The 50,235-nt window shown below is 37.2% G+C and carries 35 protein-coding genes; 6 read left to right on the top strand and 29 right to left on the bottom strand.

What is annotated here, in order from left to right; genetic code table 11:
• Positions 1 to 128: 128 nt before the first annotated feature.
• On the top strand, positions 129 to 575 hold the full coding sequence (locus tag B0A80_RS00175; protein WP_017498720.1) for a hypothetical protein: 447 nt from the start codon (positions 129 to 131) through the stop codon (positions 573 to 575).
• A 429-nt stretch (positions 576 to 1,004) separates the two neighbouring features.
• Here B0A80_RS00175 and B0A80_RS00170 read toward each other — a convergent pair whose 3' ends face one another.
• The 15 genes from B0A80_RS00170 to B0A80_RS00100 all read right to left on the bottom strand — a co-directional run bounded on the left by B0A80_RS00170 (position 1,005) and on the right by B0A80_RS00100 (position 14,123).
• Positions 1,005 to 2,864, bottom strand: coding sequence for a M61 family metallopeptidase (locus tag B0A80_RS00170; RefSeq protein WP_089076014.1), 1,860 nt, complete (start codon positions 2,862 to 2,864; stop codon positions 1,005 to 1,007).
• A gap of 99 nt (positions 2,865 to 2,963) precedes the next feature.
• Complete coding sequence (locus B0A80_RS00165; RefSeq protein ID WP_017497301.1) at positions 2,964 to 3,242, bottom strand: DUF2805 domain-containing protein; 279 nt, start codon at positions 3,240 to 3,242, stop codon at positions 2,964 to 2,966.
• Positions 3,243 to 3,362: 120 nt separating this feature from the next.
• Complete coding sequence (locus tag B0A80_RS00160; protein WP_089076013.1) at positions 3,363 to 4,190, bottom strand: sterol desaturase family protein; 828 nt, start codon at positions 4,188 to 4,190, stop codon at positions 3,363 to 3,365.
• Between the two features lie 147 nt (positions 4,191 to 4,337).
• Positions 4,338 to 4,580, bottom strand: a complete 243-nt coding sequence (locus B0A80_RS00155; protein ID WP_017497303.1) for a GlsB/YeaQ/YmgE family stress response membrane protein — start codon at positions 4,578 to 4,580, stop codon at positions 4,338 to 4,340.
• Between the two features lie 33 nt (positions 4,581 to 4,613).
• Positions 4,614 to 5,321 carry an aquaporin Z gene (gene aqpZ / locus B0A80_RS00150; RefSeq protein WP_089076012.1) on the bottom strand — a complete coding sequence of 236 codons (708 nt, stop codon included), beginning with the start codon at positions 5,319 to 5,321 and terminating at the stop codon, positions 4,614 to 4,616.
• A gap of 29 nt (positions 5,322 to 5,350) precedes the next feature.
• Positions 5,351 to 5,707, bottom strand: coding sequence for a DoxX family protein (locus tag B0A80_RS00145; protein ID WP_070906879.1), 357 nt, complete (start codon positions 5,705 to 5,707; stop codon positions 5,351 to 5,353).
• Between the two features lie 85 nt (positions 5,708 to 5,792).
• The gene (locus tag B0A80_RS00140; RefSeq protein WP_070906878.1) at positions 5,793 to 6,692 is read right to left on the bottom strand and encodes an EamA family transporter; all 900 of its coding nucleotides are present in this window, start codon (positions 6,690 to 6,692) and stop codon (positions 5,793 to 5,795) included.
• Between the two features lie 211 nt (positions 6,693 to 6,903).
• Entirely contained in the window at positions 6,904 to 8,046 is a 1,143-nt protein-coding gene (locus B0A80_RS00135; RefSeq protein WP_070906877.1) for a peptidylprolyl isomerase, read from the bottom strand.
• A gap of 44 nt (positions 8,047 to 8,090) precedes the next feature.
• Complete coding sequence (locus B0A80_RS00130; RefSeq protein WP_017497308.1) at positions 8,091 to 9,167, bottom strand: peptidylprolyl isomerase; 1,077 nt, start codon at positions 9,165 to 9,167, stop codon at positions 8,091 to 8,093.
• Positions 9,168 to 9,183: 16 nt separating this feature from the next.
• On the bottom strand, positions 9,184 to 9,825 hold the full coding sequence (gene gldI / locus B0A80_RS00125) for a gliding motility-associated peptidyl-prolyl isomerase GldI (protein ID WP_089076011.1): 642 nt from the start codon (positions 9,823 to 9,825) through the stop codon (positions 9,184 to 9,186).
• Between the two features lie 7 nt (positions 9,826 to 9,832).
• Positions 9,833 to 10,837, bottom strand: a complete 1,005-nt coding sequence (locus B0A80_RS00120; protein WP_089076010.1) for a DHH family phosphoesterase — start codon at positions 10,835 to 10,837, stop codon at positions 9,833 to 9,835.
• A gap of 140 nt (positions 10,838 to 10,977) precedes the next feature.
• Complete coding sequence (locus B0A80_RS00115; protein ID WP_089076009.1) at positions 10,978 to 12,234, bottom strand: voltage-gated chloride channel family protein; 1,257 nt, start codon at positions 12,232 to 12,234, stop codon at positions 10,978 to 10,980.
• A gap of 123 nt (positions 12,235 to 12,357) precedes the next feature.
• Positions 12,358 to 12,741 carry a RidA family protein gene (locus tag B0A80_RS00110; protein ID WP_070906873.1) on the bottom strand — a complete coding sequence of 128 codons (384 nt, stop codon included), beginning with the start codon at positions 12,739 to 12,741 and terminating at the stop codon, positions 12,358 to 12,360.
• A 163-nt stretch (positions 12,742 to 12,904) separates the two neighbouring features.
• Positions 12,905 to 13,210, bottom strand: coding sequence for a chaperone modulator CbpM (locus tag B0A80_RS00105; RefSeq protein ID WP_089076008.1), 306 nt, complete (start codon positions 13,208 to 13,210; stop codon positions 12,905 to 12,907).
• The gene (locus B0A80_RS00100; RefSeq protein WP_089076007.1) at positions 13,200 to 14,123 is read right to left on the bottom strand and encodes a DnaJ C-terminal domain-containing protein; all 924 of its coding nucleotides are present in this window, start codon (positions 14,121 to 14,123) and stop codon (positions 13,200 to 13,202) included. Before B0A80_RS00100 ends, B0A80_RS00105 begins: the two co-directional genes overlap by 11 nt.
• Positions 14,124 to 14,584: 461 nt before the next feature.
• Between B0A80_RS00100 and B0A80_RS00095 the strand changes: the two genes are divergently transcribed.
• On the top strand, positions 14,585 to 15,298 hold the full coding sequence (locus B0A80_RS00095; RefSeq protein ID WP_089076006.1) for a hypothetical protein: 714 nt from the start codon (positions 14,585 to 14,587) through the stop codon (positions 15,296 to 15,298).
• 278 nt (positions 15,299 to 15,576) lie between these two features.
• Here B0A80_RS00095 and B0A80_RS00090 read toward each other — a convergent pair whose 3' ends face one another.
• On the bottom strand, positions 15,577 to 16,104 hold the full coding sequence (locus B0A80_RS00090) for a hypothetical protein (protein WP_017497316.1): 528 nt from the start codon (positions 16,102 to 16,104) through the stop codon (positions 15,577 to 15,579).
• 219 nt (positions 16,105 to 16,323) lie between these two features.
• On the opposite strand from B0A80_RS00090, the gene guaA reads away from it, so the two are divergent.
• The 4 genes from guaA (at position 16,324) to B0A80_RS00070 (ending at position 22,445) form a co-directional block, all read left to right on the top strand.
• Complete coding sequence (guaA, locus tag B0A80_RS00085; protein ID WP_017497318.1) at positions 16,324 to 17,853, top strand: glutamine-hydrolyzing GMP synthase; 1,530 nt, start codon at positions 16,324 to 16,326, stop codon at positions 17,851 to 17,853.
• Positions 17,854 to 17,915: 62 nt separating this feature from the next.
• Complete coding sequence (locus tag B0A80_RS00080) at positions 17,916 to 19,835, top strand: LysM peptidoglycan-binding domain-containing protein (RefSeq protein WP_089076005.1); 1,920 nt, start codon at positions 17,916 to 17,918, stop codon at positions 19,833 to 19,835.
• A 94-nt stretch (positions 19,836 to 19,929) separates the two neighbouring features.
• Positions 19,930 to 22,044 (top strand): PBP1 and LysM peptidoglycan-binding domain-containing protein, encoded by a 2,115-nt coding sequence (locus B0A80_RS00075; RefSeq protein ID WP_089076004.1) that lies wholly within the window; start codon positions 19,930 to 19,932, stop codon positions 22,042 to 22,044.
• Positions 22,044 to 22,445, top strand: a complete 402-nt coding sequence (locus B0A80_RS00070; protein ID WP_017497321.1) for an OsmC family protein — start codon at positions 22,044 to 22,046, stop codon at positions 22,443 to 22,445. The genes B0A80_RS00075 and B0A80_RS00070 overlap by 1 nt, the downstream gene beginning before the upstream one ends.
• Positions 22,446 to 22,570: 125 nt before the next feature.
• Here B0A80_RS00070 and B0A80_RS00065 read toward each other — a convergent pair whose 3' ends face one another.
• From B0A80_RS00065 to B0A80_RS00005, 13 genes are all read right to left on the bottom strand, one after another.
• On the bottom strand, positions 22,571 to 24,427 hold the full coding sequence (locus B0A80_RS00065) for a beta-galactosidase (RefSeq protein ID WP_089076003.1): 1,857 nt from the start codon (positions 24,425 to 24,427) through the stop codon (positions 22,571 to 22,573).
• Positions 24,428 to 24,514: 87 nt separating this feature from the next.
• A complete protein-coding gene (locus tag B0A80_RS00060; RefSeq protein ID WP_198288053.1) occupies positions 24,515 to 25,870 on the bottom strand; it encodes a Gfo/Idh/MocA family protein in 1,356 nt (451 codons plus the stop codon).
• 259 nt (positions 25,871 to 26,129) lie between these two features.
• The gene (locus tag B0A80_RS00055; protein ID WP_089076002.1) at positions 26,130 to 27,455 is read right to left on the bottom strand and encodes a DUF3472 domain-containing protein; all 1,326 of its coding nucleotides are present in this window, start codon (positions 27,453 to 27,455) and stop codon (positions 26,130 to 26,132) included.
• A gap of 105 nt (positions 27,456 to 27,560) precedes the next feature.
• Positions 27,561 to 28,181, bottom strand: a complete 621-nt coding sequence (locus B0A80_RS00050; protein WP_070906865.1) for a hypothetical protein — start codon at positions 28,179 to 28,181, stop codon at positions 27,561 to 27,563.
• A gap of 93 nt (positions 28,182 to 28,274) precedes the next feature.
• Positions 28,275 to 29,972 (bottom strand): RagB/SusD family nutrient uptake outer membrane protein, encoded by a 1,698-nt coding sequence (locus B0A80_RS00045; protein WP_089076001.1) that lies wholly within the window; start codon positions 29,970 to 29,972, stop codon positions 28,275 to 28,277.
• Positions 29,973 to 29,985: 13 nt separating this feature from the next.
• Positions 29,986 to 33,066 carry a SusC/RagA family TonB-linked outer membrane protein gene (locus B0A80_RS00040; protein WP_070906863.1) on the bottom strand — a complete coding sequence of 1,027 codons (3,081 nt, stop codon included), beginning with the start codon at positions 33,064 to 33,066 and terminating at the stop codon, positions 29,986 to 29,988.
• Between the two features lie 704 nt (positions 33,067 to 33,770).
• Entirely contained in the window at positions 33,771 to 35,951 is a 2,181-nt protein-coding gene (locus B0A80_RS00035) for a M1 family metallopeptidase (RefSeq protein WP_089076000.1), read from the bottom strand.
• Between the two features lie 300 nt (positions 35,952 to 36,251).
• Positions 36,252 to 39,347 carry a DUF5107 domain-containing protein gene (locus B0A80_RS00030; protein WP_089075999.1) on the bottom strand — a complete coding sequence of 1,032 codons (3,096 nt, stop codon included), beginning with the start codon at positions 39,345 to 39,347 and terminating at the stop codon, positions 36,252 to 36,254.
• A 187-nt stretch (positions 39,348 to 39,534) separates the two neighbouring features.
• Positions 39,535 to 42,540: a glycoside hydrolase domain-containing protein gene (locus B0A80_RS00025; protein ID WP_233430674.1), complete on the bottom strand. Its 3,006-nt coding sequence runs from the start codon at positions 42,538 to 42,540 to the stop codon at positions 39,535 to 39,537.
• A 147-nt stretch (positions 42,541 to 42,687) separates the two neighbouring features.
• Positions 42,688 to 43,677: a c-type cytochrome gene (locus B0A80_RS00020; protein WP_070906858.1), complete on the bottom strand. Its 990-nt coding sequence runs from the start codon at positions 43,675 to 43,677 to the stop codon at positions 42,688 to 42,690.
• A gap of 25 nt (positions 43,678 to 43,702) precedes the next feature.
• Positions 43,703 to 45,115, bottom strand: a complete 1,413-nt coding sequence (locus B0A80_RS00015; RefSeq protein WP_089075997.1) for an aryl-sulfate sulfotransferase — start codon at positions 45,113 to 45,115, stop codon at positions 43,703 to 43,705.
• A gap of 142 nt (positions 45,116 to 45,257) precedes the next feature.
• A complete protein-coding gene (locus B0A80_RS00010) occupies positions 45,258 to 46,766 on the bottom strand; it encodes a RagB/SusD family nutrient uptake outer membrane protein (RefSeq protein ID WP_089075996.1) in 1,509 nt (502 codons plus the stop codon).
• Between the two features lie 36 nt (positions 46,767 to 46,802).
• Positions 46,803 to 49,901, bottom strand: coding sequence for a SusC/RagA family TonB-linked outer membrane protein (locus B0A80_RS00005; protein ID WP_089075995.1), 3,099 nt, complete (start codon positions 49,899 to 49,901; stop codon positions 46,803 to 46,805).
• Positions 49,902 to 50,235 lie beyond the last annotated feature (334 nt).

The raw sequence follows: 50,235 nt of genomic DNA, 5'->3' as shown, positions 1-50,235 counted from the left end.
ACTTCGCTCAGCCTGACACTCAAAAAAGCAACTTGAAAAAGGGCAAGGTTTAAATTCGAGAAAATTTTACAATTAATAGGGAAACAACAAAAAACTTCCCGAAATTTGCACTTTAAATAAAAGTAAACATGAAAATAAATCTAAAATCAGGAATTGATAAATTGCTTTTCGGAATGAAGCAGAACGATGTTACAGCTGCTTTAGGAAAGCCTGATAAAAATTATAAAGATGAAGATGATAATGTGATTTTTGTATACAATGCACAAAAGATCAGATTGACGTTTTATCAGGAAGAAGACCTGAAATTAGGTTATTTAGTAGCTTCAAGCAGCGATTTAGAAGTTTTTGGATTCAAACTAATCGGAAGAAAAATTGCTGATGTAAAGAAAGATTTAGCAACAAAAGGAATTACAAAATACAATCAGGAAACTTTTGATACTTTCGAGAATTACTTTAATGAAGACAACTGGTTCATCCTTCAAACAGAATTTGACGAAGTGGTGAAGTTTGAAATCGGTGCAATCATAAACGATAAAGACGAATTTGACTGGAAATTTCCGGTAAAGAAGAAGTAGTTAAAAAGATTTGTAGCCTAAAGAACAAACAGGTGTCACACTGAGCGAGGTATATAGGCATGTAATGTCAGACTGAGCGAAGTATATAGGTACGTAAGGTCAGACTAAACGAAGTATATAGGCATGTAATGTCAGACTGCGTGAAGTATATAGGCACATAATGTCAGACTGAGCGAAGTATATAGGTACGTAAGGTCAGACTAAACGAAGTATATAGGTATGTAATATCAGACTGCGTGAAGTATATTGGCACATAATGTCAGACTGAGCGAAGTCGAAGTCCCACACGCTAAGTCCATACTGTTGAAGACTTCGACTTCGCTCAGTCTGACGTACGATGTTACCGTTTTAGTTTGATAGCTCACAATGATAATTATAAAAAAAACCGACAATCTCTTGTCGGTTTTTTTGTGTTTGAGTTGAAAAGAACTATCCTTTCAACCATGCATTTTTTAGTTTTTCTTTTGAAGTGTCTGTTGCTTTAAAAGTCTCTTTTTCTTCAAACGGAACTTTTACGGTTCCTTTGATCGTTTGTTCAACACCGGCACGTTTTATTTTAATCGTAATTGGATCATTTTCCTTCCAGTTATCACTTTCGCCAATCAAATCATAAATATTGTCGAAATTGTACGCTTTATCGTTTACAGCAAGTATTATATCGCCTCCTTTAAGATTTAAATTAGTAAAAAACACATTCAAATCGATATTAGAACGAACATTTATGGCTTTAGTAGCTTTGTCAACTCCAATATAAGGTGCCTGACCTTTAATGAAAACTGGCGCCGGAGCTTTTTCTGAAGCTTTGGTCACACCAACTTTTGCTAAATAAAAGTCATAAGGAATAGGAGTCGTTCCTGCCACATATTTATTTAGGAATTCACCAACCTCAGGATAAGTTAATTCAGTTACTTTAGCAAAAAGTTCGTTATCGTTAAATGGTTTTTCAATACCATATTCATTCGATAATTTGTGCATTAGATCCAGAATTCCTCTTTCTCCATTGCTTTTTTCTCTAATGATGATGTCAATACACATTCCAATCAAAGCTCCTTTTTGATATACATTTAAGTATTGATCTTTATAAGGCTGATCCAGTACATTTTTACTCATTACGGTAAACGACATGGTATCGTTTAAACGTTTAGACTGCTCAATTTTATCGGCAATACGCGTGTAAAATTCAGCTTCGTTAATCAACCCCTGATTGATTTGAAACAGATTGGCAAAATATTCTGTTACTCCTTCGTACATCCATAAATGCTCCGACATTTTTGGGGCATTGTAATCAAAAAACTGAATTTCTTTAGAGTGAATGGTTAGCGGAGTTACGATGTGAAAAAATTCATGCGAAACTACATCTTTCATTGATTCTACCAGTTTTTCTTTAGGCATAGATTCCGGTAAAACAACTGTTGTAGCCGTTGGGTGTTCCAATGCTCCAAAACCGTGGGCATCATCCTTAGCCATACTTGACAGATACAAAAGAACAGTATATTTTTTGTTAGCATTTACTTTGCCTAAAAAGTTCTTTTGTGCCGTCATCATCGTTTTCATTTCAGGAGTGATGCTTTCGGCTGTAAACTTTCCGGTTGGAGAATAAACGGCGATTAAAATATCCATTCCATTTACGTTGAAAGTCGTATAATCAGGTTTAGAGTACATGATCGGATTTTCGACTAAAACAGCATAGCGGGAAGTGGTAAAAACGTCACTTGTTTTGCTGGCGTCTTCATCTGTCATTGAAGTGGCTCCCCAAAGTGTTTCAGGATGTGTTACTGTAACTTTATAAGGAATTTCTAATTTATCCTGAAAGTAACCTACAAAACCGTGTGTATTAACTAAGAAATTAACGCCCGCATTGATATTTGTTCCGGCAGGAGAAAATACGTCATCATTTCCAAATCCCGTTCCTTTTTCAGTATCAAAAGTATCTCCTACCCAATAGGTAACTTTTTTTAATTTTTTTGCATCTGAAATAGACCAGGAGTTGTCATCAATCCTTTTTACAGTTAATTCATTTCCTTTGGCATCAAAGGCTTTAAAATCACCTGAAAATTTACCGTAATTATCCGTAGAATAAGTTCCCGGAACCGTTTTTGGGATACTGTAAATTACTTCGTCAGTTTTTATTTGCGGAGGGGTTACCGTTACCAGAACTTTGTCGTCTTTTACATCAACAAGATTAATGTTTACGTCTACAACATTGTTTTTTGCTGTACTGGAGGAACTCCCTGTTTTACAGCTCCAAAGTGTGACTGCAAGCGCTAAGGTGTAAATTATTTTCTTCATTTCTTCATATTTGGTTATCGCTATTTGACACACAAAAGGTAAAAAAGTTACATTTCGGTTAAAAATAAAAAAAAACTCCTGAAATTCAGGAGTTATATTTTAATCTAGTTTGTTTTTTATATAATATTTGCCATCCAAATCTTCGTCAAAATCGTCTATTTTAACTGGTTTTGGTTTTGGTTTATTTGCAATTGCCTTTTTTTTCCACATCTCAAATTTCTCAAGGGGCATTTTCTTTTTCATGATTTCCAGAATTTCTTTTTCTGCCAATCCAAATTCCTTTTTTATGATTTCAAATGGATTTTTTTCTTCTAAGGCTAACGAAACAATTTTTTCAGTTTGTTCCCAATTCAATTCTTTGCGGTTACTCTTTTTCATCACGTGAAAATTAATTCAAAATAGAGGTTAATGATTAATAGATTGATTTTCAATTTAAGTATCAATATTAATAAAAAAAATAATTAGTTGGTTCGATGAATGCTGTTTTTTTTAATGATTTTAACTGTTTTTTGCGGATCTCGATTTTTGAAACGGTATTTTTAATAGATTTTTCAAATTGTTGTTTTCTTCAACGGCCATGTGGGTATCTACGCCATAAATTATTTTGTCTCTGGGTAAAGTGGTGAAAGTACCAAACAGACGGTCCCAAACCGAAAAAATGTTGCCATAATTACTGTCTGTATATGGCAGAACGTAATGATGATGTACTTTGTGCATATTCGGAGAAACGATAAAATAACTTAGTAAAGTGTCTAGTTTTTGAGGCAATGCTATATTGGCATGAGTAAACTGTGTAGAAATAACAGACAAGGTTTGGTATAGAAAAACCATCCACATTGGACTTCCGATGATCAAAACCCCAAGAGTTGTAAAGATAAATCGGATAATGCTTTCACCGGGGTGATGCCGATTTGCGGATGTAGTGTCAATCCAGGTATCGGTGTGATGAACAAGATGAAAACGCCATAAAATTTTGAACCTGTGCTGTACATAATGAGGAGTATAGGCACCAATTAAATCCAGCAATAGTAAACCAATGATGGTGTAAAGCCACAGCGGTAAAGCGGGTAACCATTGTAATAGTCCAAAGTGGTTTTCAGTCGTCCAGTTTGCTGTTTTAATTAAAATAAAAGCTAAAACAAAATTGACAATTATGGTAGTGAAAGTCAGGAAAAAATTGATTCCTGCATGCTGCCATTTTCGATAGTGCATCCGGAACAGGGGAAAGGTATTTTCAATCATCCAAAAAAAGGTAATTCCGCCAACCAGAATTAAGCTTCTGTGCGAAGACGGAATTGTACTGAAATAGGCAACAATATCATTCATAAGGCTATATTAGAGTGATACAAAATAAGGGTGATTCAGATTGTTGAAGAAAAACAAATACAGGTAAGTTCTTCTGAAAAAAAGAAAAGAGAAAACCGAATAGAAGTATATTTGATTTTCTCTTTTGTGATAGTTATAAGCAAAGATTTATGCTTTTTTGATTAAGCTGATTATGAACAGTAAGACCCAGGCTCCTCCAACAGCAATTATAATTTGCCAAAGAAGTCCGCCACCACCGATACCTAATTTACCGGCAATCCAGCCTCCAATAATACCGCCAACAATTCCTACGACGATATTACCTAATAATCCAAAACCTGCACCTTTCCAGATCTGACCTGCAAGCCATCCAGATATTGCACCAATAAGTAAAAAATATAAAAATTCCATATGTTAATTTTTTTGAGGTTAAAGAGGAGTTGATTAAGCTTCGGCGTGATTTTGCAGTACGGTTTTATAAATGAAACCGGCTACAATAGCACCCAGAATTGGAGCTGCCCAAAACAGCCAGACTTGAGAAAGCGGCTCTCCACCAACAAAAATGGCCTGAGATAATGATCTTGCTGGATTTACCGAAGTATTGGTAATTGGAATACTGATTAGGTGTATTAAGGTTAGAGCAAAACCAATTGCAATACCGGCAAATCTTCCGTTGGCAAATTTATCTGTAGCTCCTAAAATTACTAATAAGAAAAACAATGTTAGTACAAACTCAGCGATAAAAGCAGATTGCAGGGAATATCCGTCAGGGGAGAAGGCTCCAAAACCATTAGAGGCAAAAGCTCCTGCTTTGGTATTATCAATGGCAAAACCGGCTTTTCCTGATGCAATGGTGAATAAAGTTCCTGCGGCCGCAAGAGCACCAACGCATTGAGCGACTATGTAAGGAATTAAGTCTTTTGCAGGAAATCTGCCGCCTGCCCATAGACCAAAAGAAACAGCAGGATTAAAGTGGCCTCCTGAAATATGTCCTACGGCATAAGCCATTGTAAGTACTGTTAAACCGAAAGCCAGTGCAACACCTGCAAATCCGATTCCTAAGTCGGGAATTCCGGCTGCAAAAATTGCGCTTCCACAACCTCCAAAAACCAGCCAAAAAGTTCCAAAAAACTCTGCAAATAATTTTTTCATAATAAATAGTTTTAATTAATAGTTGATTGTTAAAAAGTATATTGGTATGCCCACAAAATCAAAACAATCTGAATGGGCAAGCGTATAAACAAAATCCACTTTGGTAAACCAAAACTTGCTTTTTTATTCTGATACATATAGAGATTGGAAGGGAATACAGCAATTAAAGTAGCTATAATTCCCCATGCACCAAAATGAGAGGTAACAGGAATCAGGAGGAGTATGCCGAAGATGACCTCGGCAACACCACTTAAAATATTTATTAATTTAGGATTTGAAAAAAAAGGGGGAATGATCTTAAAGTACATTCCCGGTTTTCTGAAATGATTTAATCCGGCAATAATATAAAGCGAAGCCATTAAATATAAATGCCAGGGTAAATTCATGATAAATAGGATTGTTTATCACGAATTTATAAAAAAATTAACAATTATTGCACTACAAGAGGCTTTTTTTTAGAGTGTTTCTAAATTAGCTGTTCTTGCGTTTGAAATTTACATTCATAATAACAATGGCTAAAATGATTAGAATAATTCCAATCCATTGTGAAAGAATTACTTCTTCATTTAATAAAACGTAGGCCATGGTTACTGAAACTGGCAACTCAAGGGCAGAAACGATACTTCCAAGACCAATTCCAGTTAATGGAAATCCAAGATTCATTAACATTGGAGGAATGATAGTTCCGAATAAAGCCAATATGATTCCCCATTTTGCAAAAATAGCAAGGTTAAAAGGAGTAACCTGTGTTACCAAGGCAAATGAAAATACGATAATGGCACCTCCAAACAGCATGTACAAACTACGTTGTGCCGACGAGATTTCGGTTGCAACGCGATTGGCGGTAAACATAGTAGTGGTAAAAGAGGCAGCTGCCAGCATTCCCCAAACAAGCCCTCTCCAGTCCAGTTCGATTTCGTTGTGTAGAATATTAGTGGCTAAAACAGTACCAATAAGAACAATAAATACCGAAAAAACTTTTTGTTTGGAAGGTAATTTCTTTTCTAAGATCATTTCAAGTAAAACTCCTATCCAGACTGTTTGCATTAGTAAAACGATACCAATTGAAACAGGGATGTATTTTACTGCCAAATAATAAAACAAACTCGTCATTCCTAATGAAGTACCGGCAAGCATTAAGCTGAATATGTTTTTTGGCGTTGCTTTCACAACATTGTCTTTATGTTTTAGTTTTTGGAATGTATTGATTAGTAAAATACCAATGATTCCTAATACAAATTGAGAGGTAGTTACTTCGGCAGTAGTATATCCTTCTGTGTAGGCCATTTTTACGAAAGTGGCTAACATCCCATAAGTTGTAGCTCCTAAGGCTACTAAAAATACTCCTTTTAATACATTGTTTTGTGACATCTTAATCTGTTTATTTTAAAAAATTTAAGCCGGCAAAGGTAAGCTATTTTGTTTAGGATTTAATAGAAAATATTGAGAAACGTTGTGATTGCGTTTATTTCATTCTTTTTGTGAGGTTTAAAATTGAAGATTTGACAGGATGGTATAAAATAAAAAACCACCATGAAATACATCGTGGTGGTTGCTTTTAAGTCCGGTAAGGTACTTTGAATTACTTTACGGGTTGTTCTTTATAAGTTTCGATTTCAAAGATTAAAGTGGCGTTTGGCGGAATTACACCCCCGGCACCTTTTTCTCCGTAAGCTAAATTAGAAGGAAGGAAGAATATTGCTTTTTCTCCATCTGTCATCATGTCTAAAGCTTCAATAAAGCCAGGAATCATTCCGTCTTTTTTACCTACAACAAAAGGGAACGCTTTGTATCCTTTTTGGGCATCGCGGTTGGCATCGTATTTACCATAAGCTTTTGCTACGGTAGAGATACTACTGTCAAAAAGATTTCCATCTTCAAAATATCCTGCATAGTGAAAGTAAATGTTAGATCCTTCAGCTCCTTTAACGCCTGTTCCTTTTTGTGTAACGACATATTTTAAGCCGGAAGCTGTTGTAGTCGCTTTCGCTTTTGTAGCGGCAAAATAAGCTGCTTTTTCAGTAATCACTTTTTGAGATTCTGCTTTTTTCGCCTCTTGTTTTTTCGCATCTTCAGCAAGTACTTTTACAGCGTCAAATTTTTTGGCTGCAGCACCTTTGCGTGTAATGGTAATTTTTGTCATGATATCGTCCTGAACAATTTTATTTACATTGTCCATTCCTGAAACCACATGACCAAAAATAGTATGTTTACCATTTAACCATGGTGTATCTTTGTGTGTGATAAAAAACTGACTTCCGTTTGTAGCCGGACCAGAATTGGCCATTGCCAGAACTCCGCCTTTTTCAAATTTTAAATCTTCTACAAATTCATCTTTAAATGCATATCCCGGACCTCCTGAACCATTTCCGTCAGGATCTCCACCCTGAATCATGAAATCATTGATTACTCGGTGAAATTTCAATCCGTCGTAAAAAGGTTTACCTTTAAGTTTTTCCACTTTAACGTTTGGGTTCGTTCCTTCTGCCAACGAGATAAAGTTAGCCACAGTTACCGGTGTTTTTACATATTCTAAAGAAACCACGATATCTCCTTTTGTGGTGGCTATTGTAGCAAAAATACCTTCGCCAGGATTGGCTTTAGGGGCTATCTTTGCTGCTGTCGCTGCTGTTTTTGGCTTTGCTTTAGCAACTGGTTTTTTGGTAGCCTGAGCCTGAATATTTACAACTGCCAGGCAAAATAAAAATAGAAATTTAAACTTCATGTTGTTCCGAATTTAAGTCTATGATGGTTTTTCTTTAAAAAAAATTATTGTGGTTTTTCTAATAATTGAATTTCGAAAATAATATTAGCATTTGGTGGAATTACTCCGCCAGCACCGGTAGCTCCGTAAGCTAAATGTGCAGGAATAAAAAGTACTGCTTTGTCTCCAAATGAAAGTTGTTCAATTCCTTCAATAAAACCGGGAATCATTCCGTCTTTACGACCTGCCTGGAAAGGAATTGGCTGGTATCCGTGTGCTTCGGCTCTTGCAGCATCAAATTTTCCGAAAGCTTTATTAACTTCTTCTACGCTAGAATCAAATAAAGTACCATCTTCTAAGAAACCGGAGTAATTGATGTACAATTGAGCTCCTGTAGCCGGTTTTTTACCTGTTCCTTTTTCAGTGATTACAAATTCTAACCCTGAATTGGTTTTGGTTGCTTTAGGTTTGATAGAGGCTAAATACGCTACTTTTTCTTTTTGTACGCCCGCGTATTTTCCTTTTTCTTTAGCAATTTCAGAGAAATAATCGTGAAATACTTTTATAGCATCAAACTTTTTGGCAGCTTCACCGTTTCTGATAATTTTTACCGAAACAATTTTATCGTCTTGTTTGATCTGATTAACAACTTCCTGTCCTTTTTCAACCACATGACCAAAAATAGTGTGTTTTCCGTCTAACCATGGAGTCTCAACATGTGTGATGAAGAACTGACTGCTGTTTGTAGCCGGACCATTGTTTGCCATTGCTAAAACACCGGCTTTGTCAAATTTTAAATCGGTGATCTCATCTTTAAATCGGTATCCTGCATCACCTGAACCAGTTCCTTCAGGATCTCCGGTCTGAATCATAAAATTTTCAATAACTCTGTGAAATTTTAATCCGTCGTAAAAAGGTTTTCCTTTTAGGTAATCTTTAGTAACAAACTCGCTTTTACCTTCAGCTAAGGTTACAAAATTAGCTACTGTAACAGGTGCTTTTTTATAATCCAATTCAACAATAATGTGTCCTTTATTGGTTTCAATATCCGCATATAAACCATCAGGCAGGTTGCTGTGTTCGTCTTTACAAGAGAATAATGAACTAACGGCAAGTAATACTAGTAGAATACTTTTTTTCATTTTTAAAAGGTTGTTTTTATGGGTTTAAGGTGTCTTTTTTAGTTTGAGCTACAGTTTTAGGAGCTGTTGTTTTAGGGGTTTGTGCAGTTGTAGTTGTTGGATTAGCAGCTGGATCCGGTACAAAGTTACGAAGTGTAACAGTGCACATTAAGGATTGATTAGGTCCTATTTTTTTATTGTCTCCGTGGTATCCGTAGGCGATATGCGAAGGAAATAAGAAAGTCACGGTTTCGTTTTTATGCATCATTTTTATACCGTCACGTAATCCCATCATAATGTCTTGCTTGTCTACATAATAGGTTTGCGGACCAAGATCGGCTTCAGAATAGATTATTTGGCCATTGATATCTTTTACTTCCAGATTAAAATAAGCGATATCTCCTTTTTTAGGAGTCTGGAGATCAGTTTCATTTCGTTCATCATAATACAGCCAGTATCCTTTTCGGGTGGCATAGTATTTTGTTTTCGGATTGCTTTTGATTATTTTTTTGATAACATCCTCTTCATTGGCTACTAATTTTTTATTTCGATCGGCTGATTTTTTCATAAAAGTACCGGAAGCCTGAGAAATAGGTCTTCTGGCATCTTCATGTTGTTTACAGCTAACCAATAAAACAGCAAAAAGTAGGGCGCAACTGCTTTGTTTTAAGTAGTTCATATTTGGGTTATATTTCTAGTTTGTTTACTAAATCTTCAAATTTTTTCAAAGTTTCTGCCATTGAAGTCTCTGATTTTCCTCCCGCTGCATTACTGTGTCCACCACCATTAAAATGATCTCTGGCAAACTGGTTTACGTCAAATCCTCCTTGTGAACGGAAAGAGATTTTAATGATTTTCTCGTCTTTATTTTCGATAAAAATAGCAGTAAAAACAATACCTTTTATACTTAAACCGTAATTAACAATACCTTCGGTGTCGCCTTTTACATAATTAAATGCGTCCAGTTCGTCCTGAGTAAGTGAAGTATAAGAGGTTTTGTGTTCTTCCAGAACTTTCATGTTTTGTAACGCACGGCCTAACAATTGCAAACGGCTGTAAGAACTGTTGTCGAACAACAAAACGGGTATTTGAGTATTTTCGACACCTAAATCGATTAGTTCAGCAATGATACGGTGTGTATTTCCTGTTGTTCCCGGAAAGCGGAACGAGCCGGAATCCGTTAATATTCCTGTGTAGATACAAGTGGCGATGGTTTTGTCTAAATCTTCTTTTTTGCCTAAGAAAGAAATAAAATTATAAACCATTTCACAGGTAGATCCAAACGAGGTATCAGAGTAAGTATAAAGCGCATAATCATCCGGTTTCTGATGATGGTCGATCATAATAAACGGAGCGGTTAGCTTCACAAGAGTATGTTCCATCTCACCTGTACGATGAAAAGCATTAAAATCCAGTGTAAAAATAAGCTCAGCTTCTTCTAATATTTTGGTACAGTTTTCAGTATCTTTTTCAAATATTTTAACCTTTTCAGAACCTGGAAGCCAGGCTAAAAAATTAGGAAAATCATTAGGAGCAATTACTGTTGGCTGATGATTGTTTTTTAATAAAAAATGATATAACCCTAAGGTTGAACCCATAGCATCACCGTCAGGTCCTCTATGAGGAATGATGGCAATTTTCTTTGGGGTTGCGAGTAATAATTGTATCGCTTGAATGTCTTGTATTTTCATAGTGTGCGAATTTACATTTTTTTAATGTAATGCTGAAATCATTTTTTATAAGTTAATTGTGCTGAGTCCAAAGTCCAAAGTCCAAAGTCCAAAGTCGAAAGTCCAAAGTCGAAAGCCTAAAGCCTAAAGCTTATAGCGTACTAGAGGTTTTCCAGTTCTTTTCGTTGTAGTCTCTGATACAACTGATACTTCGCTCCTTTTACAATTTGTGATTTGTAAATTCCAACAGAACCGGAGGAGAAATACGCTATAACGCATGCAATGGCGATGAACAATCCGGGCTGAATTCCAAAAAGTTCCATTCCCATAATGGTACAGGCAATAGGTGTGTGCGTGGCTCCTGAAAATACTGCTACAAATCCCAAACCCGCTAAGAAAGCAATGGGTAACGGAATGACCAGAGACAAAGCACTCCCTAAAGTTGCTCCTACAAAGAACAATGGAGTTACTTCGCCACCTTTAAATCCTGCACCGAGAGTAAATCCGGTGAATAGAATTTTAAGCAGGAAATCGTACCACGGATTAGCATTTGTAAAGGAATCGACAATTACCGGAACTCCCAAGCCAGAGAATTTTGTGAGTCCGAAACCTGCAAGGACAATAGACAAAACAATTCCCCCGATAAAAGGACGGAGTGGAGGATACTTGATGTTTTTGGAGAAAAGGGAACCCCAGAAATGGGTGCTTCTCGAGAAAAGCAGAGCCGCAAAACCGGATAAGAGACCGATTAAAACGACATAAGATAAAGTTACCAGGCTAATTTCAGGAACACCCGGAATGCTGTAATGAGTATGTTTAACCGGCCAGAATTCAACGGTGAAATAAGCGGCATAAGCGACTAAGAAAGAAAGGAGGGTACTCTTGAAATTAATTTTACTAAAATACAAAACTTCCAAGGCAAAAATGGCACCTGCAAGCGGTGTCCCAAAAACAGAAGCAAAACCGGCACTGATTCCGAGGATAATGAGAACTCTGCGTTCGGTATTATCTAAATTGAAAAGTTTAGTAAATTGATCGGCGATAGCACCTCCCATTTGTACTGCTGTGCCTTCACGTCCTGCTGAACCTCCAAATAAATGGGTTAGTAAGGTTCCTAAAAGCACGAGAGGAGCCATTTTAAACGGAATGACTTTTTGAGGATTTTCGTATTCTTCAAGTAATAGATTATTGCCTTTTACAACGGATTCTCCCCAATAATGATAACTAAATCCAACAAGTAGACCGCCAACAGGTAAAAGCCAGATAATCCAATCGTGATGAATTCTAAATTGCGTAACCCATTCAAGTGAAAGTAAGAAAAATGCAGAAGCAGATCCGGACAAAACACCTATTAGGACACAAATGAGAATCCATTTGAAAATAGTAAGCAGTGTTTTTTTTAGGTTTTGAAAAGCCATTAATAAACTAAGTTTTTTAGCCACGAATTCAAGAATAAAACGAATTTTTATTGAGACAAAAATAATCTTTTTTAATCCCTTAATCTGTGGCTAAATAAAAATCATGAATTCGCAGCTTAAAAATTATTGTACAACAGCCGTAAATTCAATTTCAACTAAATATTCGGGAGCAACCAGTTTGCTGATTTCATAGAACCCGGTTGTTGGTTTTACATCTTTAAAAAAGGAGGAATGCGCTCTTGCTACCTCTTCAAAAGTCGAAATATCAGTAGTGAAAATTCGCGTTCTGATCACATCTTTCATTCCAACATTTAAATCTTCTAAAACTTTTTCAACACGTTCCAGGATGTTGTAGGTTTGAGCATAAGCGTCATTAGCTTTTACTTTTTCATCATCAACAATAGCTACGGTTCCTGAAACTTCGATGATGTTGCCAATTCTTACGGCACGGCAATATCCCATTTTGTCTTCCCAAGGAGATCCTGTTAAGATGTTTTCTCTTTTCATTTCTTTTGGTTTATTGAATTTACTTTTTTGTTTTTAAGGCAAATTCGAGTTGGTTAATAGAGTCGCAATTTATAAAATATGCCAATGAAAAAGAGTACAATTGAATTGAAATCATTTCGGAATTCCTTCTTTTTTGTGATATTTTAAAGCGTCAAATTGTTCTTTACTCGATTTGATGCTGTTCGTAAAGACGAAGTTTATTTTGAGTAGCAGTAAGGTTTTGCTGCAATCCTTCGATTTTATTCAATAAGTTTGCGATTACATCGAGGCCTTCAAGATTAACTTTTAAATCATAATGTAGGCGTATCATTTTCTCAACAGTTGGTAATTGTTCCGGTTGGAAATATTCGTCTTCTTCAAGTAGTATAATTTTTACCAAACCGTAATTATGCAACTCCGTTATAAAGGTGTTCTCAATTTCGTGATACACGCAAAATTGTTTAATATGGATTAAGTTTTTAGTGCTCATGATTTCTTAGTTTAGCTAGTTCTTCAAATAATTCTTTTTCTTTGGCAGACAGTTGGGTTGGGATTTTTATAGTGTAAGTAATGTATAAATCACCAAACTGATTTTCTTTTTTGTATACCGGAAAGCCTTTACCTTTTAATTTTACTTTAGTTCCGGGCTGAGTTTCGGCCGGGACTTTTATTTTTACTTTTCCGTCAAAAGTCTTTACAAAAATTTCTCCTCCTAAAATTGCGGTGTATAAATCCAGTTCAACATCGGCATATAAATTATGGCCTTCCCGCTTAAAATCGGAATCATTATCAATTAAAAAAGTGATATATAAATCGCCATTTGGACCACCATTTGCACCGGGTGCACCATGATTTGGAATTTTGATAATCTGTCCGTTTTCGACTCCGGCCGGAATGGTGATTCGGATATTTTTTCCATTAACACTTAGATTCTGCTTGTGAGTCGTGTAAGCGGATGCTAAGTCTAACTGTAATTCGGCATTAAAATCCTGACCTCTGTATTTTGCCTGACCTCTGGAACTTCTCCCTGAAGAACCGTACATAGAATTGAAGAAATCAGAGAAATCACTTTCGGAAAAGTTTTCGCCGCCAAAATCAGTGTAGCCTTGATTGCCTTGCTGTTGTCGGGAATATTGCTGTTGGTTAGGATCGTAACCTGCTTTTTCAAACTCGTCGGCATGTTTCCAGTCTTTTCCGTATTTGTCGTATTTTTTACGATTTTCGGGATTACTTAAAACTTCGTTAGCCTCATTTATTTCTTTGAATTTTTTCTCCGCTTCCTTGTCATTGGGGTTTAAATCAGGATGGTATTTTCGTGCCAGTTTTCGATAAGCCTTTTTGATTTCAGCTTCGGTCGCAGATTTTGTGATTTCTAATACTTTGTAATAATCAATATAATCCATGGATTGAAAATTTAATAAATTAGCTATTTCGACAGGTGTTTTAAACAGCCGGAACAGAGGTGTGTTTTTTGATTTATTATTCTAAATTGAAAAATAATCGAAGTTCCGAGGTGTCCGATTTACGATATGAGTTTAATTTTTAGTATCTCTCTTTGAAAGATTGAAGTTAGGAATAAGTTGCTAATTATCAAAACGATGTTTTTCGAATATTTAAAAAATAACATTTACATAGTTTCAGAAGTCCCATGATTGATTTGCAATATTAGAATTTGGAATTTGGAATTTTGAGTTTAGGATTTAGAATTTGCAGTTTTTGGCAGGTTTTTTGATTCCAAAAAAAGGCATAATATAGTGTTATAAAAGTCTTAAAGTTGTAGTGCTTAACTATATTATGCTATTTTTGTGATTCCAGATCCCGATTTTAAAGCAAACATAAAAGCCGATTCGATAATACTTTTTCAATGAAACACATTTTATTCTTCATATTATTTTTTACTGCTGTTACCGTATCGGCGCAAAAGGAATTTGGAACTAAATTCAAGCCCATTGCAGCACCTAAATTTGGAGCAAAACCCAAAAAGATTCCAATTCCGGAAATAAAAGACCCTCAGGGTGAAAATCTGGACATACCGGGGATTAAAACACCTAATGTTTTTGACAATACCAGTATTACCCCAAAATCCCAATTTCAGATCGGGGCAGAGAAAAGCAAGTTTACCATGTCTACCGAAACTGATTTTGCCAATCCGGGAGATCGTTACGTGCCCAAAATGGAGAAAGATTTAGACAAAGCTTTAAGAGATGCCGGTTTAAAAGAAGGACGCGGAACGTTGGTAAAAAGAAATATCTCTTTGGGAGATTTTAGAACAAAATCACAATATTTCATTGTAAAACTAAGAGACTTTGGAGCTATTGACGGCGATTTGGTCAAAGTTTCATCAAATGATGCCGTAATTGCCAGTCAGATACTATTGGGGTCCAATTTTAAAGAAGTAAAAATAAACCTCGCAGCAGGGTTTAATAAATTAGATTTTGAAGCTCTAAATATCGGTACATTGGGCGGAAACACTGCAGAAATCCAAGTCTACGATGATAAAGGACAATTAGTGACCAATGATTACTGGGATAACCTTGCCGCAGGATTTAAGGCTTCGATTGTTGTGACAAAAGAATAGTTTTTTTTAAGATACTAAGGGGCTGAGATGCTAAGGTTCTAAGTTTTTTAATACATGATAACTACATGAATATTGGGGTAACCTTACAACAGTTTTTTAAGATACTAAGGGGCTGAGATGCTAAGGTTCTAAGTTTTTTAATACATGATAACTACGTGATTATTGGGGTAATCTCAAAGTAGTTTTTTTGAGATTTTAAGGGGTTAAGGAACAAAGGTTCCAAGTCTTTATAAAAAGAACTTAGAACCTTAGCATCTCAGAACCTCAGAACCTTTTTTCTAAAATGGATCTGCTGTCACTCTAAATTTCATTTCTGCTTTTACGGTTACATCTTTAGTAAGCGTTTCTTTCAAAGTAACTTTTGTTCTGATTTTGTATTTATCTGCTTTAATGTACTGGTCCAGTCTTGCATCGGTACAAATCAAATCGATGCTGTTAGTGGAGGCATTGATATTATCCTGATACGCAAGTTCTATTTCATCAGAATCTGTCGTAGAAATATACAAATGAACCGATTTTAAAAACGTAAATGTTTTATCGGTTGGATTTGTGATCATTAGTTTAAGCGATTTCAGTTTAACATCTTTTACTAAACTGGCTTTGGTTTTATTGTTCTCAAACTCGGCAGAAGAATTTGTAGTGACATCGGGAGTGATAATTTCCGAAGGCAAATTGATAGGGGAAGTGCTCTTAATCTGGATCGAAGTTTCGTTTGAAATCGTAAAAGTCAATAAATTATCTACAGCATCACAAGAGCTTAAAAACAAAGACAAAAAGAGAGAAAGGGCAATTAATTTTGATTTCATAGTTAAATTTTAATTGGGTTTTTCGTTACGTACGAAATAAATTGGTTTTTGGATTTTTTTGCGAAGATACTAAGTTGCTGAGATTCTGAGATGCTAAGTTTTTATTTTTATAGTAAAAATGAGCCTCAGAATCTTAGTAACTCAGCCCCTTAGAACCTTTAAAGAAAAAAAAATCAAAATTCCATTTTTCAAATTCGAATATAAAAAGTACTTTTGCGCATGCAACACAACGTACTTATTTTAGATTTCGGATCGCAATATACTCAGCTTATTGCGCGTAGAGTTCGCGAATTAAATATATTCTGCGAAATTTTCCCTTACAATCACTTTCCTAGTGATTTATCACCTTATAAAGCCGTAATTTTAGGAGGAAGTCCTTTTTCTGTTCGTGCAGAAGATGCTCCACATCCTGATTTATCTCAAATTCGAGGCAAGCTTCCAATGTTGGCGGTTTGTTACGGAGCACAATACTTAGCTCATTTTAGCGGAGGTGAAGTAGCAGCTTCGAACACCAGAGAATATGGAAGAGCTAATTTGTCTTATATTAAAGAGAATGAAGTTTTCTTCAACGGAGTTTCTGAAAACAGCCAGGTTTGGATGAGCCATAGCGATAGTATCAAAGCTTTACCAACTAATGCTGTAAAATTAGCAAGCACACATGATGTAGAATTTGCCGCTTATAAAATTGAAGGTGAAACTACTTATGCTATTCAGTACCATCCTGAAGTTTTTCACTCTACCGATGGGTCAAAAATGCTGAAAAACTTTTTAGTAGATATCGCTGATGTTCCTCAAAACTTTACACCAGGAGCTTTCGTAGAAGAAATGGTAGCGGAGTTAAAAGAGAAATTAGGAAATGATAAAGTGGTTTTAGGATTGTCAGGAGGAGTAGATTCTACTGTTGCTGCAGTGCTATTAAACAAAGCAATTGGACAAAATTTATATTGCGTTTTTGTTAATAATGGACTTTTGCGTAAAAACGAATTCGAAAATGTATTGAATCAATACAAAGGAATGGGATTGAACGTAAAAGGAGTAGATGCAGGCGATCGTTTTCTGTCAGAATTAGCAGGAATCAGTGATCCTGAAACCAAACGTAAAACAATTGGCCGTGTATTTATCGAAGTTTTTGATGATGAATCACACTTAATCGAAGATGTAAAATGGCTGGCACAGGGAACTATTTACCCTGATGTAATTGAGTCAGTTTCGGTAAAAGGACCATCGGCAACCATTAAATCGCACCATAACGTAGGTGGATTGCCGGATTATATGAAATTAAAAATTGTAGAACCACTTCGAATGCTGTTCAAAGACGAAGTTCGAAGAGTGGGAGCTACTTTAGGAATAGATCCTGAATTATTAGGAAGACACCCTTTCCCGGGACCAGGATTATCAATTAGAATTTTAGGAGATATTACTCCGGAAAAAGTTCAGATTCTACAAGATGTGGATGCCGTTTTTATCGACGGATTAAAATCATGGGGATTGTATGACAAAGTTTGGCAGGCAGGAGCAATCTTGCTTCCGGTAAACAGCGTTGGTGTAATGGGCGACGAGCGTACTTACGAAAAAGTAGTAGCGCTTAGAGCTGTAGAATCAACAGATGGTATGACGGCCGACTGGGTTCATTTACCGTATGATTTCTTAATGAAAGTGTCTAACGATATTATCAATAAAGTAAAAGGCGTGAATCGTGTGGTTTACGATATCAGCTCAAAACCACCAGCAACAATTGAGTGGGAATAGTACTATTTTTTAAAATTAAGGCGTTACATTTGTAACGCCTTAATTTTTTAAACCTACTATTTATGAGAGAATTTTTAACGATTTCTCTTGTGTTTGTTTTGTCTTTTAACAAAATAACTGCACAAGATTCAATTATTGAGCATCGGATTCAAAAGGGGGAAACTGCTTACTTTATTGCCCAAAAGTACAAGGTTTCAGTAGAAGAAATTTACAAACTCAACCCCGAATCACAAAACGGAATCAAAGACGATCAGATGATCAGGATTCCTGTCCATTCCTCTGAAAAACCAAATTCCAGTCAGCAGATTATTCATGTTGTTGGCGCAAAAGAAACTCTTTTTGGTTTAGCAAAACAGTATAACATTTCGGTGGAAGCTCTTCAGAATGCCAATCAGGCGATTCTTACCAACGGACTTCAGATTGGTCAGGAATTAATTATTCCGCAAGGTTCCGGAGATCTTTCTCAAACTGAAAGTACAATTTCTTCAAAAGTCAGCCATCAGGTTGTGGCAAAAGAATCTTTGTTTAGTATTGCGAGACAGTATAATGTTTCGGTTTTGGATTTGGAAAATGGGAATAAAAATCTTCTTCAAAATGGATTGCAGGTAGGACAGACTATTGCAATTCCGAATAAACGAAAAACTTTAGACGGACGAGTTCGCGTCATCAATCAGGAAACTGTTTTTCATGTGGTCGAGCCTAAAGAAACGAAGTTTTCGATCGCTAAAAAATATGGAATTTCGATTGATCAGCTGGAATCGCAGAATCCTGAAATCGTAAACGGACTGATTGTTGGAAATAAGCTGGCCATTAATACAAAAGGTGTAAAGCCGACAAATGAAAGCGAAGAACTGATGATTGCTCTGGCCGAAAAGCAGGTAGTGGTGGAAAAAACAAAAGCAAAAACAGTCGAATTGGAAGATTTGAAAGACCGTTTGGTTGTTCAGAAAGAAATGAATCAGAAAATTATAAAAATTAATGATTTGAAAATCAATCTGAATGACATGAATGGCTCAAAAGAAAATTCAGTTGAAAAATTGCGATTGGTACTGGAAGCTAATAAAAATGTGCAGGATGTTTTAATGGCGAAACTGGATTCGCTGGTTCGTACGATGAATGATGATCTGGTCGATTTGAAAAGACTGGATATTTTAAATGTTGACGAATCAAAAAGACTGGAAAAACAATCTTACGAAAGTATTGGGAAAACGAATGAATTATCGTCTCAGTTAAAAAAAGAGTTGGCAGAAAACCGAAAAGTCTATGCCGGTTTAATGAATAAAGTCGAAAAAATCGCTGTAGCCGAAAACCAGGAATACAAGAAAAAAATCCGGGAAAGCGAAAAAAATAATAATCCGGTTTCATTGCAACAGCGCCTTTCATTGGAAGAAATAAAGCAGTACAAAATAGAGCAGGAGCAGGGTGACGCTAAGAATCAGCTCTTGATTGCTAAAATTGACTCACTGGATAATCAGAAGAAGATTGAAGTGAAGAGACACATTAGTAAAGCATCCTACTATAGCATGGAAGCCCGAAATTTTGATGATAAAGTGGCTTTGCTGAAATTGAAAAAGTATCAGGATCAGGCAATTAAAAATCAGAAAAAAAACGGATTCATTGGCGATTCAAAAATTATCTCATCGGAAGAAATGAAACAGGAGTTAAAGGAAAATCCGCTTAAAAGGGACAAAACGATAAAGGTGGAAGTTTTTGATAATCTTCGCGAAGTTTCAAACGGCTATTACTTAGTTTTGGGTATATTTACAGACGCAACGCTAAGGGATAAGCTCATTATGAAACTCATTGATTCCGGCGATTTTAACGCCAGTTTCTTTTTTAATATTAATAGTCTTTCGTACTATGTGTACTCCGATAAGTACCAAAATATGGAAGAAGTACTATATCAATGCAAGAAAAAAGAGGAAGATGAGTTATATAAAGAGGTGAGTATTGCTAAGGTCGAGATTGATCTTAGGGAATAAGCAATGCAGAAAAAACAAGTGGCAGGGATTTTGTTTTACAGAGAATTTTGTAACTTGTTTTTGAATTAGGAATTAAATTGTTTTAAGCTTTATTATGAAATATTATTCAACATTATTGTCTCTGATTTTTTTTGCAACCAGTTCCGCATTTTCACAAGAAAAGGTGGTAAAATATACGGTTTCAAGCGGAGAAACTATTAACCAGATTGCTGTTAAATTTAAGGTTACGCCTTATGATATTTATTCCCTAAATCCGGATGCCAGAAATGGAGTTAAACCCAATACCGTTTTATTGATTCCGACAAGCGGTGCTAAAACAGTAGTTAAAAATGATGTTGCTCCAGTGAAAAGTTCAAATTCAGGAAAAACAATTACGCATGAAGTACAACCAAAAGAAACTTTGTTTGGCATTGAGAAAAAGTATAATGTTACGGATGAAGCTTTAAAAGCAGCTAATCCTTTTTTGGTGAAAGATGGTTTGCAGATTGGACAAACTCTTGAGATTCCGTCAAAAGGAAGTGTGGTGAAAACAACTGTTTCAACTTCAGCGAAACCGAAGTCGGCAGCACCGGAAAAGTATGTTTACCATGATGTGGTAGCAAAAGAAACTAAATTTTCAATTGCAAAACAATATGGAATGACCATTGAAGAATTAGAAAAACGTAACCCTGAAATTGTTTCAAACCTGCCAGTTGGTTATCGTCTGACGATCAAAGGAACTGCTCCTAAAGTAGAAACTTCTGCTCCGTCTGCGGCTGCTGTTGTAAAACCGGCTGAAACAAAAAAAGCAGTGGAAACTTCGAAAAAAGCAACTTCTTATATGGAGTATCAGGTGAAACCAAAAGAAACTTTTTATAGTTTAACGCATACTTTTCATATTACTCAGGAAGAATTAACAGCATTGAATCCGGCACTTTCTGAAGGTGTAAAAGAGGGAATGGTTTTAAAAGTTCCGGCAGGATATGTGGCGCCAACACCAATTATCGTACACCAACAGCCTGCTGAAAAAGAAGTTGAAAAAAGTATTGAAAAGACCATTGAAAAGCCAGCTGAAAATACAGCAGGAATTAAAGTGGTAGATAAAGTAAAATCTGAAACTGTTTCCGTTAATCCGGAAGTGGTGGAACTGACTAAAAAAAGAGGGGAGAACGAACGTAAGAAATTAGTTTTATTATTGCCATTCAATTTAGCGAAAATGCAGGGGGATACTATCAGTGCAGCCAGTCGAATTAAGAGTGATAAATTCCTGAACATGACACTTGATTTTTATTCGGGAGCTTTAATGGCAATCGATTCGGCAAGAACTTTAAAGCTGCCAATTGATGTTGCAATTTATGATTCTCAGGAAACGAAAAACAGTTCTAATGTTTCAGGTTTAATGGCTCAGAATAAATTGCAGGATGCCAATGCTGTAGTGGGACCTTTTTATCAAAGTAATGCCGAATCTACTGCCAATACATTGCGTTTGTATAATATTCCCGTGATTTCTCCATTATCAAAAGACAAAGCCAACCCAATTGATAATTTGTATCAGACGATTCCATCAAACGATGTGGTGCGAAATGCCGTTTTTGATTATATGAGAGGGAAGAATGGAAACATCGTTGCAGTTGTAGACAAAAAGAAAGAATCAGTTATCAGTTATATCAAACAAAACCAAAAAGGAGTTGTGTTTGCTAATCTGACTGAAACCGGAGCTCTGGATGTGGCCAATTTAAAAAGTTTGTTATTGCCTAACAGAATGAACTATGTAGTTATGGAATCGGCCAATACAGCAATGGTTAGAACGACTATAAAAGCTTTGACAGATGCTCAAAAAACCTGTCAGATACAGTTGGTAGTTTTAGAGCCAAACAGTACACTGGATTCGGATGAGATTAGTTTCGACAGTTTAATTAAGCTGAAATTGATGTATCCGTCCGTTACCCGTGATAGTGATGAACAGTCTGTTTTGATTTTTGAAAAAGAGTACCGATTGAAAAATAAAGTAAATCCAAATACCTACGCGACAAGAGGATTTGATGTTACTTTTGATACCATGATGCGTTTGGTTCAGGGAAAAACTTATCAGGAAACAGCCGATTTAATGACAACTGAACAGGTTGACAACAAATTTCAATTTTACAAAAAAGAGGATGGAGGACACGCAAACAAAGGTGTTTACATCTTATATTACGATAATGATTTAACTTTAAAAGTAGCAAATTAATGACATCAAAAGTAACCTATTTAGGCGATTTAAGAACAAAATCAATCCATGTGCAATCTGGAAGTGAAATCATTTCGGATGCGCCTGTAGACAATAACGGAAAAGGAGAAGCTTTTTCTCCCACAGATACTGTTGCCAATGCTTTAGCGAGCTGTATGATGACAATTATGGGAATTAAAGCCCGTGATCTGAATGTAAATTTAGTCGATTCAACTGCGGAAGTAACGAAGATTATGAATGCAGAACCGAGACGTATTGGAGCCATCGAAATTGCTTTTGAAATGAAAGGGGATGCCGATGAGAAAAGCAAAACCATTTTGGAACGTGCAGCAATGACCTGTCCGGTTTTTTTAAGTCTGAACCCTGAAATTGAAAAGAAAATTACTTTTAACTGGAAGTAATTTTAAAATCCAATATTTTAAAATTTTAAATCCCAAATTCCAATTTTTGTTGGAGTTTGGGATTTTTTTTAAACAGAGAATTTTATACCAATTTTATTTCTATTTTGCTCTAATGTTTTCCGGTATTATTGTCCGTTTTCGGGTTTTAAATCTTCTAAAATCGGAGTGCTAATTGTTTTTACTTCCTTCTGAATTTTCCCGTTTTTTTGTTCGAAGATCATAATGGTGTTTTTGCCTTTTTTAAGCCAGCAACCCGGAACATATAATGTTTGTTGTGGACCAACGCTCCAGTAACGCCCAATGTTGATTCCGTTTACAAATACAATTCCTTTGCCCCAGTCGCGCATGTCCAGGAAGGTATCTCCGGTTTTACTCAGATTAAAGGTTCCCTGATATACCGTAGGACGGTCGATTTTTCCTGAGTTTTTGTAAGCCGTTACATCCGGTTCCTGAGCCATTGGTAACGGGTACATTTTCCAGTTTCCGGTAATGGTTTCGCCATTGATTATTACAGGGCTAATGATTCCTTTATTGTTGGCATTAATTTGAGAACCGTAGTTGATACGCCCCATATTCTCTACCAGAATATCTAGTGTTGCGTTAAAGGGAACTTCAATTTCACAATCGTATTTTTTGTAATAGCGGTTCAATTCTGCTACTTTTTTTCCGTTGACATACACTATGGCATAATCACGTAGGCCTTTTAGTTCCAGTTTCCCGCTAATAGGCTGTGTAAATCTTTTGCTGTACCAAACATAACCGTCTCCCTGATTGAGCTGTTCAAAGGTTAAAGGATTGTCTGCCGTTACAGGAGGGATTGTAGACTTTAAATCGGCTAAGTCAACGACTTTCGTTAAGGCAATATTCGGAATTATGATCACAGGCATTTTTGCCGGAACAGCCGGAGTTTCATTGGTTTTGAGGATGGCTCTTAACGCGTTGTATTTTGGGGTTGCCCAACCCGCCTCGCTAATTGGAGCGTCGTAATCGTAAGAAGTCATGTCGGGCTGAATGTCATGCTCTTTGTCGTAATTGGCTCCGGAAGTAAAGCCAAAATTAGTTCCTCCGTGAACCATATAGTAGTTGAATGAAACCTGATGGTCTAAATATTTTTGTGTTTGGTCAACAGTTTCCTGAGGAGTTTGTGTTGGGAAAGGTTCAGCCCAATGATCCAGCCAACCCGGATAAAATTCAGCGACCATATACGGACCTTGCCCGTTATTGAATTGGTTGACCACGTTTTTTAGTTTTGTAATATCGCTTTCTCCATTTGCCGTTGGGAGAGCACCCGGTAAAGCTCCGCCTTCAAATAACCAGCTTCCGTCTGAAGTAAAAAATGGAACTTCGAAACCAATGTCTTTCAATTGTTGAAAAACGGCTGCACTGTATTTTTTATGTTCTTCAAGAGGAACATCTTTGCGTTGTGCGACATACGAGCCAAATTCATTCTCCCCCTGAACCATAATAATTGGACCTCCTTTGGTGATTTGTAAATTCTTAACCTGATTGTACAGTTCGGTAAAATAGGCTTTAGTTGCTGCCAGATAGGCGGTGTTGTTTCCACGAATGATCATATCAGGAACATTTTGTAAAAACCAGGGATAACCTCCAAATTCCCACTCGGCACACACATACGGCCCAGGGCGTAAAATCACGAATAAGCCTTCTTCCTGAGCTGTTTTAATATATTCGGCCAGGTTTTTATTTCCGGTTTTGAAGTCCCAGATTCCGGGTGCCGTTTCATGATAATTCCAAAATACATACGTGGCGACCGCATTTAAACCCATTGCTTTCATCATTTTTAAGCGATGGCGCCAATAAGGCTGTGGAATGCGGGAGTAGTGCATTTCACCGGAATGAATTTGTATGGATTTTCCGTTGAGCAGGAAATTTCCATTGGCAATAGCAAAACTTTGTTTCTCTTGGGCTGTTGCGCAAAGGGTAAGAGAAAGAAACAGAAAGGTAAGGTATATTTTTTTCATCTTTAATTCAAATTAGTGTTGACTATAATGAACAAGAGAGCACTATAAATCGCGCCCTCTTGTTTCTACTAACTAACCAATAAATTTTTATTCTGAAAATTCTAATTTTTTCAACTTGTTCCATCCCCCACGTGTGAAATCAGGAATTTCTACAGGAGCTGAACCGTTGTCAAGAGAAATCTCTGTTAATGGACCTAAACAAGACCATTCAGCTAAGTCGTAAACGTCCATGTCTAACGGAAGCCCTTTTTGCAGACAGTAAATCAAACGGTAATCCATTACGAAATCCATTCCGCCGTGACCGCCCACTTTTTTAGCCTGCTCTTCGATGTTTTTTACAATTGGGTGTTTGTATTTTTCCATTAATGCTTTTTTCACATCTGCAGGAACAAAAGAGTGTGCGCTTAATTTTTCATGATTTGGTTTTACATCATCACCTAATTCCTTACCGTCTAATGCATATCCTTCTAATGGGTATTTGTTAGCAAAACCTTTTGTACCGCTTAATTGGTACATTCTGCTGTACGGACGAGGAGAGGTAACATCGTGCTGGATTTGGATTGTTTTTCCGTTTTCCGTACGAATCATGGTCATGGTGTGATCTCCATTTCTGAAATCTTTGATTTCTTTTCCTGATTTTTCTTTAATGTATGCCGGATTTCCAACCGCTTTCGTATCCATAGAAACTAAAAAGTTCATTTTGTCACCACGGTGAATGTTCAAAGCCTGACAAGCGGGTCCCATACCGTGAGTAGCATAAATGTCGCCACGGTGTTTGATGTTGTAATCCATTCTCCAGTTGTTCCAGTATTCTCCCCAGAAAGGCTGAAGTCCGTGGATGTAAGATCCTTCGGCATGAAGAATTTCTCCAAATAAACCTTGCTGTGCCATGTTTAAGGTAGTAAGTTCAAAGAAATCGTATACACAGTTTTCAAGTTGCATACAGTGTTTACGAGTTTTCTCAGAAGTATCAATAAGCTGCCAGATTTCTTCCATTGTCATTGCTCCGGGAACTTCTATGGCTACGTGCTTACCGTCTTTCATTGCCTGAACACCAATGATAGCATGGTGTTTCCAATCGGTGGCAACATATACTAAATCAACATTTGGTAAAGCCGTCACTTTTCTCCAGGCATTTTCGTCACCGTAAAATTCCTGAGCTTTAGGAAATCCGGCTTTGGTTAAAGTTTCGTTTGCTTTAGAAGTATTTTCCTGTGTCATATCGCATAATGCGACAATTTCTACACCCGGAATATGTGTCATGCGCTCTACTGCTCCCGGACCACGCATTCCGAGACCTATAAAGGCAACACGAACGGTAGGTAGTGGTGTTGTTGCCAAACGTAAAACATCGGTTTGACCTTTTGCACGGGCAGGTGTTTTGGTTTTAATCATTTGTGCCGATGCGTTTGTTCCTCCAAACAGAATACAGGCGGCTAACATGAATTTTAAAATACTAGTTTTCATAATGTATTATTTTGATTTGAAATGATTGATAATCTAAAATCCGATTATCGGGGATTATTGTTGTGTTGTATTTTTAGTAAACCGTTGGGTGAAATGCATAACGAGGATGTTTTTGCCACTGATTTTACAGATTCACATAGATTTTATACGCAATTAGTAAAGAAATCTGTGCGGATCTTTCTAATCTGTGGCTAATTTTATCATTTTAGCATTGCCATGGTTGTTCATCATAATTTTAGGGTAATGTATTGAAATTTATTTCCGGTTTTTTATTCGTTAATGGTTTTGTAAAAATAGTTTTTGGCGTGGTATAGTCATTAAAAAAACCTCCGTTTTTTAAATAAAAGAAACCATTTTCCGTTCCGCCTGCAAAATCCATTCGGTATTCTTTTGCCCCTGTATTGTCGTTTGTAAAACGTGCCGAATTAATTTCTGACCAGTTGCCTTTTTCATCACAAACCCATTGGTTGTTGAACAGGACTTTGCGGGACAGATCTCCTTGTTCCGGGATGAAATTTTCAAGAAAGGAATGAAATCTTTTCAAATAGGTATTGGTTTGAGGACGATTGAAACTGGCAATCAATAACCATTTATTCAGTTCGGGAGCATAAAAGTAAGCGGTATATGTAGTGGTGTTATTACCGGCAGGCAGTCCTCGAAGTAAAAACTTGTAGGTGTTTCCTGCTTTCCAGTTGTATTTTAAATAACTCTGTCCGCCTGAACCTTCGTTACCAAATTCGCCTGTGTGTACATTTTCGCCTTTTTTCAGCAGTTTAATTTTATGAGTTTCAGGAATACTGTTAGGATCGTCAGTTGTAAACGGGCTCCAGACCGAGAATAAAATTCTTCTTTCTGTGGCTGAGTTTACCTGGATTCCGAAGTAACCTTCGCCAAAACCATTTGCCATAAAATAAGACCCAATTATGTCTTCGTTTTGAGGAACTGTAATTTCATTGTAATACCACTCGGTGTTGGTGTTTTCGGGAGTCTGATAGTTTAAATGAACAGAAGGTCCACGACGTCCCCAGTGATAGAAGTCGCCTTCGTTGTTGGGTACATAGGAGATTTTACCGTCAAAATCAGCACTTGCAATCGTTAGACGACTAATAGACGGGAAACGATCGCCGGTTTTACTGATTCCTTTTATTTTAACAGCAATATATCCTTCTTTTTTAAGGTTCCAGGTTCCTGCGATAACGGCCTTTTTTGAAGTGGAGAAGTTTACTTTTTTGGTTTCATTATTAATCGAAAATTCGAGTTCGGATTTTCCATACACTTCAACAGATTCTTCTACCGTAATTTGAAAGCTTCCGGGTTTGGAAATTCTGAAATAAGCGGTGAAAAACTCGTTGGAATCTGTCCAGTTTTCGATGCCATTGTCGGTAATGGTATTTTTTCCGTCTAAATGTTTAGAACTATACGCATTTCCACCAAGAGGCAGAGAAATTGTTGTCTTTGGATTTTCTATGGTTTCATTTTCCGATGTTACATCATCATTGCTGCCAACGCAGGAAACCGAAACTAGAAAAGAAGCAAAAAACAGGTATACTATTTTTTTCATTTTTTGAGATTAAGTTATTATAAATGTATTCTCCTTTTTTTTAATTAACCTCTCTAACTCTTTTAATTAGAGAGGTATAAACAAACAAAAAAATATTTAAAATGATTATTTACCACAACTAATACATTTTAAAGCATCTTTCAGGTTTAGGGCTCCACATTTGCTACAAATAGCATGCATAGAGTTTGATGAACCATCTACTGCTTTTTGTTCACTATATCCTTGAGCTGTTAAGTCAATATCACCTTCCGCATTTAAAGAGGTATCATTATTTATTGAAAGTAAAGAAAGCTTTGCATTAGCGTATTGATTTGGGCCTGAAAATTTGACAGTAACCGAGAATGTATTAATTCCGGGAAGCAATTGTGTCGTTATTGTTCGATTAGAAGGTCCGAAGGCAGAAGTTATTAATGGAACACCAGGCATTCTAACTTCATATTTAGTAGGGACATTTCCGTGGTATCCAAATTGAAACTTAGCCTCAACAGCTTGAGAACAATATATTTCTCCAACAATTACTGCTTCAGTTCCTGAATTAAATTCTTGTGTGACCTGAAAAAGGGAGTATTGTATACTACTTGATTTTGCAGTTAAGGCAGTAGATTTTTTAGCGCTTGATTGTGAAGTCGAAGCTTGATTTGATGATAGCGGTTGTTCTGAAATTTCTTCATTGACACAACTGAAAATAAGAAGGGATAAGGAAAGTAAGCATAGGAGTTTTTTCATATAATAAGGTTTAATAGGTTAAAAGGATTATTATAAATAACCTCTCTAATGGACCAAATTAGAGAGGTTTCAAAACAAACAATAAATAAAAAACTATGGGTTTTGTGTTAAAGTTCCAGGATAAGCATTGATTTCCGATTGTGGGATATATTGTATCACACGTGGGCTACTAGCCGGAATATCAATCATTGGTAAATGTGGACCAGGGTAACGACGTGTCATCGTTTGTCCGTTTCGGTATACATCATAACCGCGATGTGCCTCAAAAGCCAATTCTAACTGACGTTCTTCGTCGATTCTTTGTACGGCATTTGTACTGTTTAAGGACGCATAACCTCCACCAACAATAGCTCTTTCTCTAATGATGTTAAGGTTGGTCAGGGCATTGCCATAATCTCCTTTTTTGGCATAAGCTTCGGCCATGTTCAGGTACATTTCGGCTAATCTTGAAATGATAGGTGAGTGCAGATGTGAATCATTATCCTGCAATGAACATTTTGTAATGTAGAACATTGGATACACACGGTTTAAAAGCATCATATAGTCTTTCTCACCTGTATAGGTTTTACCCTGATACGTGATAGCATATTGTTTTTCTGCAGCATTAATCTCAGTAAGATTATAATCTGCATTCGAAATGGTGATATAGTACGATCCGTCAGCTTTTGTTTTTAAAGGCTGCTGAATATAATTATAACCAGTTTGTGTACCACCTGCATCCTTGACATCAACGATAAAACGAAATGATTCTGTTTTATTTCCGCTGGCATCTTTGGTGTATTGCGGATCAATAAAGGCCCAACGAGCATCTTTTTTATATCCGGCTTTGCGTAACAGATCAAGATATTCTCCACTGGCATACATTTCGCCCCATCCTTGTCCCTGAAGATTAGCATACATTCCACCAATTCCGTAATAATGGTCGTATCCTGAATATTCTGTAGCGACTCTTTTTACGGCAAAAATTGTTTCAGTTTGCGAACCTGAATCCGGAGCAAAGGTGTTGTATTTCATGAAGTTATCTCGGCTTAACAGGTTGTATCTTCCGCTGGCGATTACTTTTTTGGCATATTCTATAGCAAGTGTTGCATATTCCTGATTTGGGTTTTCATAGGTTCCGCTCATATATAAATACACTCTTGAAAGCATGGCCTGAGCCGCTTCTTTAGTAGCATAGGCAGCAGATTTGCTAACCGTCATTAAGGCTTCTGCCTTTTTTAAGTCGCTGATTGCCTGATCGTAAGTTGTTTTTACAGTAGAACGATCCGGTAACCTTATGTTGTTAATATTGTCAGGAACTCCGTTTACAATAGGGACTCCTAAGTTGGTTTCCGGCGATTGCGAATAGGGTCTTCCGTAAGTACGTGTTAAGTAAAAATAAATCATACCCCTTAAGTAGTAAGCTTCTCCTAATTGCTGATCAACAGCCGGGTTTTCTCCTTCGGGTATTATTTTGATCAAATCGCTCGATTGCGAAACAATTTTGTAACCGTTGTTCCAGAAAGCAGATAATCGGCCATTGTCCGGAAGATGCTGATACGAAATAAAAGAATAAAAAGAATCTGTAGAAGTCCCTCTTATCATAATATTATCTCCGGGATATTCCCCCACACGGTGCATCACATCTGACCAGTCCTTTAACTGTGCATAACATCCGTTTAGTAAAACCTCGATAGAAGCTTCCTTATCTTGTTGTATTTTTTCTTGTGTATAGGATGCAAATGGTTCTCTGTCTAACTCACATGAGGATAGAAAACTAATTGCGACACCTAATATTAATATCTTTTTCATGATTGTGCTTTTTTTAAAGTGTTAGATTAAGTCCAAGTGTAATTCTACGCGTTTGAGGGTAAATTTGCGTAGCCGTACCTGAGATTACATATTGACCGGTTGCACTATTGTAATTGGGAGAAAGCTCAGGAGTTACACCTGAAAAATGAGAGATTGTAAATAAATTTTCTCCTGTTACAAATAATCTTAAGCTATTTATGTTGATACTCTTAAGAGGTAAATTGTAACCAAGTGAAACACTTCTCAGCTTTAGATACGTTCCGGTTTCTAGAAAACGGGAAGAAACTTTGTTTGAGTTTGTATTATTGTCGTAAATAGCCTGTGGGTGGGTAGCAATATCACCTGGTTTTTCCCAACGGCTCCATCCAGTGTGCAAGTTCATTTGGTTTCTGTCGGTATAAGCTCCATCTGAGTCAAACTCCGATCTCGCATAGTTGTAAATTTGCCCTCCAACAGAATAACTGAAGATAGCTGAAAAGTCAAAGTTTTTGTAATTCAAAGTAGTAGAAAAGCCTCCAAAGAAATCCGGTGTATAAGAACCAATTGCTTTTCTGTTTTTGAAAGCGTCTGCATAACTATAGGTTTTTACACGCTCTCCAGCTGTATTAGTAGTATACCATTGCGGTTTACCATTATCCGGATCAACACCTGCCCATTCTGCCAGATACCAACTGTCTACATCATAGCCTGGTTTCCATAATTTATTAGCTGATCCTGCGACTCCGCTTCCATCACTTGCGATGATTTCCTGACGATCACCATAAAGTTTGGTAATTTTGTTTTTGTTAGTACCAATATTAGCATCAACTGACCATTTCAGGTTTTCGGTTTTAATGATATCTACACTAATAGACGCTTCAAAACCTTTGTTGTTTACCTCACCAACATTTCTCCAAATACTGGTAACCCCAATCACACCCGGAAGTGGAACCGCATATAATAGATCGGAGGTGTTTTTATTGTAGTAATCAAGAGTAATGTTTACTCTGTCAAAGAAACTTACATCCACACCAACACCTGTTGTAAACGTTTTTTCCCAGCTTAAATCAGGATTGGCCAGTTGCGAAATAAGGGCTCCCGGATTTTGATTATAGCTTTGAGAGAAAGAGTATAAAGGAAGATGCCCGTATAAACTGTTTGGACGGTTTCCTACAGAACCATAACTTGCTCTTAGTTTTAAGTTGTTCACCCATTTGGCTTTAAAGAAAGCTTCATTGTGAATATTCCATCCACCACTGATAGAAAAGAAATTACCATATTGTGCATTTTTTCCAAAATTAGAAGCTCCGTCACGACGGAAAGAAAGTTGTGCCAAATACCTATTGTCATAAGAATAGTTCGCATTTGATAGTAACGATTGTACCGCCCACTCTGAACGATTTCCGTCTACTTTTTCCGGGATAGCGGCTGGATCTGTTACGATAATTCCGGGAGGGATTCCGGTTGCCACCGCATTACTGAATTTAGAACGGTATTCATTCCATTCATAACCCGCAACAGCGTTTATCTGATGCTTATCAAATGAGGTGTTTAATTTTAATAACTGATTGGTATATAATCGGTTGAAAGTGCTGTAGTAATCTATAACTCTGCCTTTTACGGATAAAGCGGGAGCAGATCTTGGGTCCTGATATGAAGTTGAATTCGAGTTACCAAAAATATAATTGTTTACGGAGGCAAAAGTCAGCCATTTTGTAAGTTTAACGTCGAAATCAAAATTTGAACGTACGTTGTAATTTTCAGATTCAGAAAAATTCCATTGTAAGTCGTACAAATAGTTAGATCCTGTAGTATTGACCCAGGTTGGATTAGGAGCGTTTCCAACCAAAGTTCCATCAGACAAGTAAGGGCTGTCCCATGGCAGGTTGCGATACATATCACCGACAGAGTGTTGTTTGTCGAAAGTGGTTTGTCTCGTTAAATTGACCTGAGGTCTGATGGTTAACCAGCTGTTGGGTTTGTATTCAAATTTCATCAAACCATTGTATCTTTTATAATCGTAGCCTTTCACAGCCCCGGTTTCGTCATAAATACCTAAGGAAACATAACTTTTGAAGTTTTCTCCTCCACCGCTGATTGATAGATTATAATCTTCTGCGAGCCCAGTTTGCGTGGCATTGTCCCACCAATCGAAATTTCTGTTTCTTAATTCGGGTGTCCACCACGAAGCGTTTTGAAAGATCTGCTTGTTTGGATAAGAATTGTATAAGTCGTACAACTCAGCACCGTTCATGATTTTGAAGTTCCCTGAATCTAAGGTAGCCAAAGAGGTTTTGGCAGAGAAATTGAAGGTTGCTTTACCGGCTTTACCGCTTTTTGTAGTAACAACAATGACACCATTGGCACCTTGGGAACCGTAAACGGCTGTAGAAGCAGCATCTTTAAGAACAGTAAGACTTTCAATATCTGATGGATTCATTGGAGGAGAACTGTTTCCCACAATTACACCATCCACAACCCAAAGAGGGTCAGTACTTCCGTTTACGGTACCTCTACCTCTGATCACTACTTTTGATGCACCTCCGGGTTGACCTCCGCTGGTACTAACAAAAACTCCGCTTGCTTTTCCTGCTAATAGATTTTCAACAGCCGGAGTAGTAACATCTAATAATTTTTTATTGTCTAAAGTCTGTAATGACCCAGTTAAGCTTTCTTTTTTTACTTTGCTGTACCCCACGACTACAACTTCGTCCATTTGTTGCCCGGCTTCTTTCATAGTCACTTTGATCGTGCCATTTCCGGCAGGGATTTCCTGATCCTGCATTCCCAGAAAAGTGAAGACTAAAATGGTGTTGGCATTTGGTATCTCTATGGCAAAGCTTCCGTCGATATCAGTTTGAACACCGGTCTTGGATCCTTTTATAATAACATTTACACCGGGAATTGGAATTCCTTTTTCATCCACAACTTTACCCTTCGCTATTTTTTGGAAGGCCAGTAAGCTGGTTTTGTTTAAAGGAATCTCTTTTGAGGGAGCAGCAGTTGTAATTTGAAAAGTTACGGACAACAAAGTACACAATGTTGTTTTTAAACTTTTGTCAAGTACAGTCTGCAACCTTAAATTTTTAGGTTTTTTTGAGAGTGCATCTTTCATACTCTTGTTTGGTTTTGGTTAATGATTGTTTTTTTGCGGTTGTTTTTTTGTTGTAATTATGGTGTTGATTTTTAACTCTTTTTTATCTCAAAAAAGACTTTTTAAAGAAGGAAAAATCTTATATCATGTTTTAACTACTTGACGAAACTATTGATTATATTTTTATTAACCAAGAAAAAACACAAAAAATGTGCTCGAACACACGAAATTTGTGTTCTCGAGCACATTTTTTTACGGAATCACCTAAATTTGACTCTGAAAAAAGATGAGCTTCGTAGTAAATAAAAAATAGAGACTGAAGTAAAAAGTGAGAATTTTATGTGTAATTGTAATTGTTCTTTGTAAAAAGAATTAATTCGTTTAAAAAGAGGTCTTATTTATGTAAATAATGTTTTTTTGGATTACTTTGTTATGAAGTGAAAAAACTATAAAATTCCTATTTTTTTAGCTGATTTATAGCAGTGAAATTGGATTTTTCAAAATAAGAAATTCCGGAAGATTTAAAAGAGCTTTAGAGGGTGAGAAAAGATACCATGAAAGTCTTCTGATAGCATTTTAATTTAAAGAGTATATTTTCTGTTTTGGATAAAAAAAAGCCTCTCTAATCCAATCAGAGAGGCATAGAAACAATATTTTTAAGTACTAATTATAAAACCTTGTTTCTTTTTATTTTAAGTAAGGTTAACCATTAAGATATTAGTTACTTACTTTTGATTGTTAAATTCTTTAAGTAAAGGCGTTATGTGATTTCTGGTATCTTCGTCTAAAGCTGCTTTTATTTTATCAGCCTCTTCCGGCGCATATTTCGACAATCCTAAGATTCCTGCTGCGGCCACATTGTAAGATTGGTTTTTAGTACTTTCAACCATTAAATTTTTGTAAGCAGTATCTCCCGTTCCGGCAAGTTTTATAATGGCTGAAGCTCTGGCATAAGTTTTTTTATCATTTTGGGCAATGTTCAATAAGGTTTTAAGCGCAGCTTCTTTTATAGAATTGTCCGCTAAATCAATGGCACGGATACTGCGGGTTCTTAAATCGTCTCTCTGATCTTGTAAACCAGCCAAAAGAATCAGCTGTGCCTCATGACTTTTATCTTTTGCCGCAAACTTTATCGCTTCAATTCGGTTGTAGTATGTAGGGACATTTTTGTACTGATACAGGTAGTCGGATATCTTTTTGTTGTCAATGACTTTACCCACTAAGATTTTGTCCGGATCAAGATCGATGAAATCCGGTTTTGAAGGCAGGTCAAAACTGAAATTCTGCTCTCTTTTGTCAATTAAAATATCTTTTCTGACTTTGGTTCCATTAACATAAAAATCAACTTTTAACGGAAGGGTAAAGGTCTGTACCGAGCTTTCCTGAACTTGTTTTACTGCCATTGTTGCTTTTCCATCGGCATAACCGTATTCAATATTTAGAATCGGATTTCCACCCTGAAAGTACCACTGGTTGAAATACGGGCTCCAGTCTTTTCCGGTTACTTCTTCCATTGCGAGACGCAATTGGTGGCTTTCTCCTGTTTTGAATGCATTGGTCGTCAGATATTTATTTAAAGATTTAAAGAAGGCAGCATCACCCATTTGATTTTTTAAAGCATACAAGATAATTGAACCTTTAGAATAGCTAATGTTATCAAACATATCTTCTTTGTTTCCATAGTGAAAACGCGCCAGTGGGGGACTTACCCCGTCTTTGGAAGAACGCAGACAGTTTTGCAGTTTTTCATAACGAGAGCGGTCTTCGGCATCCTGGCCTTCATCGTGACCGTGCCAAAGGACTTCACCAAAAGTGGCAAAAGATTCGTTCATGGTTAAGTTCGACCAGGATTCGGCGGTAACATAATCTCCAAACCATTGGTGAAAAAGTTCGTGTGCAATGGTACTTTCCTGATTGTCGTCTAATAATTCTCTTTCGGTTTTTTGCACGTGCTCGCCGTGTAAGGTTGCCGAAGTGTTTTCCATGGCACCCGAAACGTAGTCTCTTGCTACAATCTGAGCATATTTTCCCCATGGATATTCTACCCCAAGCATTTTGCCGTAAAACTTCATCATGTCCGGAGTTTTTCCAAAAATTTGTTTGGCGTATGGTGCATATTTTGGTTCCAGGTAATAGCTTACTTCTTGTCCGTTATAAGAATCTTTGTAAATTTTAAAATCACCTACAGCCATCATAAAAAGGTAGGGTGAATGTGGCAGATCCATTTTCCAGGTATCAGTACGCGTACCGTTTTTATTCACTTTTTGGGAGATTAATTTTCCGTTTGAAAGCGAAGTGTATTTGGCGTCAACGGTCATGGCAATTTCAGAAGTTGTTTTCTGATTGGGTTTATCAATGGTTGGAAACCAAGCTGATGAGGCCTCTGTTTCACCTTGCGTCCAGATTTGAATCGGTTTGTCGCCTTTTCCATCAGGGTTGATAAAATACAAACCTTTTGCATCTGTTATGGCAAGACTTCCTTTCACTTTAAGTTCGTCCGGCTTTGCGGTATAATCAATGAAAATGATGTATTTTTCGGTGCTTTTATATTTTCTGTTTAGGGTGATAGAAAGCTGTTCATTGTCGTAGGTGTACTTTAACGGAATTGTCTTTTTTCCATCAACCATAGCAATAGTTTTGAAATCCATTCCTTTAGCATCGAGTCTAAGAGAATCAGTATCATAAAAATGAGGTTTTAAAGTCAGCCATCCTTTTCCGTATAAATAACGTTTTCCGTAATCAAAAGATACGTCCAGTTTGGTGTGCACAAGGTCATTTACTTTTAATGGGGTAACCTGATAAACAGATAATGGGTTTTTGGTCTGATCGTTGTTTTGGGCGATCGCATTTCGCCCGGCAATAAGGAAAAGACTAAAAAGGGAATACTTTAAAAATTGTTTGTTCATTTTTTGGTTTTTAGAATGATTATTTTGATTGATTATTGTTTATGATTGTCCTTAAGGTGTATCAGGAATATTTTTTTGCCACAGATTAGAAAGATTTCCACAGATTGCTTTAATAATTGCGTATAAAATCTGTGCGAATCTTCATAATCAGTGGCTAATTTTACCACCTTGGTATTAGTCACGGATAGGCCTGTTATTGTTTTAAACTTGAAATGGAGCTAAGAACGTTTTAAATTGACATTTCAGTTGCCATAAAACTCGTATTTTTATTTCGAAAAATACAATTTTAACCGAAGTATTTTATAGTTTTTCTATAATTCGAACTTCACCGTCTTTCTCCTCTTCGGTTAAAATATTGGATTGTTTTTTACGATATGTTTCAAAAGTCCATTGTACAATTTTGTTGTCAGGGTATAATTTGGCTTGTTTTTGCAGCCATTCCTCTGCTTTTTGTTCCGAAGAAGTTTTTTCGATTGCCCAGGCCGTAATGAGTTGGTTAGCCGGAAGAAAATTCATAACCGTATTGTCAACTTTTGGGTTAAAAGCAATAATGTTTTGTAAAGCGCTTTTGGCTTTTTCGGCATCGCCCAAGCTCTTGTAACATTGATAGTTGAGCCAATTTTCGAGCCTTTCGTCAATATCTTCGTCATAGGGTTTTCCTACTCCTAAATTTTCCGGCCATAATTTAGCATCCAAAATCAATTGTAATGCTTTTTTGTACTGCTTGTTTTTCATTTCGGCCAAAGCCTGCATCAATTTTGCTTCATGATACAATTGACGTCCTGCAGTAGCGCCTTCAAAGGGAAGGATTTCCAGTTGGGTCAGAAAAGCATCGGCAGCAGCGTATTTTTTGTTCAGGAGCAGTGTTTTGGCATACAGCATCCCCATTAAATAATTTTGAGGATGTTTTTTGTAGAAAGGTGCTGCGGTTGCCAGTGCTTTATCAAATTCTTTTTGGGCTATGTAGTATTCGGTTAAAAGTTTAGGATATCTCCAGCTTTGACCGTCTAATTTAATCGCTTGCTGCAGACTGGACAGAACCAATTGAGTCTCATTTTTAAATAATGAAGCTTTGGCTCCATAGAAAGCAGGATCAGCAGGCTGATTGGCGCATTGCAAAAACAACTCTTTTGCTTTTGATACATTATCTCGATTCCATTCGATTAAGGCCAAATGATATTTCAATTGCCATTGAGGGTTAGTTTTTATGAGTTTTTCCAAAATTTCGGCAGTTTCTCCACGGAAAGGAAAACTATTGTCGGGTTGGAGTTTGCTTAAATCAACCACTTTGTTTTCTAAATAAGCTTTCCAATATACAATTTCAGCATTTGGAAGGGCAAGTGAAAGTACTTTTAAAGCTTCTTCTTTACAACCTAATTGCGTATACCATATTCCTAACTCCAGATACGTTTGCTGTGGCATTTCGTTTTGAATCAAAGCCGTAAAATGCTGTTTTGATGCCTCTGACAAATCCCAAAGATGTTTTTCAAAACCAACAAAATGATTGAGTGGATCAACGTTATTTATCGTATTGAGAATTTCGACTGCTTTACTTTTATTATTTTGCAGACGAGATAATACGGCAAGTAATTGCAGACTTTCTAAATTATCCTGATTGTTCCGTAAACTTTTTTCGGCATATTCAGCTGCTTTTGCAAGATCGTTTTCCCTAAAGTAAATTTTGCTTAAAGCGGTATAAGCAGAACTTCGGAATTCAACGCTTGCTGCTGCGATATCAAAACCGTCTTTGGCATCGGTAGTATTGCCTAAATGAAGGTTAGCTAATCCGTAATAATAATTGGCAGCAGGATGATAGGTATCTATAGACAAAGCTTTACTTGCTGAATGGACAGCTTCGCGGTATTGGAATTTACGAATTTGTAAAATCGCTAAATCAGCAAGAGCAGGAGCGTAGTTGGGATCTTTTTGAAGACAGGCTGTTAGTTTTTCTTCTGCTTTGACATAATCTTTAAAACTAAGGTAATTTTTTCCCTGCAGGTACAATCCGTACACCGAGTTATGGTCAAAATCTTTTGGAATTTCCAATGGACGATTCAGATTTCCATCTTCCGGAGCCGAATTCCACACGAGTTTATTTTCGCCAAGTGTTAGTTTTAATTGGTTTGAATCAACAGCGATCTGAATAGAATCTTTGAAGGATTGCAATGTATTTACCGAAATATCTTTGGAATAGATTTTTTTGCCATTGTCAAAAACTTCCAGTTTTTCGTTGAGTTTTTGAAGCGGAGAAAAATAGATTTTCAACCAGCCGTTTTCGTTTTTTACGTTTACGGCGCCATAATTATTAGCTTTCACAAATCCTTTGGTTTGTTTCACCGGAAACCAGTATTCGGTCCATAAATCCGTTTGATAAGGGGCGAAGGAACGCTGCTTGAAAGGGGTTAAACTGCTGCCTTCACTTGCCTGATTGAATAGTCTTCCACTTTGAACTTCTACATATTGACCGTCGATATCGGTTAATAATTTTTCCCAGATCATTCCTTGCTGAGACAGTCCCCAGATCCATATTTTTTTACCGGGTTTGTCGTCGTGATTGCCATATCTTCCCATTCCAAAATCTTCGTCATGGTAATATCCGCCAAAGAAATCATCGTATTTGCCAAAGACATGATACGATTTGTAACCGCCAAAATTATTGTTTTTATAGAACGAAAGGTCTTTACCATTTTCTTTGTCAATGGGCCATGAATTGTGCTCGCCATTGTGTCCGATATAACTTTGTCCCGGGTAAATAAACTGTAGACTTTCAGCAGCTTTTATACCGGTATTCATCCAGGTATAGTAAGGCTGCTCGGTTTCGGTGGAATTGAACCAGAAGGAATTTGTGGTGAAATATGCTTTGTCTTTGGGTAAATTGATGTCCAGTTTCCAGGACGTTCGGGTTAGCAGATCCAATACGCCAATCATACAGCTTACACTTCCGTCTGCTCTGGTGAGCGTGATATAATCAACGGGAGTAGCGCAGTTGGGAGTATGTCCGATAATGCCATAATTACCCTCGACACCACCGCTTGTCCAGGGGCCGCGCATGGCAATATCTCTGAATTTAATCACATGATTGTTGTAAATAAAGTCCTTTCCGGTTGATTTCTCCACAGCCGACCAAACTTTTCCGCCAATTTCAGGAAGGATCATGAGTTTAATGTAATCATTTTCCAGTTCGATTACTTTCCATTCTTTTTGTACAGGTTTATCCGTAAAACCGTCAAATCGAAAATAGGGATACACTTTGGTATCCGGCTTCGGAATGGGATCAGGGTCTGAAAACGGGTAAGTGGTGAATACTTTTTTGTATTCTTTTATGGTCGGTTTATTTTGTGCGTTGACAAACAGGCTTCCAAGGAGTATAATGGGTAAGAAAGGTTTAAGTTTCATATGTTTGGTGTGAAATGTTAGAGGTTAGTTGTAAAATGTTAACTGTGAGTTTAGTTGCAAATTTTGGATTTGTTCTTAAGTGTTTGATTTTTATTTTTTTGCCTTGTAAAACCTGACAGATTTTTAAAATCTGTCAGGTTTACTTTGATAAAGGTCATAATCTCACATTTTACATCCCACATCTCCCTTATTTAACAATTAATAGCCAGCCTTTTCCTTTTGATACCGGTATTTCGTCTTTTGCGGTGAAGGTTTGTGCCGGTTGGAAATTCAGAATCTCAGGGGCAGTTATAGTTGCTTTTGCCGGATTGATTCCTAACTTTTTCCAGTCGATATTTAGTTTCACTTTTACATCCGTATCGGCCCAGCTTGCGATAGAAATTAAAGCAGTTCCGTTTTTTTTGTAAACCGTTGCCAGTACTTTGTCGTTAGCCGTTTTTACCGGACAGTTTTCGCTCCAGTATCCAATCATTTCAGAACCTTTAATTCCAAAAGTATCCCATAATTTCCAGATAGGTCTTGGGTCGGCATTATGGCTCCATGGCATTCTGTTGGTCATTCCGTAAACCATTCCTCTCCATGGGTTTCCTCCGTCCTGTAGCATTTCACCCATTAACCCGAAAGGAATTCCGCTTACTTCGGTCAGGAAAAAGTCAGGATTGTTTTTTTCGTAATCAAAATATTCCCCAAACCATAGTTTGTTGATGTATGGAAAGTGCTCCATGTACAAATTGGCGCTGTTGTTAAATCCGTCACTTTTGTTGTATTGATTAGCACTGTGGAGGTCAATAATTCCAGGGTGTCCGTCTTTGGTAAGGACTCTTTTGATTCGTTTCATGGTAATTCTGTCAAAAGCAACATCATCCAGATAAACACCATCGATACCCACATTTTGTGTCAGCCAGTTCATGCCTTCCACATAATAATTGTGCCAACGGTTCATTCCGCTGTTTACAATTGCTGCGTCTTTAATTTCAGGTACAAACCAGGCTGCAATATAATCGTCTCCCACATGTTCCTGTAGCCAGGAGAATCCGCCTCCTTTACCCGAAGAGTAAATTTCATGCCCTAAACTTCTTAAAGCAAAAGTCTCGTAAGCTTTGTTTGAAACCTCTCTGACAGTATTGTAAATCTTAACTTTTAGACCTTTTTCATGCGCTTCATCGATATAACTTTTCATTTTTTTAAATTCAATGAAAGGATAATTGATGTACGGATTGATGGCATTGGCATGGTGAATATTAATTACTGTTGCTCCTGTTTTGGCAATCGTATCGATATCGCTGTATTTGTGATAAAACTTAGTATCCCACTGAAAATCGGTATTTATGGTGTGGAAAGGCGTGATTAGTAAATTGAAATTATAATACAAAACATCTCCTTTTTTCATGTTTCGGGTGCCGCTGTACGCATTCACCAAAACCGATTTTGGATTTGGAGTGATGGTAATTCCTCCTTTATTTTCGTTCCCCCAGGAAGTGGGAAGCAATAAAGGTTTCTGTAAATAGAAATTGGTGTTTAACGGACGGCTGTATTTTTCGTCGCGTAAAGAAAATTGCAATCCTGAATTTACATTTCCAATCCAGGCCCCATCCTGGTTTTTGTGCGCAACATCCCATTTCCAGTCAAAATTGGCAGGACGATCGCCTCCTTTTTGACCTAATCCCATCATGTATTTTGCAGAAGAGGGCTGAATTGGCATTTGGAAATTGATATCATTAAAAGCGGCATCTTCAAGTGCCGTAATTTTTACAGTGTAAGTTAAAAAGCCATCAAACTCTAAAGAAGCATTTACATCCATCTGAAGTGATTTTGAAGTAGAAGTACTTTCCCAGGAAACGGTTCCGCTTTCTTTTTTCAGAAATTTAAGGCCTGCGTTCTTCCATTGTAATGATTCTTTACCAGAGGCATCCAAAAAATGAAAAGCTAACGGAGCACTTAAAATGTCATTGGCTTTTGAACCAACTGTTGTCATTTCGGGTGTGAAATACGTTTGAATTTGTGTTGGAAAACCATTGGAACCCAAAACTAATTTCCTGCCCAATAAAGAGATTTCGGTATCTTTTACAGTTAATGGAGTGTAAGGCGCAATAACCGTATTTTCCTGTGCCAAAGTAGAATTCAGCCATTTCAAACGTGTCATTTTCTCAGGAGAATCGATGCCGCTGTTTTTAGTAATTTCATTGGTTACTTTTATCTGAAGCACAATGTCTTTTGATTTTCCATCAGCAATTACGGTTGCTTTACCGCTGTAGGTTCCTGCCGCCGCAGTTTCCGGGACATTGATGCCACACCATAGGGCTTGTACTTTTCCTTTAGAAACCGAAACAGTATTGGTAAAAACAGCTCCATCATATTTTGTTCCATCAGTATTGATACAGTTAATGTCTTTCGATTCGATGATGGCTCCGGTAGAACTGATTAAATTCGAAAAGGTAACTTTGACGTTGTCAAGATTCTGCAAGGCATAAACGCCCAGTTGAAAGGCCAGATATTCACCTCTTAGCGCCGTGTCCGAAAAGGTATTTTGAACGCCTTTTTGAATCCATCTTTGTGGCAAATCATTTTTCATTCGGATAGAATACAAGCGGTCTTCCGGGAAAACCAGGAAGGAACTGCCGCTGTTTTTGGCGATAAGATTTTTAGTTTCGGCCGCAGTTGCGATTACTTCCATCGGATAAAAACTATTGAAAGCATTTACACTCTGAATTTCGGTAACGGTACAATTGTCAGTTAAATTGGATTTGATTTTAGCAAGCCATTGCGCGTCTGCTTTATCTTCAGGTTTAGCGTAAACTCCTTTTGGATAGTTAGCGTCACCTTCGTCGATGTAGGGCATGTAATACACATAATACGTTCCTTTGCCTGAAATTGGTTCGAAGAAAATAGTACCGTTTTCTCTGTTAATGTCAGTTGTTTTTACGTTTGAAATGGTTTTGCCTGAAGCATCCTGAACAATGATTTTTTTCAGTTCGGGTTTTTCGTCTCTTCTGCGCCATTCGATCGTAGCTTTGGCTACATTTCCGGTGCCGGTAAAGCTTACTGCAACTCTGTGATTCCCTAATAAGTTAGGGTTCCAGCTGTCGTTACCTTCCGAATATTTTATTTGGGCGGTTAACGAAATACTGAAAACGAATAGGCACAGCATCAATAGTCTACTCAAAATGGGTTTGTTTTTTAGGTTTGCTTTCATTGTTTTATTATGTGAGTTGTGGGTTTTGAGTTATTAGTTATAGAGGATAAGCTACAAACGGTTTGTATTTTAGAGTTATAGATTTCGGACAATAAACGATAAACAATTAAACAATTAAACGATTAAACGGTTAACCGATTAACCATACTAATATACCGCTTTCCATCCATTTTTTTTCCAATAGGCAATTATGGGTTTATAAGGTCCGTATTTGTGTTGTTCTTCTGAGAAGTTATCACTGAAAGGGCTGTGTGCATAGTCAATTGGTTTCCCCATTTTATTAGGGTAATCAAATGTTTTGGGGTTTGGTCTGTCGTGTACGGAATCATCATTTACATAGGCCGCAATATCGAGTGCCTGCAAGTCGGTGAGATATGGTTTTCCCGGACTGACTTTATCGTATGGCATATTGCTTTTTAACCATTGTGCCTGTTTGATTACTCTGTGCATGCTTGAACCCGGCTGATATCCGTATTGTCCCCAAAGAGGCGGGTAGGTGTAGCCTGATTTATCGGCATTGTACTGACCTTCTCCGTTGTTTCCGTGGCAGCGGGCGCAATTTTCGATAAAAAGGGCTTTTCCTCGTTCCGGGCTCGCGGCTACATCCGGAAATTCAATTTCCAGATTTTTGGCACCTTTAAAATCTCCATCTTTCGGAACAAATTTGCTGATCCATTTAAAGTAGGATAAAAAAGCGACCATTTCTTTGCTGTCCAGCGGAAGCGGTTTCCCGGAATGTGGACGCATGATACAATTGTTAACCCTTTCGGCCAGAGTAAGGACCTTATTTTCACGTCCGCGATACTGCGGATAATTGTCGTGTGATGCCATTAAATTAAAGGCGTGAGGTTTTGTTCCTGCATCCTGATGACAGTTGGTACAATTCATTTTGTTGCCTAAATATTTTCCTTTGATTCCGTTTGGACCAATATAATAAGCGGTTTTTAGCATTAACTCTCTTCCATAACGAACAGATTCTCCAAATGGATCGTCCGGAATTTTTGAGGTGTCAATGGTAATATACGAATCATCGTCGGCAGTTTTGCTGGCTAAGGTCTGCGAATTGGAAGTATTGCACGAATTGAAAACAACAATTGGCAATGCTGCAAAAAGTCCGATAAGAATTGTTTTTTTCATGTTTTTTATTTTTTAAAGACTGCCTTTAATTCAATAGAAAAGGTTTTAAGTTTTCTTCGGGAATAAATTGTACGCGATAGGGCGGTATTTCAGATTCTAATGCCCACAGTAAAACTCCTTTTTTATTGGTCAAAACCGTAATATGTCTTTTGGAACAACAAGCCAAAATGAGTTCTTTATGGATCATATAAGCACTTCCCATTCTGTCGTTGTAAACGTCTTTTGGTAATTGTACGTGGAAATCCAGTTGAACGGATTTATTCTTTTCATCTACTTTAAGAGCAAAAACAGAAGATTGCTTTTTGTCTACTCCGTTGTCAAAAAACATCAGACTGCCTTCGGGATTGATGTGGGCGGCGTGTGCCTGAGAGAAATCGGTGTCTTGCGACATTTTAAGATTTCCTCCTCTCCCTAATTTCCAGAGTACCTTTCCGGTTTTGGCCTCTATTTTCCAGATTTGACCGTTGTTGTAAAACGAGATCAGGAAATTACCGTCTTTATCATAGTTTAAACTGTTGGCATGCATCCAGTCTTTCTTGGTTTTGAGTAGTTTTTTGTCTTTCATTGGATCTAAATCGTCAAAAACGCTCCATTTCCATAGTTGCTTTCCTTTTCTGTCCAGAATCAGAATCCCGTCGCCATTAATCGTATCTTTTTGTTTTCCGCCAATAGAACTTAAATCGGTTATTCTTTGATCGACAAATAAAGTCACAATTTCGTTAGCAGATTTTTTAATGATTTCGTGATGAATCACCTGTTTTAAATCGCCTTGTCCCTTTTTTATGTGGGTTAGCGTGTCGCCTTGTAAATTAATTTCGAGAATTTCACTTCCATAACTTGTGGGTTCGTCATTTTTTCCCAGAATAGCAATAATACTTTGCTCTTTGGTAAAATGGGTAACTTTAAACCCGGTTCCTTCAACGGTATGATACCATCTTAAGTTTCCTTTATAATCTACAATATAAGCAACGCCCGGAGTTTCTCTTTTGGCCAAAAGCATAAATCCTTTTTTGAAATTTTCCGGCACCAGTTCAGGTTTCGGACAGTTGGCTTTGAATTGTTTTTGTAACCATTCCGGTAATTTTCTCGATTTGAAGGTATATATTTTACTGCTGTCTTTTTCCTTTCCATTACTCGTGATTAACTGAAAATGATATTGAGTTTCAGGAGTAATGTTGCAAAGGACCAAAGAATGAGACAGACCAGCTTTTGAAACTGGAGAGCTTATTCTATTTTTTGTGTCTTTTTGAGCAGGCCAATACTCGGCATAGACCTGAACATTTTCATTCGTGGTCACATCGATCTGAATTTTCAATTCGTTGTTGCCATGAATACCAATATTGATGTTCGTGACAGGAGTTCCCTGTTTTTTAGAACAGCTTACCACAATTAGCAGTATCCAAATAAAAATTCCTTTTACTATTACATTTTTAATCATCTGAAAGGGGTCTTTTAGGAAACAGAAAAGTTGTATCAAGTTTATTTATATTGTAGTTCAACGTTTTCCGGGATCATACTATTAATACTTAAAAATCAGGAACAGAACGTGAAAATAACGTCTGTTCCCGATCTGTTTTTCATTATCTGTCGGCATTACTCAGGTTCGGATTTAAGTCGACCTGACTTTGCGGATAGGTGTAATATTTGTTTTTAGGCATGGTGATAGGTGCGGTTTCTCCAACTCTTACGTGATAGGCATTTACCAGAACATCAAACTTATTCATTCGGATTAAGTCCTGACGGCGTTTTCCTTCATAGAACAATTCCCATCCTCTTTCCTGTAAAATAGCATCTCGTAACGAAGTTTTATTATAATCGGATAAAACCAACAGTTTGGCATGTGATCTTCCTTTTACCTGATTGATAAGGTCTATGGCTTCTGCAGTCGGGCCGCTTATTTCGTTTAAGGCTTCGGCTCTGCTCAACAATACATCAGCATAACGCAATATGTTTACGCTGTGACCATCATAATAAGTAGTGGTTTCATCATCGGCATATTTTCGGGTCGATACGTCAGGCATATAAAATTCTCCTTTTGGTGGCTGTGCTCCTAAGGAAGGTGCTTGTTTGTGAAGCAATTTATCAGTACCCATAAACTCCGGGAAGAAGCATTTTTTTCGATCGTCTTCATTTCCAAAAGTATTGTAGAAGTCCCAGTTTACGGTATAATACTGCCATCTGTTTTCGACAACCGGATGATCGATAGGACCAAAGTGGTTCAGAAGTTCCGTTCCGTTTACATTGGCATCACTAAGAGAAGAAAAGATGTTTTCGCTGCACCATTTATTACTTTCTTTAAAAAGCCCCAAATAAGTAGGAAACAGGCTGTATTCGTTGAGGTTCATAACTTGTTGTGTAAGCGAGGCTACTTTTTGCCAGTCATGATTTCGCAAATATAATTTTGCCAATAACGTCAACGCTGCACCTTTTGTAGCACGTCCTACATCATTACTTTCATAAATTGCATTTTTCTTATAGTTCACTGGTAAAACAGCAGCGGCATCATTCAAATCTTTAATTAAAAGAGTTTCTATGGTTTCAACCGGAGAAGGAGGTGTCTGTTCCAGATAGTTTGGATTGTCTAAGTTGGCTTCTGTTACAAGGATAACAGGTCCCCACGCGTCTGTTAAATCCATATAAGCAGAAGCTCTTAAAAATTTGGCCTCGGCTATAAACTGAGTTTTTTCAGCTTCTGTAATGCCGCTCATTTTTGAAATATTAAAAATCGCAAAATTGGCGTTGGCTACCAGTTTGTACATGGCATTCCAATCTTCCAGAAGCAGACCGTTGGCAGAATTCCAAAGCCCTAAAGATAATTGCCCCGGGTCACCACCATACTGACAATGTCCTAAATCTGTGGCAATATCAGTTAAAGCAAAATGTCTTGTTGCCCAGTACGAGAAGTTGTCTCCCACAGAAGGGCCTTTTAATCTTCCATAAATAGAATTAATAGAAGCGATAGCATCCGATTTGGTTTGAAATCCATTAGTATCGGTCAAACTGCTGTATACGGTAGGATCAAGATCGTCATTGCATGAAAATTGCAAACCTGCCGTCAGTAAGAGGAATATGATTGTATATTTTTTCATTTTAATAAATTTTATGTTACTAAAAAAGCTTTTAGACTAATGAATGGCAACCTTAATACCCAAAATGATGGTGCGTGAAGCCGGGAATGAATTGAAATCGATTCCTCCTCCCAGATTTTGTTTGGTAGTATCGTTGGTGAAATGCCCGTTTACCTCAGGATCATTTCCGGAATAATTCGTGATCGTCAGTAAGTTTTGTCCAATGGCATACAATCTGATATTGTCCACAAATTTGAGTGGTTTTAAGACACTTTCAGGAATAGTATATCCGATAGAAAGGTTTTTTAGGCGCAGGTAAGAAGCTTCCTCTACAAATTTTGAATTGACATAACTTCCATAAGTACTTTTGTAATAGCCGTCTCTTGGAACATCCGTATTTTCATTGGTACCGGCTACCCAGCGGTTTAAAGCATCTGTACTGGTTGTTGATTCTCCAACCATTCGGGTCATGTTGTAAACCGAATAATCAAAAGCTCCCTGAAAAAAGATGTTCAGATCGAAGTTTCCAATTTTAAAATCATTGTTAAGCCCAAGAGTATAATGAGGCGTTGAATTGCCTAAGTAAGTTCTGTCGTTTACGGTAATTGCACCGTCTCCGTCTAAGTCTTCGTATTTTGGATCACCCGGTTTAGACAAAGGCTGCGGAGCATATACTTCTCCGGTTTTGATTACTCCGGCATATTTAAAACCATATAAAACGCCCATTTCTTTACCCGGTTCCAGTCTCGTAAATTCGCGTCCCGAAACCGTTCCGCTTGGATTAGAAGTATTTTGACTGATGATAGACACATTATCGGCAAGTGAAACTACTTCTTGTTTGTTGTAAGCCACATTTAGTGAGGTCGTCCACAAGAAATGATCGTTTCTGAAATTAGTACTGGTAATTCCCAATTCAATACCTTTGTTATCAATCACTCCGGAGTTGATGGTTTGTGTATTAAAACCCCACCATCCGCCAATTGGAACTCTGATAAGGGCATCAGTAGTTCTTTTTTTATACACATCGATTGTTGCGGTTATTCTGTCATTAAAAAGTCCCATGTCCAACCCAATATCAGTCTGAGTGGTTTGTTCCCATTTTAAGTCTTTATTGGCTAAATTGGCAGGTTCTGTACCATTAACAAAATTTCCATCTCCAATAGTTACTCCCCAGGCTCTTAAGGTTGGCATGAAGGCATAATCTCCGATACCATCTGCTCCTGTAACTCCATAGCTAACTCTTAACTTAAGATCAGAGACCGTTTTGGAGTTTTGCATAAAAGATTCGTTAGATATTTTCCATGCTACTGCTCCTGAAGGGAATATTCCGAAAGAGTTATTGCTTCCAAAACGGGAAGAACCATCTTTTCTTAAAGTAAATGCAGCCAGATATCGATCACTGAAAGAATAATTTAGCCTCCCAAAATAAGAAGTTAGCTTCGTTTCGATTTTTTCAGTCTCAGGTTTCAAATAAACCGCTGCCGCGTCAAGGTTGTGATAGGTTAATGCATCGTTAGAAAAACCGGTTCCGGCTGCTCTCAAAAACTCATACGTATCTTTTTGATTAGACGTACCAATCATGGCACTCATCGAATGTTCCTTAATATTGAATTTATAGGTTAGGTATTGCTCCGTACTCCATCTGAAATAAGTTTTGTTTTCTTCAGATCCTGATCCTTTTAAGGCAGCTCCTGCAACCAAAGTTCTTGGTGTGTATCTTCCTTCAATATTTTCCTGCCATTCCGCACCCGCTCCAAAATGATAGGTAAGTCCTTTAATGATTTCATAGTCTAAGAACATATTTCCGTTAACCAATCTGTTGATGATATGATCGGTTGGTTCTAATAAAAGTGCCAAAGCATTATCTTTTCCCTGAAATTTGTAATAAGACCCGTCGGGATTGTAAATTGGAATAGTTGGTGGGGCAGTCTGGATAGAAAACAACGGGGATAAAATATTATCTCCAAAATCGCTATTGTTTCCTTCGCTGGCAGCTCCATAGATGTTAGTGCCTACGTTTAGTTTGTCATTAAATCTTTTTTCGCCTCCCATTCTCACACTGTATCTTTTAAAATCAGTATTTTCGATAGCTCCGGTTTGTTTGATGTAGTTTCCCGAAAGGAAAAATTTAGAGGTTTTGTCGCTTCCGCTAAAAGTAATGGTTCTGTTTATTACTTCTCCGGGACGTGTTGCAGCCTTAAACCAATTCGTATTAGCAACCGGGAAATCGGAAGAAAAAACAGGAGGTCTTCCATTCTCTTTCGCAATAGCATTTTGAATGTCGGCATACTGCTGTCCGTTGATAAGAGAAGGTTCCTTGATAATGCTTTGAAAACCATCTGAGATTTCGGCTTCAATCTGCATTTTACCTGATTTTCCTTTTTTAGTCGTAATCAGGATCACCCCATTTGCACCTCTCGAGCCATAAATAGCGGTAGAGGAGGCGTCTTTTAGAATCTGAATGTTCTCAATATCGTTCGGACTGATAGAGGCTCCTGTACTGGTAATGAAACCGTCTACAACATACAGAGGCGAATTAGAATTGTTAAGAGAATTTCCACCTCTAATAACAATCGAAGGATTAGTTCCCGGAGCGTAGCTGTTTTGCTGTACCTGAACTCCCGAAGCGCGCCCTTGCAGAGCCTGACCAACGTTAGAGATAGTACCTCCTAAGTTTAAATTGTCTTTGCCGATAGAACTTACAGAACCCGTAAGGTCTTTTTTCTTAGCTTTTCCGTATCCTATAACTATTTCTTCTAATTTTTGTCCCGCCTCTTTGAGGACAATTTTTAAAGGGGAGCTTCCAACAGTTACTTCCTGATCTTCCATACCAACGTAGGAAATGATAAGTTTCGTTACATTATCAGCAACAGTAATGGCAAAACTTCCGTCTGAATCAGTTTGTACTCCTGTGCGGCTTCCTTTTACAACAACATTTGCTCCGGCGATAGGAAGTCCGTTTTGATCTGTCACTTTACCCTTCACTGTTTTTTCAAAAAAGAATGCAATATCAGTTCTGCGATTTATTCTTACGGCTGAGGTTGCTGAAACCTGGACGGTAAAAACGAATACTAAAAAAAGTGTGAGTTTAATCTCTGCACCGGGAAGATTTTTTAGCCTAAAATCTTCTGGTCTTTTTTTGGTTAAAAATTTCATACTTAAAAATTGAGTTTGGTTAATGTTTATTTGTTTTTTTTCGTTTGTAAGCTTTTGGAATTCTTTTATGAGATAATTTTTGATTTATAATTTATCTTCTGACGAAATGGTTTAAAAACAATTGCCGTTTTGTTTTACTCTTTTTGTATGTGGTATTTTTTTTCGTTTTTCTGTTTTTTTTGGGGAGGTGAAAAACGACTGAAAAATGTATTAATTAACTTGGTTTTAAGATTATTATGAAACGAAGCTATAGATTATATTTTTATAAAACAAGAAAAATGAATAAAAATGTGCTCGAACACATTAATTTTATGTTCTCGAGCACATTTTTTTA

Origin of the sequence: Flavobacterium tructae (genome assembly GCF_002217475.1) — a bacterium.
Lineage (GTDB): Bacteria > Bacteroidota > Bacteroidia > Flavobacteriales > Flavobacteriaceae > Flavobacterium > Flavobacterium tructae.
This window is presented reverse-complemented; position numbering and strand designations above follow the sequence as displayed.

What these genes read in the sequence shown, in the direction of transcription:
- B0A80_RS00175 (WP_017498720.1), top strand. Translation starts at nt 129, where the DNA reads ATGAAAATAAATCTAAAATCAGGAATTGATAAATTGCTTTTCGGAATG.
- B0A80_RS00170 (WP_089076014.1), bottom strand. Translation starts at nt 2,864, where the DNA reads ATGAAGAAAATAATTTACACCTTAGCGCTTGCAGTCACACTTTGGAGC.
- B0A80_RS00165 (WP_017497301.1), bottom strand. Translation starts at nt 3,242, where the DNA reads ATGAAAAAGAGTAACCGCAAAGAATTGAATTGGGAACAAACTGAAAAA.
- B0A80_RS00160 (WP_089076013.1), bottom strand. Translation starts at nt 4,190, where the DNA reads ATGAATGATATTGTTGCCTATTTCAGTACAATTCCGTCTTCGCACAGA.
- B0A80_RS00155 (WP_017497303.1), bottom strand. Translation starts at nt 4,580, where the DNA reads ATGGAATTTTTATATTTTTTACTTATTGGTGCAATATCTGGATGGCTT.
- aqpZ (WP_089076012.1), bottom strand. Translation starts at nt 5,321, where the DNA reads ATGAAAAAATTATTTGCAGAGTTTTTTGGAACTTTTTGGCTGGTTTTT.
- B0A80_RS00145 (WP_070906879.1), bottom strand. Translation starts at nt 5,707, where the DNA reads ATGAATTTACCCTGGCATTTATATTTAATGGCTTCGCTTTATATTATT.
- B0A80_RS00140 (WP_070906878.1), bottom strand. Translation starts at nt 6,692, where the DNA reads ATGTCACAAAACAATGTATTAAAAGGAGTATTTTTAGTAGCCTTAGGA.
- B0A80_RS00135 (WP_070906877.1), bottom strand. Translation starts at nt 8,046, where the DNA reads ATGAAGTTTAAATTTCTATTTTTATTTTGCCTGGCAGTTGTAAATATT.
- B0A80_RS00130 (WP_017497308.1), bottom strand. Translation starts at nt 9,167, where the DNA reads ATGAAAAAAAGTATTCTACTAGTATTACTTGCCGTTAGTTCATTATTC.
- gldI (WP_089076011.1), bottom strand. Translation starts at nt 9,825, where the DNA reads ATGAACTACTTAAAACAAAGCAGTTGCGCCCTACTTTTTGCTGTTTTA.
- B0A80_RS00120 (WP_089076010.1), bottom strand. Translation starts at nt 10,837, where the DNA reads ATGAAAATACAAGACATTCAAGCGATACAATTATTACTCGCAACCCCA.
- B0A80_RS00115 (WP_089076009.1), bottom strand. Translation starts at nt 12,234, where the DNA reads ATGGCTTTTCAAAACCTAAAAAAAACACTGCTTACTATTTTCAAATGG.
- B0A80_RS00110 (WP_070906873.1), bottom strand. Translation starts at nt 12,741, where the DNA reads ATGAAAAGAGAAAACATCTTAACAGGATCTCCTTGGGAAGACAAAATG.
- B0A80_RS00105 (WP_089076008.1), bottom strand. Translation starts at nt 13,210, where the DNA reads ATGAGCACTAAAAACTTAATCCATATTAAACAATTTTGCGTGTATCAC.
- B0A80_RS00100 (WP_089076007.1), bottom strand. Translation starts at nt 14,123, where the DNA reads ATGGATTATATTGATTATTACAAAGTATTAGAAATCACAAAATCTGCG.
- B0A80_RS00095 (WP_089076006.1), top strand. Translation starts at nt 14,585, where the DNA reads ATGAAACACATTTTATTCTTCATATTATTTTTTACTGCTGTTACCGTA.
- B0A80_RS00090 (WP_017497316.1), bottom strand. Translation starts at nt 16,104, where the DNA reads ATGAAATCAAAATTAATTGCCCTTTCTCTCTTTTTGTCTTTGTTTTTA.
- guaA (WP_017497318.1), top strand. Translation starts at nt 16,324, where the DNA reads ATGCAACACAACGTACTTATTTTAGATTTCGGATCGCAATATACTCAG.
- B0A80_RS00080 (WP_089076005.1), top strand. Translation starts at nt 17,916, where the DNA reads ATGAGAGAATTTTTAACGATTTCTCTTGTGTTTGTTTTGTCTTTTAAC.
- B0A80_RS00075 (WP_089076004.1), top strand. Translation starts at nt 19,930, where the DNA reads ATGAAATATTATTCAACATTATTGTCTCTGATTTTTTTTGCAACCAGT.
- B0A80_RS00070 (WP_017497321.1), top strand. Translation starts at nt 22,044, where the DNA reads ATGACATCAAAAGTAACCTATTTAGGCGATTTAAGAACAAAATCAATC.
- B0A80_RS00065 (WP_089076003.1), bottom strand. Translation starts at nt 24,427, where the DNA reads ATGAAAAAAATATACCTTACCTTTCTGTTTCTTTCTCTTACCCTTTGC.
- B0A80_RS00060 (WP_198288053.1), bottom strand. Translation starts at nt 25,870, where the DNA reads ATGTTAGCCGCCTGTATTCTGTTTGGAGGAACAAACGCATCGGCACAA.
- B0A80_RS00055 (WP_089076002.1), bottom strand. Translation starts at nt 27,455, where the DNA reads ATGAAAAAAATAGTATACCTGTTTTTTGCTTCTTTTCTAGTTTCGGTT.
- B0A80_RS00050 (WP_070906865.1), bottom strand. Translation starts at nt 28,181, where the DNA reads ATGAAAAAACTCCTATGCTTACTTTCCTTATCCCTTCTTATTTTCAGT.
- B0A80_RS00045 (WP_089076001.1), bottom strand. Translation starts at nt 29,972, where the DNA reads ATGAAAAAGATATTAATATTAGGTGTCGCAATTAGTTTTCTATCCTCA.
- B0A80_RS00040 (WP_070906863.1), bottom strand. Translation starts at nt 33,066, where the DNA reads ATGAAAGATGCACTCTCAAAAAAACCTAAAAATTTAAGGTTGCAGACT.
- B0A80_RS00035 (WP_089076000.1), bottom strand. Translation starts at nt 35,951, where the DNA reads ATGAACAAACAATTTTTAAAGTATTCCCTTTTTAGTCTTTTCCTTATT.
- B0A80_RS00030 (WP_089075999.1), bottom strand. Translation starts at nt 39,347, where the DNA reads ATGAAACTTAAACCTTTCTTACCCATTATACTCCTTGGAAGCCTGTTT.
- B0A80_RS00025 (WP_233430674.1), bottom strand. Translation starts at nt 42,540, where the DNA reads ATGAAAGCAAACCTAAAAAACAAACCCATTTTGAGTAGACTATTGATG.
- B0A80_RS00020 (WP_070906858.1), bottom strand. Translation starts at nt 43,677, where the DNA reads ATGAAAAAAACAATTCTTATCGGACTTTTTGCAGCATTGCCAATTGTT.
- B0A80_RS00015 (WP_089075997.1), bottom strand. Translation starts at nt 45,115, where the DNA reads ATGATTAAAAATGTAATAGTAAAAGGAATTTTTATTTGGATACTGCTA.
- B0A80_RS00010 (WP_089075996.1), bottom strand. Translation starts at nt 46,766, where the DNA reads ATGAAAAAATATACAATCATATTCCTCTTACTGACGGCAGGTTTGCAA.
- B0A80_RS00005 (WP_089075995.1), bottom strand. Translation starts at nt 49,901, where the DNA reads ATGAAATTTTTAACCAAAAAAAGACCAGAAGATTTTAGGCTAAAAAAT.